Source organism: Cryobacterium sp. (assembly GCF_025463825.1).
In the GTDB taxonomy this organism is placed as follows: domain Bacteria; phylum Actinomycetota; class Actinomycetes; order Actinomycetales; family Microbacteriaceae; genus Cryobacterium.
In genome coordinates this window covers 1-57,413 of record NZ_JAODBG010000103.1, presented here as the reverse complement: position 1 = coordinate 57,413, position 57,413 = coordinate 1, and the positions used below count along the sequence as shown (strand labels likewise).

Sequence of the window (57,413 nt, the reverse complement as noted above, 5' to 3'; positions counted from 1 at the left end):
GCGCGACCTGCGCGGCTGGAGCGACGAGGGCCTGTCCAGGTGCATCGTGATGCTCGCCGAAACGGATGCTGCCGTGAAGGGTGCCGGCCGGGACCCGGTCTTCGCGCTCGAGCGGCTGGTCACGGTCATCGCCCGGCGCGGGGAGTAACCGGCGCCCCGCAGCGCCGGCCGACGTCGGCTCCGTGCGTCGGCTCAGTGCGTCGGCTCAGTGCGTCGGCTCAGGGGCGGTCGGAGACGGTGATGGCTGCCCGGTTGAGGTAGATCCAGACGCCGTCGGTGTAGTCGGGGTTCCCGCAGACCTCGCCGGTGACCTTGACCGGCAGGATGGTCGACGAGCCGACCAGGTCGTCGTGCGCCGCCGTCCCCGCGAATGACCCGGGCAGGTCCGGGCAGTATTCGAGCTGCACCCGGCCGTAGAGGTCGGTGAACTGCACCGCAATCGTCTCCGTGGGCGTCGGCAGCACGGCGGCGAGGGCGACGGCAATGGCCGCAAGGGCCAGGCCGATCGTGCCGAGCAGGGTGCCGGTCACGGTCAGGCCACGGCCGGCCGGGGCGGCGCCGGCGTTTCTCCGGTCCGGCGTCCGGCCGGCCGCAGGACCGGGAGAGGCCGTGCCATCGGCGGCAGGGCCGGCGGGCGCAGTTCCCAGGGGAGCAGTCGCCTGGGGTGCCGCACCGGGCGCACCGTACGCGGCCTGCCGGTACGGCACCGCCCCGTCCGGGTACGTTCCGTCGGGGAAGGAGCCGTCCGGGAACGAGCCGTCCGGGGACGTACCGGTCGGCGGCGGCGGATCCACCCGGCGCGGCGGCGAATCCGTTCGGAGAGATGCCGCCAACAGCACACAGGCGCCGGCCAACACGAGGACGAAGCCGAGCAGGCCGACCAGCACCCACGGGCTCAGCCCCGAATACGCCGACACCTGCGGGGCGAACCTCAGGCCCGCGGCGATCACGGCGGCGGCGATGGCGAAGACCGCCCCGAGGAATCCGGCCTGCCTGCGCCACGAAAACCGTTCGCCCTGCTCCGCCGCCCGGTCGGAGGGCGCACCCCGCTTGTCGTATTCACCCGTCACGCCGCCACAATAGCGTCGGGCGGGAACATCGGAAAGGGCAGCCGGCACCCTCCAGGACGCAGAAAACCCCCGACCGGAGGGCGGGGGTTTGTCTGTGGATCAGCTGCTGGTGTTCAGCTGCTACTCTTCAGCAATTCAGAGCGCGTTGACCGACTTGGCGATAGCGGACTTCTTGTTCGCTGCCTGGTTCTGGTGGATGACGCCCTTGCTGACGGCCTTGTCGAGCTTCTTGGAAGCAACGGCGAGGCTGGCGACAGCCTTGTCCTTGTCACCAGCGGCGACGGCGAGGCGGGTCGCCCGGATGGCCGTCTTGAACTCGCTCTTGACGGCCTTGTTGCGCTCCTGCGACTTCTTGTTCGTGAGGATCCGCTTGATCTGCGACTTGATATTTGCCACGTTTTATACGCTTTCGTTAGGTTCTTGTTCGGATGGGCCGCCCGGTGATAGAGGGCACCGTGCGGCGAAAATCGTGTGGGGTGGGACCCAACACGCAAGCCAACAGGCAACGATACCAGTTCTCGGGACGGATGGTTGACCGGATCGGGGGTGCGCCGTGATCAGTGTGACGTCACCTGGGCCAGGACCCGGCGGAGGACCGTATCGAACGCGTGCGGCCGGGCGAGGCTGACCAGGTGGCCGGCGCCGGGAACCGTGACCAGAGTGCCGTTCGTGGTCGCCGTCAGGAAGCGGTTCTGGTGCAGGCGGAAGTGGTCCCAGGCGCCGTTGACCAGCCAGACCGGGCCGGGGAAGGCGCGCAGGTCGGCCAGCGGTGTGAGGGTGCTTGTCGCCCGGAGGCCGGCGTCCATGACGTCCAGGGCGACGCCGCCGGCGAGTACGTCGGCGACGCCGGCCGCCGGGAGCATCCGTCGCACCAGAAAGGTGTGCAGGGCCAGGCCACGGTCGGGCAGCCGGCGAATCAACCGGGCGAGGAGGCGGTACCCGGCCAGCCCCGGCCCGGTGGGGACGAACGCTGATCCTGCCGCGACGAGGGCGATGACTTTGCCGGGGTTGCCGGCCGCGTACGCCATCGCGTAGTAGCCACCGAGGGACAGTCCGACCAGGACCACCCGGCCGCCCAGCGCGTCGACGCCGTCATCGATGGCGTCGAGGGCGCCTGCCACGGTGAACTCCTCACCGATCCGGGCGCCGTGGCCGGGCAGGTCGACCGCCAGAACCGGATGCCCGGCGGCGGCCAGCCACTCCTGCTGGTGCCGCCACATGCTGGCCGAGGTGCGGATGCCGTGCACCAGCAGCACCGGGACGGGCCCAGGAGGGGGCGCGGGCGTGGGCACTACAACGGGCGTCGCGTCGGGTTGGTCCGGCCGCTCGGCCGCGATGCTCACGTCAGGCTCCCCGGATGGTGCCGGAGGCCCGCGCGCTGGCGACAGCGGAGGTGCGGGAGCTGACACCGAGTTTGCCGAAGATGTGCACGAGGTGCGACTTGACCGTGGCCTCGCTGAGGAACAGGTCCTGGCCGATCTGCCGGTCCGACCGGCCCGCCGCGACGAGGCCGAGCACCTCCACCTCGCGCGGTGACAACCGGCCCTCGGCGATGCGGGAGCGGTCGGCCAGCTTCCGGACGATGACCGGTGCCAGCGCGCTCTGGCCGGTCGCGGCGGCGCGCACCGCCTGGACGAGTTCGGCGGGTGGCGCGTCCTTGAGCAGGTAGCCGCTGGCCCCGGCCTCGATGGCGCCGAGGATGTCGGCATCCGTGTCGTAATTGGTGAGGATGAGAACGTGCGGGGCGCCGGCCTGCGCCCGCACCCGGCGGGTGGCCTCAGCGCCCTGCAGGTCGGAACCGGGCAGGCCCCCGCCGAATTGCAGGTCCATCAGCACCACGTCCACCCGGCCGGACGCCGCCAGCGTCACCGCCTCCTCGGCGGTGCCCGCCTCGAGCTCCACCACCAGGTCGGGTTCGGCGCCCAGCAGGGCGCGCAGGCCCGCCCGCACCACGGGGTGGTCGTCGGCAAGCAGGACCCGGATCACGACGGCAGGCCCTGTCCGGTCGGGAAGGTGACCGCGACGGCAGTGCCCTGGCCGGGGGCGGACTCGAGGACGAAGCTGCCACCGAGCTGCTCCACCCGCTGCCGGATGGCCAGACCGAAGGAGTCCGGCCGCTGGGCGCCACCGTCGGTGACCGTGAAGCCGCGGCCGTCGTCCACGATGTCCAGCGTCACCTCGTCGGTCATCTAGCTGAGGTCCCCTCGGCACGGTTGGCCCCGCGTGCTGGACGACATTGGCGAGCGAGCCCCGCGCGATCCGCAGCAGCGTCGTCTCCAGCGGCATCGAAAGGGCAACCGGGTCGCCCGTCACATGCAGGCTGACCCTGGCGGTCGGCCCGCTCCCGGCCACCGTGCGCTCGGCCGACGCGGCGAGCCGCGCCAGGGCGCCGGGCAGGGTCTGGGTGTCCAGGGCCGGCGGGGTCAGTTCGCGGATGAACCGGCGCGTCTCCTGCAGGTTGGCCGCCGCCGTGTCCCGCGCCAGGCGCAGGTGTTCCAACGTCGGCGGATCCGTGACGGTGCGCTCGGCCGCGTGCAGCAGCAGTTGGATGCTGGACAGACCCTGCGCGACGGTGTCGTGGATCTCCCGGGCCAGACGCTCCCGCTCGGCCAGCGTGCCGGCAGCCCTGGCCGCCTGGGCGAGTTCGGCGAAAGTGGCGAGCAGGTCCTGGATGAGCGACTGCCGTTCGGCGGCTTTGCGCAGCAGCGCCCGGTACCCCAGCCCCACGGCCACGGCGACTGCCGCGCCCACCAGCGGGCCGAGGGTGGCGCCGAGGCCGAGGCCGACGTGCAGGCTCATCGACCAGATCGTCAGCAGGACGCTGAGTAGCACCATCGGGATCCCTGCCCGCAACGGCAGCACGTGCAGCTGCAGGAAGAACAGCGGGAACACGATGAACGCGGCATCCTGGGCGAGCAGGGTCAGCGCCAGCCACTCCACCAGCAGCAGGGCCATCCAGACCGGCACGACGAAGCGCCACGGCCGGCGGCGGGCGAGTTCGCTGCCGCCAACGTAGCTGGCCAGGAAGACCAGTGCCAGCGCCACGACGGCCACCGGGTTCGGCACCGCACCGATCAGGGCCCGCACGACCACCAGTCCGGTGAGAGCGACGATCAGCACGTGCAGGCCGATCCGCAGGCCCGAGAACACCGGGGTCAGGGCGGAGTGCGGCAGGCCTTCGCCGATCGTGGCGGGCGGTGTGGGGTCACGGCCGAGTGAGGTGGCGCGGAGCGCGAGGCTGGACATGGTCCGCCCAGCATAATTCGACGGGCTGCGGCCGTCATCAGTCGAAGGATTGACCGGCGGGCCACCCGCGGCGTATCGGCAGGTCACACCGATCGTGCGAGGCATGGGAGAATTAGGCCCATCATGTCACCGAGAGCTCTCAAGGCGCTGGAACCGGCCGCAACCGCCCCCGCGTTCATCCGTAACTTCTGCATCATCGCGCACATCGACCACGGCAAGTCCACGCTGGCCGACCGGATGCTGCAGATCACCGGCGTCGTCGACGACCGATCCATGCGCGCCCAGTACCTGGACCGGATGGACATCGAACGCGAACGCGGTATCACCATCAAGAGCCAGGCCGTGCGGATGCCGTGGGAGATGGACGGCCAGACCTACGCGCTGAACATGATCGACACTCCCGGCCACGTCGACTTCACCTACGAGGTCTCCCGGAGCCTGGCCGCCTGCGAGGGCGCCATCCTGCTCGTCGACGCCGCGCAGGGCATCGAAGCCCAGACGCTGGCGAACCTGTACCTCGCCCTCGAGAACGACCTCACCATCATCCCGGTGCTCAACAAGATCGACCTGCCGGCCGCCGACCCCGACAAGTACGCCAAGGAACTCGCCAGCCTGATCGGCGGCAGCCCCGACGACGTGCTGCGGGTCTCCGGCAAGACCGGCGTCGGCGTGGCCGAACTCCTCGACCGGGCCACCAGACTGATCCCCGCCCCGGTCGGCGACCCGAACGCGCCGGCCCGCGCCATGATCTTCGACTCCGTCTACGACAGCTACCGCGGTGTCGTCACCTACGTGCGGATGATCGACGGGCAGCTCAGCCCACGCGAGAAGATCCAGATGATGTCGACCCGCGCCACCCACGACATCCTCGAGATCGGGGTCACCAGCCCCGAACCCACACCCAGCAAGGGCCTGGGTGTCGGCGAGGTGGGCTACCTGATCACCGGGGTGAAGGACGTGCGCCAGTCCAAGGTCGGCGACACCGTCACCACAGCGATGAAGCCCGCCACCGAGGCGCTGCCGGGCTACACGGAGCCCAAGCCCATGGTGTTCTCCGGCCTGTACCCGATCGACGGCAGCGACTACCCGGCGCTGCGTGAGGCGCTGGACAAGCTCAAGCTCTCCGACGCATCGCTGGTCTACGAACCGGAGACCTCCGTCGCCCTCGGCTTCGGTTTCCGCTGCGGGTTCCTCGGCCTGCTGCACCTGGAGATCATCACCGAGCGCATCGACCGGGAATTCAACCTCGACCTGATCACCACCGCGCCCAGCGTGATCTACGAGGTCACCACGGACGACAAGAAGACCGTCACGGTGACCAACCCGAGCGAGTTCCCCAACGGCAAGATCGCCGTCGTGGAGGAACCCATCGTCAAGGCCGCGATCCTCGCGCCCAAGGACCACGTCGGCGTGATCATGGAACTCTGCCAGGGCCGCCGCGGCACCCTGCTGGGCATGGAGTACCTCGGCGAGGACCGCGTCGAGATCCGCTACACCATGCCGCTCGGAGAGATCGTGTTCGACTTCTTCGATCAGCTCAAGAGCAAGACCGCCGGTTACGCGTCGCTGGACTACGAGCCGATCGGCTCGCAGGAGGCGGACCTGGTCAAGGTCGACATCCTGTTGCAGGGCGAGCAGGTGGATGCGTTCAGCGCCATCGTGCACCGGGACAAGGCGTACGACTACGGCGTGCTGATGACCGGCCGGCTGCGGAAGCTCATCCCGCGCCAGCAGTTCGACGTGCCCATTCAGGCCGCCATCGGCGCCCGCATCATCGCCCGTGAATCGATCAGCGCCATCCGCAAGGACGTGCTCGCCAAGTGCTACGGCGGTGACATCTCCCGCAAGCGCAAACTGCTCGAAAAGCAGAAGGAAGGCAAGAAGCGTATGAAGATGGTCGGCCGGGTCGAGGTGCCGCAGGAAGCGTTCATCGCGGCGTTGTCCGGCGACGAGCCCGCCAAGAAGGAAAAGAAGTAGTCCCATGCGCCGCTCCACCTTCACCGACGCTGCCGTGACCTACGCCGCCATCGGCGGCACCCTCGCGCCCGACCTGATGCGCTACCCGCCCAAGGGGCACCGGCCGCTGGAGCGCACCGTGCGCCTGGGCAGCGGCGAGGAGCGGTTCCGCGTGGCGACGACGGCGCTGATGACCTGGGGCATCCAGCGCGGCGCCGGCATCGACGTGACCGACCTGGATGCCGGCACAGGCGTGCAGTACACCGGCATCGTCTTCACCGACGAGGGCACCCCGGCGGCGAACCAGGAGCACCCGGTGAACGAGGCGACCTTCGCCGAGGACGGCACCCCGTTCATCAGCAACGGCATGACCGCCGTGCTGAAGATCCCGAACGGCCCGTTCTCCGTCGCGGCGCCGGTGCGCGTCGTGTATGTGATCGACGAGGTCGACAAGATCGGTTTCGCCTACGGCACCATGCGCGGCCACCCGCAGAACGGCGAGGAGTGCTTCATCGTCGACCGGCGCGCCGACGACTCCGTGTGGCTCACCATCCGCTCCTTCTCCCGGCCCAGTACCTGGTACTACCGGCTGGCCTGGCCGTTCCTGCGCTTCCAGCAGGAGCGCTACACCAAGCGATACCTGCTCGCACTGCATCCCGTCGGAATGGGCTGATGGCGGGATCCCAGCCCATCGGCGACCCCGCACCACTGGACGGACGACTCCCCGCCTCGGCGATGGTCGGCGCGGACACCCGCAACTTCGGGGTCTACCTGCACGTGCCGTTCTGCAAGGTGCGCTGCGGCTACTGCGACTTCAACACCTACACCGCCACGGAGCTCCGCGGCGTCAAGCAGACTGACTACGCCAGCCAGGCGATCCTCGAGGTCGCCGCTGCCGCGCGGGTCCTCGCCGACTCCGGTGTACCCGCCCGGCCGGCCACGACGGTCTTCTTCGGCGGCGGCACCCCCACCCTTCTGCCGGCCGACCACCTGGTGCGGATGCTGCACGCCATCCGGGACACCTTCGGTATCGTGCCCGGCGCCGAGGTGACCACTGAGGCCAACCCCGACTCCGTCGACCTGCCCTATCTCCGCCAGCTCAAGCAGGCCGGCTTCACCCGGGTGTCCTTCGGCATGCAGTCCGCCGTGCCCCGGGTGCTCGCCACGCTGGAGCGCACCCACGATCCCGAGCGGGTCCCGCTCGTCGTGGCGTGGGCGCGCGAAGCCGGCCTGGACGTCAGCCTCGACCTGATCTATGGCACACCGGGGGAGACCATCGACGACTGGCGCGCCAGCCTCGACCACGCCATCGTGCAGAAGCCCGATCACATCAGCGCCTACTCGCTCATCGTGGAGGACGGCACGAAGCTGGCCCGGCAGATCCGCCGCGGTGAACTCGTGCAGCCGGACGAGGACCTGCAGGCCGACTTCTACGAATTGGCCGACGCCAAGCTGGCCGCCGCCGGCTACGGCTGGTACGAGGTCAGCAACTGGTCCACCGACCTGGCCCACCGCTCCCGGCACAACCTGTCGTACTGGCAGAGCGCCGACTGGTGGGGGATCGGTCCGGGCGCCCACAGCCATGTCGGCGGAGTGCGCTGGTGGAACGTCAAGCACCCGGCCGCGTACGCCGACCGGGTCCTCGCCGGCCATTCGCCGGCCGCCGGGCGGGAAACCCTCGACGACGCCACCCGGGAGACCGAGCGGGTGCTGCTGCTCACCCGCATCCGTGAGGGCATCCCCATCAAGACGCTGTCGGAACTCGGCCGCCGCGAGGTCGCCGGCCTGATCGCCGACCAGCTGATCGATGCGCGCGCCGCCCTCGCCGGCACCATCGTCCTGACGCTGACCGGCCGGCTCCTCGCCGACGCCGTTGTACGCCGGTTGCTCACCGACTAGGCCGGCCGACGCACGAGAGCGGTGCAGCGGGCACCTCCGTGCGGAGGCAACCGTTGCACCGCTCTCGCGGAGCGCAGGGCTCGGTCAGCTGAGGAACTTGATGGTCAGCGGGTAGCTGTACCACTCGCCCTTGTTCGCGGCGATGGCCGCCATGATGCTGAAGACGATGTTGACGATCCACACCGCGGCGAGGATGAAGAACCCGACCAGGACGATGGTCAGGATGCCGCCGATGAACCCGGCGACCGCCATCGTGATCTGGAAGTTCAGCGCCGTCGCGGTGTGCGCCCGGATGAACGGGCCACGGTCCTTGAGCACGATGAAACCGATCAGGGCGGGCACGAAGCTGAACAGGATGCCGCCGATGTGGATGAGGGTGGCCCACAACTTCTCGTCGGCCGGGCTCAGCTGGCTCGGGGTCTGGTAGGGGCTGGCGGGGGGAGGTGTTGCCTCGGACATTGGATCTCCTTCGTGGACACTCGGGACAGCGGGATGGTGCGGGTGTCACTGGAACCAGAGTAGCGCCGGTAGCTGTTCTCGGCGCAGGCAAACTAGCTGATCAGGCGGAGGGCGAACGGGTACCGGTACGGTTTGCCCACTCGGGCGTCGAGGAAACCCAGCACCGAGAAGATCGACCCGATCAGCCAGAGCGCCCAACCCAGCGAACCGAGCCCGCCCAACAGGCCGAAGGTGAACAACGCCAGCACCACGCTGACCACGTTGATGATGAGGTAGCCGATCAGCAGGGTCAGCTGGAAGTTCAGTGCCTCTTTGGCCTGCCGGTTGGTGAACGGCCCCCGGTCCTTGCAGACCAGCCAGATGATCAGGGCCGGCAGGAACGAGAGGAGGCCGCCGAGGTGGGCGAGGGAGGCCCACAGCCGGTCCTGCTCGGCGGTCAGCGGCGCTCCGGTGCCCGACCCGGCTCCGGTGGAACCATAGGGATTGCTCATGGGGGTGCCCTTCGACGAACGATGATGAAGCGTGTGCCCCCACGGTACTGCGGCAATTCCACTCGGAGCAACGGGCATCCCCGGCAGCCGCGATATGATTGGCAGTCAAACGGAGAGAGTGCCAGCGGCCGGCGGTACTACCGGACCGGCGCCGGCGGCGCAAACGAGAAGCACAATCGGAACGAGGGAGGCGATCGAAGAACATGGTGTCTGATCGCAGCCTCGAAGTCCTTCGCGTCATCGTGCAGGACTACGTGGCGTCCCGTGAACCCGTCGGCTCCAAGTCCATCGTCGACCGGCACGCCTTCGGTGTCTCGGCCGCCACGATCCGCAACGACATGGCCCTTCTCGAAGAGGAAGAGCTCATCGTCGCGCCGCACACGTCGTCCGGGCGCATCCCCACCGACAAGGGCTACCGCCTGTTCGTCGACCACCTCGCCGACCTGCGCCCACTCACCGGAGCCCAGCGGCAGGCGATCGAGGTGTTCCTGGGCCAGTCCGCCGACCTCGACGAGGTTCTCGCCCGCAGCGTCCGACTGTTGTCCCAGCTCACCCACCAGGTGGCCCTGGTGCAGTACCCGTCGCTCTCCCGAGCGTCGGTGCGCCACATCGAACTCGTTCCGCTGAGCGACACCCGGGTGCTGTCGGTGCTGATCACCGACTCCGGCCGGGTCGAACAGCGCGTGGTCGAACTGCCGCGCCCGATCGACGAGGCCGCCCTTGGCGAGCTGCGGTCACGGCTCAACGCCGTGATCGGCGGCCTCGGAATGGAGGCGGCGGCGACCGCCCTCAGCGGCCCCACCGGACTCGGCACACCGGAACAGACCGACCTCGTCGACCTGATCACGGGCACCCTGCGCGACCAGGTCGGCGCGAACCGGCAGGACCGCCTGGTGATGGCGGGCGCCGCGAACCTGGTGCGCACCGAGGAAGACTTCTCCGGCAGCATCTACCCGGTGCTCGAGGCCATCGAGGAACAGGTGGTGCTGCTGCGCCTGTTCGGCGAGATGGCCACCGACCAGCACGGCGTCTCGGTGAGCATCGGCCGGGAGAACGCCCCGTTCGGCCTGGGCGAGACCTCTGTCCTCACCAGCGGTTACACCTCGAGGGGAGACGCCGCCCGTCTCGGCGTGCTCGGCCCCACCCGCATGGATTACTCGAACAACATGGCGGCCGTTCGCGCCGTCGCCCGCTACCTGTCCCGCCTGCTCGGCGAGAACTAGCCGGCCCACCGCCTTTTTCCGACACCGAATTCCCTACCCAGAACCCCGAGGAGAGCCACTTTTGGCTGACCATTACGAAGCACTCGGCGTCGCCCGCGACGCCTCCACCGACGAGATCAAGAAGGCATACCGCAAGCTTGCCCGTCAGCTGCACCCCGACGTGAACCCGGGGGCAGAGGCCTCCGAGCGGTTCAAGACCGTCACACACGCCTACGACGTGCTCTCCGACCCCCAGCAGCGCCAGAACTACGATCGAGGCGGTTCGGGCTCCAGCCAGGGCGGCGGTTTCGACGCCGGCAACTTCGGCGACATCTTCGAGACCTTCTTCGGCGGCGGCGGCGGTGGCGGCGGCGGTATGCGCGGCCCCCGGTCCCGACGCGAACGCGGCCAGGATGCCCTCATCCGGGTGGAGCTCGACCTCGACGAGGTCATTTTCGGCACCCACCGCGACATCGAGGTGGACACCGCGATCGTCTGCGCCACCTGCTCAGGCACCTGCTGCCAGCCCGGCACCAGCCCGGTCACCTGCGACATCTGCCACGGCACCGGCAGCATCCAACGCGCTGTGCGCTCGCTGCTCGGCAATGTCATGACCTCGAGCCCCTGCGGCTCCTGCCGCGGCTACGGCACCATCATCGCGACCCCGTGCCTCACCTGCCAGGGCCAGGGCCGCGTGCGTGCCCGCCGCACCGTTCCCGTCGACATCCCCGCCGGCGTCGACACGGGCCTGCGCCTGCAGATGCCCGGCAGCGGCGAGGCCGGCCCGGCCGGCGGACCCAACGGTGACCTGTACCTCGAGATGAAGGTGCGACACCACGACGTCTTCAGCCGCGACGGGGATGACCTGCTCTGCACCCTCACCGTGCCGATGACGGACGCCATCCTCGGCGCCACGGCCACGGTCAAGGCCCTCGACGGTGACATCGAGGTGGAGCTGCGCCCCGGCGTGCAGGCCGGCGAGATCCTCACCATCAAGGACCGCGGTGTGACGCGCCTGCGCGGCAACGGCCGCGGCGACCTGCGCGTCGGCGTCCAGGTGCTCACCCCCACCAAACTCGACCACAAGGAACGCGAACTGATCGAGGCCTTCGCGGCCCGGCACAAGGTGTCCGCTCCCGCGTTGAGCCACTTCCAGCAGGGCCTGTTCGCCAAGCTCCGCGACCGGTTCCTCGGCTAGGCCCGGAACCCGCCATGGCGCATTTCTTCCTGTCGGAGACCCTCGGCGACGCGCAGGGCGAACCGGCAGTGGGGTCCACCGTGAGTCTCACCGGCGCGGAGGCCAAGCACGCCGTCACGGTCAGCCGGGTGCGTCCGGGTGAAACGCTGCTGCTCGGTGACGGCGCCGGCCTGGTGCTGGGCGTGAGCGTTCTCTCGGCCGACCCTGCCGAACTGACCGCACGGGTGGACTCGGTCCGGCGCACCCGGCCGGCCGCGCCGCGCATCGTCCTGGTGCAGGCGCTGGCCAAGGGCGACCGCGACGAACTCGCCGTCCAGGCCGCCACCGAACTGGGCATCGACGGCGTGGTGCCGTGGGCGGCCAGCCGGTCGGTCTCCCGGTGGGAAGGCGCCAAGATCGCCAAAGGCCAGGCTCGCTGGGCCGCGATCGTGCGAGAAGCCAGCAAGCAGTCCATCCGGCCGTGGCTGCCGACCGTGTCCCCGCTGACCAGCACGAAGCAGCTGGCGGCCCTGGCCGGCAGCACGCGGATGCTGCTGCTGGAGCCGAGCGCAGCCGACCGGCTCACCACAATCGGACAGCCGGCTGAGAACCTTGACATCGTGCTCGTCGTCGGCCCGGAGGGCGGCATCGCCCCGTCTGAACTCGACATCCTCGAGCGGGCCGGCGCCACCCGGGTGCGCCTGGGGGACACTGTGCTGCGCACGTCGACGGCGGGACCCGCCGCCGTGGCCATTCTGAACGCAGCCCTCGGGCGCTGGTAGTTCCGCTTAAGATAGAGACATGGCTTCCCCCGCTGCAGAACCCACCATTTTCAGCCGCATCGTCGCGCGCGAAATCCCGGCGACCATCGTGGCGGAAACCGATCAGGTCATCGCGTTCAACGACATCCACCCCCAGGCGCCCGTTCATGTGGTGGTGACCACCAAGAGTCAGAGGTACCGGAACGTCGGTGAACTCGCCGCCGGCGACCCCGCCCTCCTGGCCGAGCTGATCGCCGTGGCCGGCCGGGTCGCGGACGAACACTGCAACGGCGAATACCGGCTGGTGTTCAACACCGGCGAGTCGGCCGGCCAGACCGTGTTCCACGTGCACGCCCACGTGCTCGGCGGCGACCTCGAGGAGGGCACGCTTGCTGCCCAGTGATTCCCAGGGGCCCGACGCGCAGGTGCCCGACCCGCAGATCCCCGGCAACGGAGTTCCCCCTGTGGTGCGCAAGGTCTACGTGGACGGCGTCGCCATGGTTCGGTTGCTCGGCCCGCAGGACCGGTTCCTCAGTACCATCGAAAAGGAATACCCGGCCGTGACGCTGCACGTACGCGGTAATGAGGTCACCCTGACCGGTCCGGCCGCCGCCGTCGACGCCGTGGTGCGGTTGATCGAGGAGCTCGAACTGTTGCTCCGCACCGGCGCCGACCTCGGCGAGGCCGAAGTGAGCACCTCCGCCCGGATGCTCGGCGCCGACAGCTCGTCCAGCCCGTCCACGGTACTCGGCCAGGCGATCCTGACCTCCCGCGGTGTCACCGTGCGGCCCAAAACGGTGGGGCAGAGCAACTACGTCAACGCGATCGACGAGAACGCCATCGTCTTCGGCATCGGCCCGGCCGGAACCGGCAAGACCTACCTCGCCATGGCCAAGGCCGTGCAGGCGCTGCAGCGCAAGGAGGTCGACCGGATCATCCTGACCCGTCCGGCCGTGGAGGCCGGCGAACGGCTCGGCTTCCTGCCCGGCTCGCTTACCGACAAAATCGACCCGTACCTGCGCCCGCTCTACGACGCCCTCTTCGAGATGATGGACCCCGAGCTGGTGCCCAAGCTGCTCGCGGCCGGCACCATCGAGGTCGCCCCGCTGGCCTACATGCGCGGCCGCACCCTCAACTCGGCCTTCATCGTGCTCGACGAGGCGCAGAACACCACGCCGGAGCAGATGAAGATGTTCCTCACCCGGCTCGGCTTCGGCTCGCAGATGGTTGTCACCGGCGACATCACCCAGGTGGACCTGCCGGCCGGCGCGAGCGGCCTGCGCCTGGTCACGACCGTCCTTGACGGCATCGACGACATCGAATTCGTGCGGTTGACCAGCGCCGACGTCGTCCGCCACAGCCTTGTCGGTCGCATCGTCGATGCGTACACCGAATACGACGCGCAGAAGCAGGCCCAACGCTACGAAAGCGACCAGGCCCGCGACTTTGCCGCCCGCGCTCCGCACCAGGGGAACCCGCGCGATCGCACCCCGAAACGGAGATCCAGTTGAGCATCGAAATCAACAACGAGTCGGCCATCCCGGTCGACGAGGCGGCCATCCTGAGGTTAGCCGCCTTCGCCCTCGACGCCATGCACGTGCACGCGGATGCCGAACTGGCCATCGTGCTCGTCGACGAGGGCGCCATGGAACAACTGCACGTGCAGTGGATGGACGAACCCGGCCCCACCGATGTGCTCAGCTTCCCGATGGACGAACTGCGGCCCGGCACCGAAGACGCCCAGACCCCGCCGGGCCTCCTCGGCGACATCGTGCTCTGCCCGCAGGTGGCGCAGGGCCAGGGTGAGACGGCCGGCCACAGCACCCTCGACGAGCTGCTGCTGCTCACCACCCACGGCGTGCTGCACCTGCTCGGCTTCGACCACGCCGAGCCCGAAGAGGAGAAGGAGATGTTCGGCATCCAGCGCGACATCCTGATCGGCTTCGCCATGCAGGAACGACGCCGCGACACATGATCGTCGGGTGGTTCCTCACGGCCGCCATCCTGCTCGTCGCCTTCGGCGGGCTGATGGCCGCCGTCGATTCCGCACTCACGGCCCAGTCCAGGGCAGATATCAACGAACTCGCGGTCACGTCCAGGACGAAGCGGTCCCTCCGGGCGATCGCCGCCGATACCGGCGCCCACCTCAACGCGATCAATTTCGTGCGCATCATCGCGGAAACCACCGCGGCGGTCCTCGTCACCCTCGTTTTCGCCACCACCATCGAAGCGATCTGGCTAGCCCTGCTGCTTTCGGCCCTGCTGATGACCGCCGTGTCGTTCGTTCTCGTCGGGGCCAGCCCCCGCAGCGTCGGGCGGGCGCATCCGAAGACCCTGGTCGCGCTCACGGCCCTGCTCGTGCATTTCCTGCGGGTTCTGCTCGGCCCGGTCGCGAACGCCCTCGTGGCCCTGGGCAACCGGGTCACGCCCGGCCGCAGCCGGCTGGCGACGTTCACCTCCGAGGACCAGCTGCTCAGCATGGTCGACGAGGCGACGGAACTCGACGTGATCGAGGAAGACGACCGGGAGCTGATCCACTCGATCTTCGAATTCAGCGAGACCGTCGTCCGGGAAGTGATGATCCCGCGCACCGACATGGTCACCATCGAAGCCGACGCCAGCGTCGGAGCCGCCATGGGCCTGTTCCTGAGCAAGGGTTTCTCCCGCGTGCCCGTCGTCGACGGTGAAGTCGACGACGTGGTCGGGGTGTTGTACCTGCGCGACGTGGCCCGGCTGGTCTATGAACGCCCCCGCAACCTCGAGTCGTTGCGGGTGCGCGAACTGGCCAAGACCGCCCAGTTCGTGCCGGAGTCCAAGAAGGCCGACTCGCTGATGCGTCAGATGCAGCTCGAGTCGAACCACCTCGCCATGGTCGTCGACGAGTACGGCGGCATCGCCGGGCTGGTGACCCTGGAGGACCTGATCGAAGAACTCGTCGGCGACATCTCCGACGAATACGACCGCGATGTCGTGGAGATCGAAGACCTCGGCTCCGGCCGTTTCCGGGTCAGCGCCCGGCTGCCCGTCGACGAACTGGGCGAACTCTTCGATCTCGACCTCGACGACGACGACGTGGACTCCGTCGGCGGCCTGCTCGCCAAGGTGCTCGGCAGGTTGCCGGTCGCCGGGTCGGAAGCCAGAACCAGCGGGTTGATCCTCACCGCGGAACGCACCGAGGGCCGACGCAAACGAATCAGCACGGTGCTGGTTGAACCAGATAAGGCGTTGAGAGACGCACAGTCCGCATTCCTGGGAATGCCGGACTCAGAAGGAGCACACGGCCATGACAAGAGAAGCTGACTTCAGGGCGGGATTCGTCTCCTTCGTCGGACGCCCCAACGTGGGCAAGTCCACGCTCACGAACGCGCTGGTGGGCGAGAAGGTCGCGATCACGTCATCGAAGCCGCAGACCACCCGCCGTGCCATCCGCGGCATCGTGCACCAGAAGAACGGCCAGCTGATCCTGGTCGACACCCCCGGCATCCACCGCCCCCGCACCCTGCTCGGTGAGCGGCTGAACAGCCTGGTGCAGTCCACCCTGAGCGGTGTCGACGTCGTCGGGCTCTGCATCCCGGCCAACGAGCCGATCGGCCCGGGCGACAAGTTCATCAACGAGCAGCTCGACAACTTCCCGCGCGCCAAGAAGGTGGCGATCGTCACCAAGATCGACATGTCGTCCAAGACCAGCGTCGCCAATCAGCTCCTCGCGGTGTCCCAGCTGCGCGACTGGGAGGCGATCGTGCCGATTTCGGCGACCAGCCGCATCCAGCTCGATGTGCTCAGCAGCGAACTGCTGCGCCTGCTGCCGCTCAGCGACGCGCCGCTGTACCCGGCGGATGCGGTCACCGACGAGAGCCTGGAGTCGCGGATCTCCGAGTACATCCGGGAGGCGGCGCTCGAGGGCGTCACCGACGAGCTGCCGCACTCGATCGCCGTCACCATCGACGACATCATCGAGCGCGACGACCAGGAGCTGGTGGAGATCTACGCCAACCTGTTCGTGGAGCGGGACAGCCAGAAGGGCATCATCATCGGCAAGTCCGGCAGCCGGCTCAAGGACGTCGGCATGCGGGCGCGCAAGCAGATTGAGCCGCTGATCGGCAAGCGCGTGTTCCTGTCGCTCCGCGTCAAGGTCGCCAAGGAATGGCAGCGGGACCCGAAGCAGCTCGGCCGCCTCGGCTTCTAACCCACCTCCCGGGGCAACTGTTACCGTTGCGGACAATTGGTCCCGGCACACCGGGTGCATTTGTCCGCAACGGCAACAGTTACGCCGTCACCTCACCCCGCTATTCAGGGAGCATCATGTCGCAGGAACTCAATGCCTGAGTCCGTCATCGCCGTCGTCGGCGCAGGCGCCGTGGGCGGTCTTCTGGCCGCCCTGCTGGATCGCGCCGGGATCGATGTGGTGGCTGTTGCCCGGCCGGCCACCGCGCAAGCCATCGCGGCGGAGGGGTTGACCATCCATAGCCGGCACTTCGGAGATGGTGTGGCCAGGGTCAGGGTGTCGACCACGGTCCCCGACGGGGCGAACGTGATCCTCGCAACGAAGGCGTTCGCCCTGGCCGATGTCGCCGACGACCTCTCGGCGGCACGACCCGCCGAGGTGATTTCCCTGCTCAACGGGATCGAACACCTGGCGCGGCTACGGGCCGACGTTCCGGGATCCCGTGTGGCCGGCGCCTCCGTCGCCGTTGAAGCGACCAGGCTCAGCCCCACCGTGATCGAACACCGCAGCCCGTTCCTCCGTCTCACCGTGCCCGGGCACGCAGCCGATTCAGCTGTCGCCGCTGCCTGGCGCTCCGCCGGCCTCGATGTCACGGTGGGCGGCTCCGACGAGGACGTGCTCTGGGCCAAACTGCGCTTCCTCGCCCCTCTGGCGCTTCTCACGGCGTACTGGCGGCTGCCGGTCGGCGCCGCGATCGAGAAGGATCCGGCCCTCACCAGCGCGCTCCTGGCGGAGATCGCCGACATCGCCAGCCGCGATGGGGTAGCCACGGAGGCACCCCAACTGGCCAGGGCCCTTGCCACTCTTCCGCCGGCCATGCGCTCGTCGCTGCAGAACGACCTGGAGGCCGGTCTGGAGAGCGAGTTGGACGCCATCGGCGGTGCGCTCGGGCGACGCGGTCGCGCTGCCGGGGTGACTGCGACCACCGTGGAGCATCTGGTGGCGGAGCTGGCCGCGAGGTGACCGCTACATCGCTGGGATGACTTCGGTGTCCCCGGGATGATCTGCCCAACCAGGCAGCACCGTCGCCGATGCTGAGCCGTACGCTGTGGTGATGGCTGCTCAGGGCTTCTTTACGCGCATGGCGCCGTACCGGTGGGCTCTCGAACCCGCCCTCGGCGTCGTCGTCGCGCTCGGGTGGGGGAGTGCCGCCCTGATCTTCGGCGTTCGGTCGTCGCTGATCATCGTCTCCCTCCTCGCGGTCGCGATTGCCATCTCGCGGCTGCTGCCGATCCCCGCTCTCGTCGTGGCGGCCTTCGCGGCATTCGGGACCCTCGTCGCGGCCGGGAGCGTGTTGGGCGACATCGCGACGCTGACCCTCCTCTTCGTCAGCGGATGCCTTCTCACCTGGAGCGTCTGCCTGGCCGGGCGTGCCCCCGTACGCTTCATAGCCCTCGGCGCCGCGCTGCTGGTCGGCGCCTTCCTGACTTGCCTGTTGCTCGTGTCGGCGTACCTGCCCGCCGGGAACGGGCTGGACGGGAGGCTCGCCTTCTTCGTCGAATTCGGTGTCCGCCTCGCCGGCGGCTTCCTGGCCACCGCCGTTCTGGTCGCAGGCTGGGTCGGCGCGCTCATCCTGCGCGGCCGCGCCGACCGCCGCCAGGCCGCGACGGCGCGGCTCTCGCCGGGCAGACCGATCGCAGGCGGGCTCACGGCGGAGACCTCGCTGATGCTCCCGCCGACGACGGCTTGGCTGAGCGGTCCGATCAACGTCGGCGGCCGCCAGGGCTTCCGGACACTGGCCGGGCGCACCCTCGCCATCGACCTGGGCATCGCCGGCGGCCTGGTGTTCTTCGGTTTCCTCAGCGACCCGTACAGCAGCGTCCTCTCGCTGTACGTCCTGGCCGGACTCACCGCGGCCGTGGCCGTGCGGCGACTCTCTCCGGCCCTCGCGCTGAGCGTGGCCTGGATCACCGCGCTGGCGCAGATGCTCGCCGGTTTGCCGGTACTCGCCAGCGACATCGCCATCCTCGCCGTGCTCTATGCCACCGCCGCGTACGCAGACCGATTCGTGCGCTGGGCCGGACTGGTCGCCGTCGGGGTGGGCGCACTGCTCGCCGCCGGTTACCTCAGCGTCACCCAGCGCGGAACGACATCCCTCGCCGAGGCCCTGTCGCAAGGGGACATCGGCGGCCTGGTCTGGTCCCTGATCGCCACGTTCGTCGCCTGCCTTGCCGTGCTCGGCCTGTCCTGGACCCTCGGCCTGCTGATGCGCACCTGGCAGACGGCCAGGGCCGGCCGGCTCAGCCAGAACCGGGCGTTGGAGGAGCAGCGCGCCGCACAGCGCAGCGTGGTCGTCGAGCAGGAACGCAACCGGATCGCGCGCGACATGCACGACGTCGTCGCACACTCCCTGGCCGTGGTGATCGCCCAGGCCGACGGTGCCAGGTACGCGCGCGCCCAGGACCGCTGGGCTGCCGCGCAGTCCCTGTTCGGGTCGGTGAGCGGCGGCGGCCTCGTCGCCCCGGTCGTGCCGTGGCTGCTGGTTGTGCTCTGCGTTGCCGGCACCGCAATTCTCGCCGTGGCGGCCACGATCGCGCCGGCCAGGCGAGCGGTGTCGGTGGCCCCGGTCACGGCCCTGGCCGCGAACTGACCTGCGGAGGGGACCGGACGGCGAAACGGTGTTACCATTTTTCTTGTGCTGTTCGGTCTGCTCCTCCTTAGCTGCCGCGACGAGTCCTAATCTAGGCCTCACTCGTCGCGGAGTTCGTCGTCGGCTGACCACACTTTGCGAGGAGACAACAGACCATGAAGAACAACCAGGCCGCATCGGCCATGCCGGTACACAAGTACCGCCCCTACCAGGACACGTTCAGCGTCGACCTGCCCGACCGCACCTGGCCGGCCAACCGCATCACGGTCGCACCGCGCTGGTGCGCCGTCGACCTGCGTGACGGCAACCAGGCCCTCATCGACCCGATGAGCCCCGAGCGCAAGCGCATCATGTTCGACCTGCTGGTGCGGATGGGGTACAAGGAGATCGAGGTCGGCTTCCCGTCGGCCAGCCAGACCGACTTCGACTTCGTGCGCAGCCTCATCGACGACGGCGCCATCCCGGACGACGTCACGATCCAGGTGCTCACCCAGGCCCGGGAACACCTCATCCGGCGCACCTACGAGTCCATCGCCGGGGCCAAGCAGGCCATCGTGCACCTGTACAACTCCACCAGCGTGCTGCAGCGGGAGGTCGTGTTCCGCGAAGGGAAGCAGGGCATCATCGACCTGGCCCTGTTCGGCGCTCGCACCTGCCGGACCCTCGAGGCGACCGTTCCCGGCACCACCGTGTACTACGAGTACTCGCCCGAGAGCTTCACCGGCACCGAGCTCGACTTCGCCGTGGACATCACCAACCAGGTCATCGAGATCTTCGAGCCGACGCGGGAGCGCAAGGTCATCGTCAACCTGCCGGCCACCGTCGAAATGGCCACGCCCAACGTCTACGCCGACGCGATCGAATGGATGAGCCGCCACCTGGCCCACCGCGAGAACGTCATCCTGTCGTTGCACCCGCACAACGATCGCGGCACCGCGATCGCCGCCGCCGAACTCGGCTACCTGGCCGGCGCCGACCGTATCGAAGGCTGTCTCTTCGGCAACGGCGAGCGCACCGGTAACGTCGACCTGGTGGCGCTGGGCATCAACCTGTTCACCCAGGGCATCGACCCGCAGATCGACTTCGGCAACATCGACGAGATCAAGCGCACCGCCGAGTACTGCAACCAGCTGCCCGTTCCCGAGCGCAGCCCCTGGGCCGGCGACCTGGTCTTCACGGCCTTCAGCGGTTCGCACCAGGACGCCATCAAGAAGGGCTTCGAGGCCATGGCGGTCGAAGCCGCCGAGACCGGCAAGCGCGTCGACGACCTGCTCTGGGCCGTTCCGTACCTGCCCATCGACCCCAAGGACCTCGGCCGCAGCTACGAGGCCGTGATCCGGGTGAATTCGCAGTCCGGCAAGGGCGGCGTTGCCTACCTGCTCAAGACCGATCACCACCTCGACCTGCCCCGTAAGTTGCAGATCGAGTTCTCCGGAGTCGTGCAGGCCAAGACCGACGCCGACGGGGGCGAAGTCACCAGCGAGCAGATCTGGGACATCTTCAACGACGAGTACCTGCCGACCACGCACAGCCACCCGGATGCGAAGTGGGGCCGCTTCGAGCTCTTCTCCACCCGCACCTCAAGTGACCTGGCCGGGGCGGTCGAACTCACCGTCGACCTCCGCGATTCCGACACCACGACGAGCGCCACCGCAACCGGAAACGGCCCGATCGCCGCGTTCCTGGGCATCATGGCGGAGCGCGGCATCGTGATCACGCTCTACGACTACGTCGAGCACGCCATGTCCGCCGGCGGCGACGCCACGGCAGCGTCGTACGTGGAACTCGACGTGAACGGCAAGCGGTTCTGGGGCGTGGGCATCGACCCCGACATCTCCACGGCATCGCTGAAGGCCGTGGTGTCCGCGGTCAACCGCGGCATCCGCGCCGAGACCGGCGACCGAGAACTGGCCTCCGTCTAGCCGAGACAGCTTTGACAAGCACTAATCTTGTCTTTCACACGCACAGATCTCGTTAAAACAACTGTCCCCGGCGTTCAACGCCGGGGACGGTTGTGTGTGGCTGGTGTGACTGTATGTCCGTTCAGACGCGCAACGCCCTGCGCGCGGCCTCAGGGGCCAACGGCTCCGGCATCGACACGGGCTCGCCCTTGGGCGTTCCCAGCACGCGGGTGCAGTCGTCGATCGCGGCGGCGAGCAGATAGTAGAGCCGCTCGTCGGTGTCCGAAATGCAGGCTTCGGCGATGCCCTGCACCGAGATGCGGATGATCGACTCCGCGGTGCGGTCCGTGAACCGGGTCCGCGACCAGGATCCGACCGAACCCATGAACTCCCGCGCCCAACGCTCGGTTTGGGGGGACCGGTCGAACGCGTCCCGAACCTGACCGGAGACGTCGATCGTGGTGCTCTCAGTGGCCCGAGACAGGTGCCGCTGGCAGTTGAGGATCCCCACCGCCAACGCGCGCTGATGGTCAGCGCTGACCACGGGCAGGCCGGCCGTCGCGGCCCGGAGCGCCACAACGAGGCGCACCCGCTGGTCGTCGCCGCGCAAACCGATCACCGACGGGATGAGGGTCATCAGCCGGGACCTTGCGCCGTCGGACGTGCAATCGTTCACCATCCGCGCCAGCGACGCGAGCACGGGGTGGGTACACGCCGGGTGGTCACTCCACGCTTCGCCGGAGAGGTGCGAGGCGAATTCCATGAAGCAAGCGCCACTGCGCGGACTCTTGTGTTTGCCCCTGGCCAAGACGGGCAACAGGTCGGGCACAGTGCCCTCTATTCGTTTCATGGAGTACCTCCCTGCGACGTGGTTGTACCCCAATACTGAACCCAGATTCGAGGAAAGGCGAGGCCAAATCCGCTTCGGGTGACAAATCCTCAGGAACGCCCGGTGGGGTCCGGATCGGCCGGGTCCGGGACCGCGACGCGAACTCGCCGCCGCCGGCCCCAGCCGCGGAACTGCGGGATCGCACCGCGCCGCCGCCAATGCGGCCAACTGCCCAGGGCGCGTTGCTGGGGCAGGGTCCAGCCGAAGCGGGCCGCCAGCACCCGGATGACCGTGGTCGCGACCACGCAGATGACCGCGGCGAGGCTGATCGGCACGCCGAAGAACACCAGCACCACGAGCAGCCCGCAGCCCACCAGGGCGGCAACGGCGTACAACGAGCCCACGTGCATCACAGCGATGGGCACATTGAGCATCATGTCGCGCAGCACCGACCCGCCGACGGCCGAGACCACCCCGACGAACAGGGCTGGGATCTCCGGCAGCCCGGCGGCGAGGGCCTTCGTGGTGCCGATCACGCCGAACAGGCCGATCGTCACGGCGTCCAGCGTGATGACCAGCGGGCCGAGCCGGTTGAACAGACTCTGCAGCAGCATGCCGAGCAGGGCACAAACCGCCGCGACGGGGAGGTACCAGTTGCTCTGCAGCGCCGCCGGCACCCCGCCGAGCAGGATGTCGCGCAGCAGGCCACCGCCCAGGCCGACCGTGATGCCGATGATCGAAATGCCCAGCAGATCCATGCGGCGGTCGGTGAACCGGCCGGCGAACATGGCGCCCTGGATCGCGCCGATCGCGACGGCGACGAGGTCAGCCCACAGCGGGATGGCGAAGAGGGCGGAGGGCACTCACACTGTCTACCACGGCCGCGTCGCTCTCGGCAGCGACTCCGGCGGCCCCGCCGGCGCGGGCGCGGGCATCCGCTCCCGGAAGTGGGAGAATTGACCGTGCCCGTTTATCGTGATGAAGCCGTCGTGCTGCGCACCCACAAGCTGGGTGAGGCAGACCGCATCATCACGCTGCTCACGCGGCAGCACGGCAAGGTCCGCGCCGTGGCCAAGGGTGTGCGGCGCACCGCGTCCAAGTTCGGGGCCAGGCTCGAGCCGTTCATGGTCGTCGACGTGCAGCTCTACCAGGGCCGCAGCCTCGACATCGTCAACCAGGCCGAATCCATTGCGTCCTACGGGGCGCAGATCACCGCGGACTACGGCAGCTACACAGCGGCCAGCGCCATGGTGGAGACCGCCGACAAGCTCACCGAGTCCGAGGGATCGCTGCCGCAGTACCTGCTGCTGGTCGGTGCGCTCCGGTCGCTGTCGCGCGGCGAACACGGCTCCGGCGCCACCCTGGATTCCTACCTGTTGCGCTCCCTGTCGATGGCCGGCTGGGCGCCCAGCTTTTCCGATTGCGCCCGCTGCGGCGCCCCAGGACCGCACTCCGCCTTCGTGGCGCAGGTCGGCGGTGTCGTCTGCGACAACTGCGCTCCTCCAGGCTCGCCCCGCCTCGACCCGGCCACCATCGGCCTGCTCAGTGCCCTGCTCACCGGCGACTGGGCGTACACCGCCCAGGCTGCCACCACCACCCAGGCGCAGGCCACCGGGGTCGTCGCCGCGTACACGCAGTGGCACCTGGGCCGCGGCCTTCGATCACTGGAGCACGTGCGCCCATGACGCCGAACCCCTTCCGGTCCGCCCCGGCACCCTTCACCCACAAGGACGCCGTCCCGGTCAAACCTCTCGACTGGACCGGCCTGTACCCACCGGACCTGCCCGCCAGGGTGGTCCCCGAGCACGTCGCCGTCGTCATGGACGGTAACGGCCGCTGGGCCAACGCCCGCGGCCTCTCCCGGGTCGAGGGCCACAAGGCCGGCGAAGCGGCCCTGCTCGACGTGGTGGCCGGCGCCATCCAGATCGGCGTCAAGCACCTGAGCGTCTACGCGTTCTCCACCGAGAACTGGAAGCGCTCACCCGACGAGGTGCGGTTCCTGATGGGGTTCAACCGCGACGTGCTGCACCGCCGCCGCGACCAGCTCAACGACTGGGGCGTGCGGGTGCGCTGGGCCGGGCGGAAGCCCCGGCTGTGGGCCTCCGTGATTAATGAACTGCAGTTCGCCGAGAAGCTCACCGCGGGCAACGACGTGCTCACCCTCACCATGTGCGTGAACTACGGCGGCCGCACCGAGATCGCGGATGCCGTGCGCGCGCTGGCCGAGGACGTCGCCGCCGGCCGGTTGAAGCCGTCCGGGATCACCGAGAAGTCGATCCAACGACAGCTGTACACCGCGGCGCTGCCCGACGTCGACCTGTTCGTGCGGAGCTCCGGCGAGCAGCGCACCAGCAACTTCCTGCTCTGGCAGAGCGCCTACGCCGAGATGGTGTTCCTCGACACCCTCTGGCCCGACTTCTCCCGCGTCGACCTCTGGCACGCTATCGAGCTGTACGCCGCCCGCAACCGCCGCTACGGCGGCGCCGTGGATGCGCCCACCGCCTGACCGGAGCCACGCTGGGAATAACTGGAGGGGCCGCTCGGGTTAGCCCTCCTGTGAGCGAATCCATCAAAGTAGACATCTGGTCAGACGTGCAGTGCCCCTGGTGCTACATCGGCAAGCGCAAATTCGAGGCCGGCGTGGCCGCCTACGGCGCCGACGTCGAGGTGGAGTACCACTCGTTCGAACTCGCGCCGGACACCCCGGTCGACTTTGCCGGCAGCCCCATTGACTACCTCAGCGAGCGCAAGGGCATCCCGGTCCCGCAGGTGCTCGAAATGCTCGAGCGCGTCACCGGCATCGCCGAGAGCGTCGGCCTGCACTATGACTACGACGCTGTGCACCAGACGAACACCATCAAGGCGCATGAACTGCTGCACTACGCCAAGGCCCACGGCCGGCAGCTCGATATGAAGGAAAGTCTGCTCAAGGCCTACTTCGTCGACGGCGGCCACGTCGGCCGGATCGACGACCTCGCCGACCTTGCGGCCGGAATCGGCCTGGACCGCGCCGACGTGGTGCGTTCCCTCACCGAGAACGAGCATCTCGCCGCCGTCAAGGCCGACGTCGCCCAGGCCGCCGAGTACGGCATCCAGGGGGTGCCCTTCTTCGTGATCGACGGAAAATACGGCATCTCCGGCGCACAGGACCCTGATACTTTTGCGGGAGCGCTGCGCCAGGTCCAGAGCGAACGAGCAGCAACCGCCATTCCAGAGGAGACCAACGCATGAGCGAGAACACCGACAGCACCGTAATCCAGACGCCGGCAGCGCTCCGCCCCATCATCCAGCTGCTCGAGCAGCCGGAGGCCGGCGGCTGCTGCGGCGCCGGTTCCTGCGGCATCTAGCCGCCCCACCCCAGGCACCCGGCCGCGCGGTTGTCCACCGGCGGCCGGGCGTGGCGCGCGCGCCCAGCCAGGTCTGGGAGAATTGCAGGAGATGAACACTTTCACTTCTCCGACACAGACGGTGTCGACAGCTCCGATGTCCCCGCTGAAGATCGGCGACATCGAACTCGACGTGCCCGTGGTCCTGGCCCCCATGGCCGGCATCACCAACACCGCGTTCCGCCGGCTCTGCCGCGAATACGGTGCCGGCCTGTATGTCAGCGAGATGATCACCTCACGGGCCCTCGTCGAGCGCACCACCGAATCGATGCGGCTGATCACGCATCACGAGAGCGAGAAGACCCGCTCCATCCAGCTGTACGGCGTCGACCCGAAGACGGTTTCTGAGGCCGTGACGATGCTCGTCGCCGAGGACCGCGCCGACCACATCGATCTCAACTTCGGCTGCCCGGTGCCCAAGGTCACCCGTAAGGGCGGGGGAGCGGCGCTGCCCTGGAAGATCACCCTCTTCCGCGAGATCGTGGAGGCCGCCGTCACGGCGGCCGGCGCCATCCCGCTGACCGTCAAGATGCGCAAGGGCATCGACGCCGACCACCTCACCTACCTCGAGGCCGGCCGGGTCGCCGAGGGAGCCGGCGTCGCGGCGATCGCGCTGCACGCCCGCACCGCCGCTGACTACTACTCCGGTCACGCCGACTGGTCGGCCATCGAAACCCTGAAGAACACCATCTCCGGTGTGCCGGTGCTCGGCAACGGTGACATCTGGAGCGCCGCCGACGCGCTGCGAATGGTCGAGGAGACCGGCTGCGACGGCGTCGTCGTCGGCCGAGGCTGCCTCGGCCGGCCGTGGCTGTTCGGCGACCTGGCCGCCGCGTTCCGCGGTGAATTGGTCAAGGCCGAACCCACCCTTGGCCAGGTCGCGGATGCGTTCCGCCGGCACGCCGAGCTGCTCAGCGAGTTCTTCGACAGCGAGGAGCGTGCCTGCCGCGACGTGCGCAAGCACGTGGCCTGGTACTTCAAGGGCTATCCGGTCGGCGGCGACCTGCGCGCCAGCCTGGCGTCCGTGGTCTCGCTCGCGCAGCTCGACGACCTGCTGGCCACGCTCGACCCCGACCAGCCGTACCCGGGCATCGGCGCAGAGGGGCAGCGTGGCCGGGCCGGCAGTCCGAAGAAGACGTCGCTGCCGGAATTCTGGCTCGACTCGCGCGACATCGCCGGCGCCGAGCGCAGCAACCTGACCGAGGGAGAAGGGGACACCAGCGGTGGTTAACCAGACCGGCTATAGCACCCACGCCGAGGCCCGGTTCCGGCCTGAGGAGCACGATTCCAGCCGCAGCGACTTCGCCCGCGACCGGGCCAGGCTGCTGCACTCCAGCGCCCTGCGCCGCCTCGCCGCGAAGACCCAGGTGCTCAGCCCCGCCGCCGGGCTGGACTTTGCCCGCAACCGCCTCACGCACTCCCTCGAGGTCGCCCAAATCGGCCGGGAGCTGGCCCTCCGCCTGGCCCTTGACCCCGACATCGTCGACACGGCCTGCCTGGCGCACGACATCGGCCATCCGCCGTTCGGCCACAACGGCGAAAAGGCCCTGAACACCTGGGCCGCCGGCATCGGCGGCTTCGAGGGCAACGCCCAGACCCTGCGCCTGCTCTGCCGCCTCGAGCCCAAGGTGTTCGGCGACCGCGGCGAAAGCTATGGGCTGAACCTCACCCGCGCCAGCCTTGACGCCAGCTGTAAGTACCCGTGGGCGGCCGACTCCTCGGTCGCCGACCCCAGCGGCCGGGCCAAGTTCGGCTTCTACGAGGACGACCGGGCGGCGTTCGAGTGGTTGCGCGACGGCGCGCCGCCCCGCCGACTCTGCGTGGAAGCGCAGGTGATGGACCTCTCCGACGACATCGCCTACTCCGTGCACGACTTCGAGGACGCCGTCGTGAGCGGCTACCTCGACGTGGAACTGCTCAGCAGCCGCAGCGAACACAGCGCCCTGGTCGCCTCCATGTACGAATGGACCGGCGGCCAGTTCAGTCACGACGAGCTCATCGCCGCGTTCGACCGGCTCGATTCCCTGGACGTCTGGCTGCACGGCTGGACCGCCGGCCGGCGCGACCAGGGCCGGTTGAAGAACCTGACCAGCCAGCTCATCGGCCGGTTCAGTGGTGCGGCGGTGGCCGCCACCAAGGCGGCCTACCCCGACCGGCACCTGATCCGCTTCAACGCCCACGTGGTGGTGCCGCGGGAGGTGCAGGCCGAGATCGGCGTGCTCAAGGGCATCGTCGCCGCGTTCGTGATGTCCACCCACGTTCGCCAGCCTCTCTACGTGGAACAACGCGAGACCCTCACCTACCTGGCCGACACCCTCCTGGCGACGGGCGACGAACACCTGGACCCCGGCTTCCGCGAGGACTGGGCGGCCGCCGACGACGACGCGGCCCGCAAACGCGTGATCGTCGACCAGGTGGCCAGCCTTACCGACCAGAGCGCCATCGCCCTGCAGCGGCGGCTGCACCTGTCGCGGTCGTACCAGCCGACGACGCCGCAGCCGACGACGCCGCGCGAACCCGCCGTGATCAGCCCGGCGGTCGAGTAACTATGGTTGAAGCATGGCAGGACTGATTCGGCAGGGCGACATCGAAGAGGTCAAGGCCCGCACCAACATCGCCGACATCATCAGCGACTACGTCAGCCTCAAGGCGGCCGGTGTCGGCTCGATGAAGGGCCTGTGTCCTTTCCACGACGAGCGCAGCCCCAGCTTCCACGTGCGCCCGCAGGTCGGCTTCTACCACTGCTTCGGCTGTGGCGAGAGCGGCGACGTCTACTCCTTCCTGCAGAAGATGGATCACGTCAGCTTCTCCGAGGCCGTCGAACGCCTCGCCGGCCGGGCTGGTTTCGAACTGCACTACGAGGACGGCGGCAACGCGCCCGATCACGGCAACCGGGCCAGGCTGCTGGCGGCGAACCAGGCCGCGGCCGAGTTCTTCAGCGAACAGCTCGGCAGCCCCGGCGCGCAGGTCGGCCGGAACTTCCTGGGCGAACGCGGTTTCGACTCGCAGGCCGCCGAACGTTTCGGCATCGGTTTCGCACCGAAGAGCTGGGACGAACTCACCAAGCACCTGCGCGGCCGCGGCTTCAGCACCGAAGAACTCACCCTCTCCGGTCTGGTCTCGGCGGGGGACCGGGGCATCTACGACAGGTTCCGTGGTCGGCTGGTGTGGCCCATCCGGGACATCACCGGGCAGACGATCGGCTTCGGCGCCCGCAAGCTGCTCGAGGACGACAAGGGGCCCAAATACCTCAACACGCCGGAGACGCCGGTGTACCACAAGGCGCAGGTGCTCTACGGCCTGGACCTGGCCAAACGGGACATCTCTCGCAACCACCAGGTTGTCGTGGTCGAGGGGTACACCGACGTGATGGCCTGCCACCTGGCGGGCGTCACCACGGCCGTCGCCACCTGCGGCACCTCCTTCGGCGTGGACCACATCAAGGTGCTGCGCCGGGTGCTCGGCGACGACAGCGGCGTCGGTGAGGTCGTCTTCACCTTCGACCCGGATGCCGCCGGCCAGAAGGCCGCCGTGCGCGCCTTCGCCGAGGAACAACGCTTCTCCGCCCAGACCTTCGTGGCCGTCGCCCCCGAGGGGCTCGACCCGTGTGACCTGCGGCTGCACCGCGGCGACGACGCCGTCCGCCGGCTCATCGAAGCCAAGAAGCCCATGTTCGAGTTCATGATCCGGCAGCTGCTGGCCCAGTACAACCTCGACACCGTCGAAGGCCGGGTCTCCGCACTGCGCGCCGCCGCGCCGATCGTCAGCGACATCCGGGACCCGTCGATGCGGCCCGGCTACGTGCACGAGCTCTCGCGCATGCTCGGCGTCGACATGGGCGAGGTCTCCAGAGCCGTCAGCCAGGCGCAGTCCCGCTCCCGCACCGCGCCCGCCACCCCGGCCCGCCGGGCGGGCGAGCCGGAGCCCGCGGCGAGGGAGCACCTCTTCGCCCTCGTTGACCTGCCGGCCGACCCGGTGACCCGCATCGAGCGGGACGCACTGATGGCGATGCTGCAGCATCCCACCCAGGTGGGCATCGAGCTGGTCCAGCGGGCGGTGCAGACCTCGATGAGCAACACGTCCCTGGCCGTGGTCCGCGACGCGCTGGCCGCAGCCTTGCCGCACGCCGCCGCGCCGGACTGGCTCGCCAGGGTCGTCGCGGAGACCCCGGCGCCGCTGGCGAATCTGGTCACCGAACTTGCCATGGCGCCGCTGCCCGAACGCGCTGAGCGGGAGGTCACCCGGTACGTGCGTGACATCACCACGGTTCTGATCGAGAAAGACCTGCTGCGCCAGAAGGCCGAACTGCTCGGTCGCCTGCAGCGGGCGGATGCGACCGATCGCGAGGTCTACGTCGCCATCCAGCGCGAACTCGTCCGGGTGGAAGCCGAGCGCCGGAACCTGCGCGAATCTTGACGGAACCCGGGGCTTTTCTGCCCGAACCATATATTGCGGCTGTATTAAGATGCTTCATCCAGTTGCCGTTGAACGCGCACTGTGTGCTAATTCTTGGAATACAGCAACGCATTCCTGCGCCTGAGCGCAGTTGCGTGTGACAGACCCAGACGCAATCACCCTTGAGGAAGAGGCATTCGACTATGGCTTTTGTATCCACCAGGCGCGGCCGCTACATCGGCGTCACCGCCGGTCTCGCCGCCGCGGCACTCGTACTCGCCGGCTGCTCCAGCTCCGGTGGCGAGACCACCGACGGCGGTGCCGCGGCCCTGACCATCGGCACCACCGACAAGGTCACCACCCTCGACCCGGCCGGCTCCTACGACAACGGCTCCTTCGCCGTTCAGAACCAGGTCTTCCCGTTCCTCATGAACACCCCGTACGGCAGCCCGGATGTCGAGCCCGACATCGCTGTGTCCGCCGAATACACCACGCCGACCCAGTACACGGTCACGCTCAAGCCGGGCCTGGTCTGGGCCAACGGCAACGAGCTCACCTCCTCGGACGTGAAGTTCAGCTTCGACCGTCAGCTGGCCATCGCCGCTGACAACGGTCCCTCTTCGCTGCTCTACAACCTCGAGAGCGTCGACGCACCGGACGACACCACCGTGGTGTTCAACCTGCTGGCCCCGGACGACCAGATCTTCCCGCAGATCCTGTCCAGCCCCGCCGGGCCGATCGTCGACGAAGACTCCTTCTCCGCGACCGAACTGACCGCCGACGACGAGATCGTCGACGCCAACGCCTTCGCAGGCCAGTACGTCATCACCAGCTACGACTTCAACAACCTGATCGGCTACAAGGCCAACCCGGACTACGAGGGCCTCCTGGGCGCCGCGAAGACCGACGTCGTGAACGTGAAGTACTACGCCGACTCGTCCAACCTCAAGCTCGACGTGCAGGAAGGCAACATCGACGTAGCGTTCCGCAGCCTGTCCGCGACCGACGTCGAAGACCTCCGCGGCAACGATGACGTCAAGGTCGTCGACGGACCCGGTGGCGAGATCCGCTACATCACCTTCAACTTCGACACCCAGCCGTTCGGCGCCAAGACGGCTGAGGCCGACGCCGGCAAGGCCCTCGCCGTGCGCCAGGCCGTAGCCGACCTCGTCGACCGTGACGAAATCGCCGACCAGGTCTACAAGGGCACCTACACGCCGCTGTACTCCTACGTCCCCGCCGGACTGACCGGCGCCACCGAGTCCCTCATGGGCCTCTACGGCGACGGTGCGGGCGCTCCCGACGCCGACAAGGCCGAAGCGACCCTCACGGCCGCCGGCATCACCGAGAAGGTCGGCCTGAACCTGCAGTACAGCAACGACCACTACGGCCCCTCGTCGGGCGACGAGTACGCGCTCGTCAAGGACCAGCTCGAGGCATCCGGCCTGTTCACCGTCAACCTACAGACGACGGAATGGGTGCAGTACTCGAAGGACCGCTCGAGCGACGTCTACCCGGCGTACCAGCTCGGCTGGTTCCCGGACTACTCCGACGCCGACAACTACCTGACGCCGTTCTTCCTCACCGAGAACTTCCTCAAGAACCACTACGTGGACCCCGAAGTCAACGACCTGATCCTCCAGCAGGCTGTGACCGTCGATCCCGACGCCCGCACCGCGCTGATCGAGGAGATTCAGGACAAGGTCGCAACCCAGCTGTCGACCGTGCCGCTGCTCCAGGGCGCGCAGGTCGCCGTGACCGGAACCACCGTGACAGGGGCAACCGACACGCTCGACGCGTCGTTCAAGTTCCGTTACGCCGCTCTCGCCAAGGGCTAGGCAGCCCGGGCAGGCTCAGTGAACAACGGGGGCGTTCGGCGCGATTTCTCGCTGGACGCTCCCGTTTCTTTTTTTTGCACGGCACCGTGCATGAGTGAGGTAGGAATGACGACTGTAGCGACAACGCCGAGGCCGAGTACGGCCGGGCCGGCACAGAAGAAAAAGAAGAGCGCCCGTGGCGGCGGCCTCGGCCGTTACATCGTGGTGCGCTTCCTGCTCATCATCCCCACGATCTTCATCCTGGTCTCCATGGTCTTCTGGCTCATGCGCACCACGGGTGACCCGATCACGGCCGCCCTCGGCGGCCGGCTCACGCCCGACCAGCTCGCCGAGCGCATCTCCGCCGCCGGCTACGACCGGCCGATCCTGATCCAGTACGTCGAATACCTCGGCCGGATCTTCACCGGCAACTTCGGCACCACCATCAGCACGAACCGGCCCGTCTCCGAGGTGCTGCTCACCTACGGCGCCGCCACCGCCGAACTAGCCTTCTACTCCCTGCTGGTCGCGTTCATCGTCGGCATCCCGCTGGGCATGGTCGCCGCCTACTGGCGGGACAAGGCCCCGGATGCGTTCCTGCGCATCTTCGCCATCCTCTGCTACGCCACCCCGGTGTTCTTCGCCGGCCTGCTGTTCAAACTGGTCTTCGCCGTCTGGCTGAAGGTCCTGCCCGTCGCCGGCCGCGCGACCACGGGGTCGGAGCTGCAGATGCAACTGCTGCCGGGCAAGACCGGGTTCTACACCATCGACGCGATCCAGACCGGCAACACCGCCGTGCTCACCGACGTGCTCTCCCACGCCGTGCTTCCCGCCCTGGCCCTCGGCCTCCTCACCGCCGGGGTGTTCCTGCGCCTGGTGCGCACCAACGTCATCGGCACCTTGGGCACCGACTACGTCGACGCCGCCCGCTCCCGCGGCGTGAGCGAATTCCGCCTGGTGCAGAAGCACGCCTACCGCCCGGCGCTGATCCCCATCATCACGGTGATCGGCCTGCAGATCGCACTGCTGCTCGGCGGTGCGGTGCTCACGGAGACCACCTTCGAATGGAAGGGGCTGGGCTTCATGCTCTCTGAGTTCCTCCAGGCCCGCGACTTCGTGGCCGTGCAGGGCATCGTGGCCCTCCTGGCCGTGATCGTCGCCCTCACCAACTTCATCGTGGACATCATCGCCGCGATCATCGACCCGAGAGTGCGGTACTGATCATGGGTGCGACCGACACCACGACCCTCCGGCCCACCAGACGATCGATCCTGGCCCGGCTTCCCCTCGTGCACCAGGTCCGGCAGAGCATGGGCCTGCAGCGCGGGATGCTCGTGGCCGGCCTCGTCATCACGGCCCTGTTCGTGCTCACCGCGATCCTGGCGCCGCTGCTCGCGCCGTACGGCTACAGCCAGCTCCGCGACACCGCCGGTGCCTTCGGCGCCCAGCAGGCGCCGGGCGGGGCCCATCTGCTGGGAACCACGGTCGGAGGCTACGACGTGCTGTCCCGAGTGCTCTGGGGCGCCCAGACGGCGCTGTTCGTCATCGTCGTCGCCGTGGTGCTCTCTCTGTTCGCCGGCGTGCTCCTCGGCCTGCTCTCCGGCTACTTCGGCGGCTGGCTCGACCGGGTGCTCGTCGTGATGTGCGACGCGGTCTACGCGTTCCCGTCGCTGCTGCTGGCGATCGTCATGTCCATCGTGATCTCGGGCGGTAAATCTGACCTCGTCGGCGGAGTGATGGCCGCGGCCATCTCGATCACCGTGGTGTTCATCCCGCAGTACTTCCGCGTGATCCGCGCCGAGACCGTGCGCATCAAGGCGGAGGCTTACGTGGAGTCCGCCCGGGTGCTGGGCGCCAGCAACGGCCGGATCATGTTCCGGCACGTCCTGCGCAACGCCACCCGCACGCTGCCGCTGATCTTCACACTGAACTCCTCCGAGGCCATCCTCACCCTCGCCGGTCTCGGCTTCCTCGGCTTCGGCATCGAACCGACCGCCGCGTCCGAGTGGGGTTACGACCTCAACAAGGCCCTGTCCGACGTCACCAGCGGCATCTGGTGGACCTCGTTGTTCCCGGGCCTCGCGATCGTGCTGGTGGTGATGGGCATCACCCTGGTGGGCGAGAGCCTCAACGACCTGGCCGACCCGCGGCTCCGCGGCCGCCGCGCCGTCGGAGCCACCTCCGGCCTCGTTGCCGAGACGTCCGTGGTCCCCGGCGGCACCCTGACCGCCGGACCGGTCGGCCTGGCCGGACTCGAGATCGCCGCCCACCCACCCCTGCACCCCGGCGACGACAGCGAGGCCAACCGATGAGTGACACCCGAAACCGCGAAACCGTGCTCAGCATCAACGACCTCGGCGTGTCCTTCTCCACCGACGCGGGAGCCGTGCGCGCCGTGGACGGCGTCACCCTCAGCGTCCGCCGCGGCGAGGTCCTCGCCATCGTCGGGGAAAGCGGTAGCGGCAAGACCGTCACCGCGAAGACCATCCTCGGGTTGCTGCCCGAGACCGCCGTCTCCGACGGCGCCGTGATCCTCAGCAGCCGGACCGGGCAGGACTCGAACAACGTCATCGCGCTGAGCCGGAAGCGGCTGCGCCAGGTGCGCGGCACCGACGTGTCCATGGTGTTCCAGGAACCGTCCACCGCCCTCAACCCGGTGTACACCGTCGGCTGGCAGATCATGGAGGGCATCCGTGCGCACGGCGGCGTCAGCCGCGCCGACGCCCGAGCGAAGGCGATCGAGATCCTCGGCCGGGTCGGCATCCCCGACCCCGAGACGCGGATCGACTATTACCCGCACCAGTTCTCCGGCGGTCAGAAGCAGCGCGTGGTGATCGCCATGGCCCTGGTGCTGGAGCCCGGGCTGATCGTCGCCGACGAACCGACCACCGCCCTGGACGTCACCGTGCAGGCCGAGATCCTCGACCTGCTGCGCCGCTGCCGGGACGAATTCGGCGCGGCCATCGTGCTGATCACCCACAACATGGGTGTCGTGGCCGATCTGGCCGACCGGGTCGCCGTGATGTACCAGGGCAAGGTCGTCGAAGAGGCGGATGCGGCCACCCTGTTCACAAATCCGCAGAACGAGTACACCCAGAAGCTGCTTGCCGCCGTGCCGTACGTCGGGCAGGGCGTCGTGCGCGCAGCGGCCCGGGCGGAGGCCCGCACCGGGCAGTGGTCGGCGCAGGCTCCCGTCGTGGTCGCCGACAACCTCCGCATCCAGTACCCCGGCCGCTTCGGCCGGCCTGGGTTCGTGGCCGTGGACGGTGTCAGCTTCGCCATCCGGCCCGGTGAGGTGCTCGGCCTGGTGGGGGAGAGCGGTTCGGGAAAGACCACCATCGGACGGGCCATCGCCGGGCTGACCCGGGTCACCGACGGCTCCCTGTCGGTACTCGGGCACGAGATGAACGGCTTCCGCGAACGCAAGTTCAAGCCGCTGCGCAGCCAGATCGGCTTCGTGTTCCAGGACCCGGCGTCGAGCTTCAACCCGCTGCTCACCATCGCCGAGTGCGTCGCGGAGCCGCTGGTGGTGCACGGCAGGGCCGACAGCGCCCGCGGCGCGCGTGCCAGGGTCGACGAGCTGCTCGAGGCCGTCCAGCTGCCGCGCGCGTTCGGCGACCGGTACCCACACGAGCTCAGCGGCGGTCAACGCCAACGGGCCAGCCTGGCCAGGGCCCTCGCCCTCGAACCGGCGTTGCTGATCGCCGACGAGCCCACCAGCGCACTGGACGTCTCGGTGCAGGCGAGGGTGCTCGAACTGTTCGCCGAACTGCAGCGTGAATTCGGCTTCGCGGCCCTGTTCATCAGCCACGACCTGGCCGTGGTCGACATTCTCGCCGACCGGATCGCGGTGCTCTACCACGGTCACCTCGTGGAAGAGGGCACCGGGGCGGAGGTGCTCGGATCGCCGCGTGATCCGTACACCCGGCGGCTGCTCGCATCGCTGCCGGTGCCCGATCCGGCGGCCCAGGCGCTCCGACGTGAGGAGCTCGCCAAGCTGCGTGCGGCAGAATAGGTGCCATGAGACGCGTCGAACCCGAGCCGTACCCGATCGTCGCGAGCGACCTGACCATTGAATACCCGGCGCACGGGGCCAGCTCGGCGTTCGTCGCGGTGCGGGGCTTCACCCTGACGCTGGGCCACGGCGAGGTCCTCGGCCTGCTCGGTGAGAGCGGCTCCGGCAAGAGCACCCTGGCCAGGGTGCTCTCCGGGGCCGATTCCGGCAGCGGCCACGGCGACGTTCGGGCACAGATCTCGGGCGGCCAGGCGAGCGTCCAGGGCCACCCGCTGCGCCGGATCAGCCGCCGGAAGCTCGCCAGGCTGACCTTCGGGGTGGGGATGCTCAGCCAGAACGCGGCGGTGACGCTGCCAGCCAGCCTCACCGTGGCCGACATCGTCGCCGAACCCGTCCTCGAGCGTGACCGTCGGTACAACCAGGCGGCGCTGGAAACGGCCGTGGCGACGATGGTCGACGCGGTTCGGCTGCCGCTCAGCCTGCTCGGCAAGTACCCGTACGAGCTCAGCAGCGGCCAGCGCCAGCGGGTGGCGCTGGCCAGGGCCCTGGTGTTCGGGCCGTCGCTGCTGATCGCGGACGAGCCGACGGCGGGTGTCGACGCGCTCGTGCGGGGGGACATCATCGACCTGATCGGCGAGCTGCAGCGCGAGCGTGCCTTCTCCGCCCTGCTGATCAGCAACGACCTGGCGGTGCTGCAGCGGGTCGCCGACCGCATCGGGGTGATGCACGAGGGCGTCCTGGTGGGCCTGGGCACCCTCGACGAGGTGTTCGAGAACCCCTGGCACCCCTACGTGGCCGAACTGGCGGCGGCGTTGGCCCTCGGCACCGGCGAGCCGGACGGCCAGAGCGCGCCCGTCGGCACCGTCGACCCGGCACCGGAACCCTGACCGGTGCCGACCGGTCAGCACCGCGCGGTCCTCGCCGACGAACCCGGGCGCGGCACGCACGCCAGGCAGCCGTCGCCGGGGCCCATCGCCATCCTGCCCACCGCATCCGCGTCGGCGTCGCCAGGATTCGCTGAGGCCGTCGAACGTGCCGGGGGAGTGGTGGCCCCGTTGTCCGCGGCCACCCGGGGGATCATCTGGCTGTCCTACGCCGATGCCGACCGGCTCGGCGACGTCCTCGACGAAAACCCGCAGGTCGGCTGGGTGCAGCTGCCCTGGGCGGGCGTCGACGCGTTCAGCGGCGTCCTCGCCCGGCACCGCCGCGACGACCTCCTCGTGACCAGTGCCAAGGGGGCGTACGCGCAGCCTGTGGCCGAGCACGCCCTGGCGCTGCTCCTCGCCTCGATGCGGCTGCTGCCTGAGCGCGCCAGGGCCCGTTCCTGGAATGCCGTACCGGCCGGCGAGTCGCTCTACGGCCGGACCGTGCTGATCGTCGGGGCCGGCGGCATCGCCCGCGAGCTGATCCGGCTGCTCGAGCCGTTCGGAGCCTCCATCGTGGTGGTGCGGCGAAGCGCCGACCCCGTGGCAGGGGCGGTGCGCACGGTCACCGCAGCTCGGCTGGCGGCTGAGCTGCCGCAGGCGGATGCGGTCGTACTGGCCGCCGCGCTCACCGGCGGCACCAGACACCTCCTGGGCGCAGCCGAACTCGCCCTGCTGAAGCCCACCGCGCACCTCGTGAACATCGCCAGGGGAGCGCTGGTCGACACGGAGGCGCTCACGCAGGCCCTGGCCGTCCGGGCACTGGCCTCGGCCGCGCTGGACGTGACCGATCCGGAGCCGCTGCCCGACGGGCATCCGCTGTGGAGCGAGCCCCGGTGCCTGATCACCCCGCACATGGCCGACACGCCCGAGATGACCGCACCCCTGCTCGCCGAGCGAATCCACCTCAATGTGCTCGCTTTGCTGGGAAACGGGCCCTTTGTCGGGGTCGTCGACCCCGCCGCCGGTTACTGAGGACCCCGTCGGATTTGGCAGACGGCAATCTTTTGGTAAAGTAGCAACGCTGTTCCAGCAAGGCACGAACGCTGAGCACGCATTCCTCGATAGCTCAATTGGCAGAGCAGCGCACTGTTAATGCGCAGGTTCTTGGTTCGAGTCCAAGTCGGGGAGCGAAAAGGCCACTAGGGGCTCCACCCCCGGTGGCCTTTTTTGTGCCCGGTATCCTGAACCCGATTTCCCGAAAGGCGCGAGCATGTTCCCTTGGCAGAGTCTCAGCCTGCTCCTGGCGGTCCTCAGCGTCGTCCTGCTGGCTCTGTGGCTCCTGGCCGCCCGCCGCGGCCGCCGCAGCCGGTTCGACCGCTCGGCGGCCCACCGGGTTCGCCTGGACCTTGAGCTCTCCCTCGCCGAGCAGCACGGCCGGCTGGCGATCATCCGCGAACTCCAGGACATCGCCGTGCTCTCCCTCGCGCGCCTGATAACCCGGGCCGAGGGAGCGCGCTACACGGCCCAGAGCGACCCCGCCACGGCCGTGCGAGCCGCCACAGCCCTGGTGGAGGACGGCAGGGTCACACTCGCCGACCTGCGCCGCGTGCTGACCATCGCCAGGGAAGGGGAGTCCCTGGGCGTCGCCGCGCCGGGGCTGCAGTCGGCGCCCAGCCTTTTCGGTGTCATGCGTGACGCCGGCCTCGCGGTGGAGGTCACCGAGTCCGGCGACCGGTTCCCGCTGAAGCCCGGTGCCGAGCTGGCGGTTTACCGGATCCTGCAGAGCTCGCTCGCCAACGCGCTCCAGCACGGCGGCACCGGGACCACCGCCCGGATTTCCATTTCCTGGACGCATGACGGCCTGCAACTGCTCATCGACGACGACGGCATCCGCGCGGCGGCTCGCCGAGAGACGTCGACGGCCGGCGACTTCGCCGCCAGGACCGCCTACACCATCGATGATGACCTCAGGGCGTTGAGCGAGAGCGTCTCAGGGGCGGGCATCACCCAGATGCGCGAACGCGCTGCGCTCTTCGGCGGGATCTTCAAGGCCGGCACGGTTCCCGGGGTGGGATTCTCGGTCTCTGCGGTGTTCCCGTCGTTGCGTTTCCACAACGGCGTGCACGGCGTCGACCTGTCCCGCTGAGGCGTCGTCTCGCGGGGGTCAGCCCTCGAGGTCGTCGACGCCCGGCAACCAGTTCAGGCCGGGCACGCCCCAGCCGCGCTTGCGGCTGATCTTCACGGCGATCTTGGCGTAATGATGCTCGAGCCGGTCCACGTACAGGGTTCCGTCGAGGTGGTCGAACTCGTGCTGGAAGATCCTGGCCAGCCAGCCCTCCGCCTGGATCTCGAACGGCTTCTGGTCCAGGTCGACGGCGCGCAGGATGGCGGAGGAGGCCCGCTGCAGCGGGAAGCGCTCACCGGGAAAGGACAGACAGCCTTCCACGTCTTCGTCCTCGTCGGCCTCGAGAGCGGGAACCGGCGTGATCCACAGCTGAGGGTTGATCGCGACGCCCCTGGTCTGGACGTCGTCGTCGTCCAGGTAGCTGAACGTGAACAGTCGGAGCCCCACTCCCACCTGGGGGCCCGCGAGGCCGACACCCGGGGCGGCATCCATCGTCTCGTACATGTCCCGCACCAGCACCCGCAGGTCGTCGTCGAAGTCGACGACAGCTCTGGCGGGGGAGTGCAGGACGGGATCTCCTGAAATAACTATCGGTCGCACGGCCATTCAGCAAGGGTATCGGCTAAATCTCGGTAGTCTCGTTGGGTGAGCCCCGACCTGACCGACCTGGCTGTGGAGATCGCGATCGATCCGCGCCAGGCAATTGGAATCCCGCTCGCGCTGATCGGGGCGGTGTTCCTCTCGCTTGGCGCACAATTCCAGCACCGCGGGGTGACCAAGGTCGAAGCGTCAACGGTCGAGGTCACCGGCGGCCTGAACACGGGCCAGCTCTTGTTGCTGCTCTCGCGGCCCTCCTGGGTGTTCGGCACCCTGATGCTGGGCCTGGCCATCGCCTTCCAGCTCACCAGCCTGGCCTTCGCGCCCCTCATCGTCGTGCAGCCGCTGGGAGCGGTGGCGCTCGTGATCACCGCCGTCCTGAATGCCAGGGTGAGCCGGGTGAAGATCAACCGGGCATCCGTCATCGCCATAGCGATGTGCGTGGGCGGAGTGGGCCTGTTCGTCACCGTCGCCGCGTTCACCGCCGTCGACAAGCCCGTCACGGACAAGAACCTGGTCACCATCCTCATCGTCCTCGGCGTCGTCCTGTCGGCCTTCGCCGCCGCCTTCGTGATGCTGCGGACCCGGTTCAAGGCGATCTTCTACATCATCGGGGCAGGCGTGCTGTACGGCTTCGTGGCCACCTTGGCCAAAGTGATCATCAACCGCGCCCAGAACGGCAACTTCGAGTGGCTCACCCTGGTCTGCGTTGCCGGCCTGCTGCTCGCGGCGGCCTCCGGCGCCTACTTCGTGCAGAATGCGTACTCGTCCGGCCCGCCGGACCTCGTGATCGCCGGACTGACCGTGATCGACCCGCTGATCGCCGTGGGAATCGGCATTATCGTCCTCGGCGAGGCGTCGCAGGCGCCGGCCTGGGCCGCGGTGCTGTTCGTCCTCGCCGGCGCCGTCGCCATCTGGGGTGTGTTCGTGCTCGCGAAGCACCATCCGCAATCGCAGAGCTGACCTAAGGTTTTCGCCGACCGGCCACGTCTGGGGGCTCCCGCGGCGGTGCCGGTTTAGAATAAGGTGCAACCAGACCTCGACGGCGAGTTCCGTCCACACCCAGACTTCGTGCCGGATGACCATCCCCGGCGCACTTACGTAGGGAAAACGCCACTTGTGCGCTTCATCTGATTTACCGGGCACGTCGTCCGATCGACTCGCCCCGGCAGCGGCGTCGCCGATCCGCGTCCTGATCGCCGCAGACACCTTTGCGCCGGACGTGAACGGTGCGGCCCGGTTCGCAGAGCGGCTCGCGGCCGGCCTGGTCGCCCGTGGGCACGTGGTGCAGATCATGGCGCCGGCGCCCACGCGGAAGCACGGCACCTGGACGGAGGTACACGAGGGTGAGTCTATGACAGTGCATAGGCTGCACAGCTGGCGCTGGCGCCCGCACGACTGGTTGCGTTTCGCTCTGCCCTGGATGGTCCGCCGGCACAGCCGGATCATCCTGGATTCCTTCAAACCCGATGTGGTGCACTTCCAGTCCCACATCGTGGTGGGCCGTGGCGTCGCCATCGAGGCCGAGAAGCGCGGTATCCGCATCGTCGGAACCAACCACTTCATGCCGGAAAACATGCTGCAGTTCTCGCTCGTGCCCAAGGGGTTCCAGGACCAACTGGTCCGTGCGCTCTGGAAAGACGCCGAGCACACCTTCAAGCGCGCGGAAGCCGTCACGACGCCGACCCGCAGGGCAGCGGAGTTCCTCGAGAAGTACACCGGCCTCAGCGGCGTGCAGGCCATCTCGTGCGGCATCGACGCGGACAACTACTCGCCGAACTTCGAACCGCGCACCGAGAACCGGATCCTCTTCGTCGGCCGGGTGACCGGGGAGAAACAGATCGACGTACTTGTACAGGCCGTCGCTCTGCTCGATGCCGGCCTCGACGCCCGGGTGGAGATCGTGGGCGGTGGCGACCAACGGCGCAACCTGGAGCAACTCGTCGACTCGCTCGGCATGAGCGCTCGCTTCACCTTCACCGGGTACGTCACCGACGAAGAACTCCGCAGCGCCTATTCCCGGGCCACCGTGTTCGCGATGCCGTCGATCGCGGAGTTGCAGAGCATCGCGACGATGGAGGCGATGGCGTCCGGGCTCCCGGTCGTCGCCGCGAACGCCATGGCCCTGCCTCATCTGGTGCACGACGGCCGGAACGGCTACCTGTTCGAGCCGGGCAGCGCCCGGGACCTGGCCGAGAAGCTCACCCGCGTGCTCACCCTCGCTCCGGCCGAACTCGAGGCGCTCAAGCGCGAGTCGTTGAAGCTGATCGAGGCACACGACATCAAGCGCACCCTGAACACCTTCGAGCGGCTCTACCGGGGTGAGCGGATCACCAACCAGAACGGCGGGGCTTCGGCGCCGGCCGTCGAGCCGTCCGTGCTGGACGCCACGCCCGCCCACGACTGAGTGTCGCCTCCGCGCCCAGTACGATAGTGGGGCACGGGGTGGTAGCTCAGCTGGTTAGAGCACGCGGCTCATAACCGCACGGTCACGGGTTCAAGTCCCGTCCACCCTACTGATTCGAATCTGCCTGCCTCCCCCCCCCGAAAGTAGCAGCCATGCTCATTCCGGTCGCGATCTTCCCCCTGGGTGCGACCTGTACCTCCTGGTGACCCGGACCGGGGCGGACCTCCTGCGGGTCAGAGCGCTCGACGACCGGGGGGCGTCGACCGGACTGGACCGGCTCCTGTCCGAGGCTGAGTTCCGGGACTTCGCCGCCGACAGCGAACAGCACCAGCCGCGGTGGGTGTTCGCCGACACGGCACGGCTGTATCCCCTGCTGCTGGCGGGCGGAGTGCGCCTCAAGCGGGCGCACGACCTGCGGCTGTGCCACGCGATCCTGCGCCTGGCCGAGGCGAGCGCGCACAGCGCACTGGCCAATGCGCCAGCCGGCCGCTGGGACCAGGCACCGCCGGTCGCCGTGGCGGCGCCCACCACCGGCACGACCCTGTTCGACCTCGAGCCCGACGAACCCGCCGCCGGGGAGGGCGCCGGACCCGAGGACGGCCTGACGGAGTTCAAGGCCCAGCTCGATGCTGTGCGGACGGCGGCGGAGCCGGGCCGGTTACGGCTGCTGCTCGCCGCGGAATCCGTCGGGGCGCTCATCGCCGCGGAGATGCAGTTCGCCGGACTGCCCTGGCAGAGCGCCATCCACGACCGGCTGCTCACCGCCGAGCTCGGGCCGCGGGTGCCGGCCGGGCTTCGCCCCGAGCGTCTCGAAGACCTGGCCGCCGGCATCCGCGCGGCACTCGGCGATCACACCATCAACCCGGACTCTCCGCCGGAGCTGCTCCGGGCCCTGAACCGGGCCGGAGTGACGACAGCGTCGACGCGCGCCTGGGAGCTGCAGAGAATCGATCACCCCGTCATCGAGCCCCTGCTACGGTACAAGAAGCTGGCCAGGCTGCTGAGCAACAACGGCTGGTACTGGATGGAGAGCTGGATCATCAACGATCGATTCCACCCGGAATACCTGCCGGGCGGTGTGGTGACCGGCCGATGGGCGACCAGGGGCGGAGGTGCCCTGCAGTTGCCGCGGCAGGTACGCGGAGCCGTGGTCGCCGACCCCGGTTGGACGTTCGTGGTGGCGGATGCCGCCCAGCTCGAGCCGCGGATCCTCGCGGCCCTGTCCCACGACACGGCCATGGCGACCGCCGGTCGTGGCACCGACCTCTACGCCGGCATCGTCGCCAGCGGCGTCGTGGAGACCAGGGCGCACGCAAAGGTCGCCATGCTCGGCGCCATGTACGGGGCGACCTCCGGTGAGAGCGGCCGGCTGCTGCCTCGGCTCGCGCGCGCCTACCCACGGGCACTGGCGCTCACCGAGGCCGCCGCACGGGCCGGGGAGCGCGGGGATGTCGTGAGCACCCGGCTTGGCCGGTCTTCACCGCGCCCCGGGGCCGCCTGGCAGGATGACCAGGGCCGGGCCACCGAGGCCGGCGCGACCGCCGGCGACGAACGCCGCGCCCGCAGCCAGGCCAGGGACTGGGGCCGGTTCACCCGCAACTTCATCGTGCAGGGCAGCGCCGCCGAGTGGGCGCTGTGCTGGATGGCGGAGATCCGGAAGGGGCTCTGGGACCTACCCGGCATCGCCGAAGCCGGCAACGCGTCAGGAGAGCCGGGAGGGCCGGGAGCGAACCCGTTCCTCGCGGCACCGCACCTGGTCTTCTTCCTGCACGACGAGGTCATCGTGCACACCCCGGCCGCGCTGGCGGACAGGGTGGCGACGATCGTGACGGCGGCGGCGGCGACCGCTGGCCGGCTGCTCTTCGGCGACTTCCCGGTGGACTTCCCGCTCACGTGCGTGATCGTGGACAGCTACGCGGACGCGAAATAGGCGGCGCGTTCCGGTTCGGGTCAGAGAGCCGGGGTGAGGGCGGGACGACGGCCGCGCTTGGGGCGCTCCAGGCTCAGCTCACGGTGGAAGACCTCGTCGCCGGACGCGGCCAGGCGGGCGCTCACGGTGTCCAGCCAGGTGAGCGCGGCGTGAGCCAGGGCGTCGTCGGCGGCGAGGCTCAATCCGGCCAGGCCCCCGGCGTCGTGGAGACGGGCCGGGGTCTGGGCATCGGACCGAAGCCGGGCCGCCCAGGCCTCACGGTAGTCGCCGACGATGGCGCCGACGTCGACGTCGGGCAATGACGAGGCGATCAGGACCCGCTCGAGCATCTCGTTCCAGTCCTCACCCGCGGAACTCGTCGTGCCATGCAGCCAGGCCACGGCCTCGGATCGACCGCCGACGGTGAGCCGGTACAACGGAAGCCCATCTGTCGTGCTGCCGGCGGATTCGACGGCACCCTGGGCGACCAGGCGCTCAAGGGTGCCGTAGATCTGGCCGACGTTGACACTCCGCCGCCCCGCGGTACGTGCGCCGAGCTCGCCGTGCAGTTGGAACCCGTAGGCGGGACCCATGGTCAGGATCGACAGCAGTGAGCTGCGCACGGACACGGGGCCTCCGGAGGGTCGGGACGAGTAATGCTATACCGAATATACATAACGCGATGGTGCTTCTCCAACCGGACCCGCCGCCAGGGTTGCCGCGGTGGCCCCGTGCCTCATTGTGAGTTCCCGGGTCCGTGGGGCATAATTCAGCTAATACCGCTCCGCCGGCTCGTGTTCCGCGGAAAACCTGGTGGTTGCAGTTCGAGAACGTTGGGGAAGACGCACCTCGATCAACAACCAGGGAACGGAGAACACGATGACGGCACCCCACACTCGTCTGGCACCGACAGCACGGGGCGTTTTGTATGTCCACTCGTCGCCGCATGCTCTCTGCCCACACGTGGAGTGGGCCGCCAGTCGTGCCCTCGGCGAGCCAGTCAGCTTCGACTGGAGCGAGCAGCCGGTCCTCGCCGGCGCCCAGCGGGCCGAGTACTTCTGGGAGGGCCCGGCCGGCACCGGGGCGGCCCTGACGTCCGCCCTGCTGGGGTGGGACCACCTGCGGTTCGAGGTGACGGAAGACCCGGGTCCCGGCCGGGACGGCGGGCGCTGGCTGCACACCCCGGCCTTGGGCATCCACTTCGCCCAGACCGACACGGCCGGTAACGTCGTGCTGCCGGAGGACCGGGTGCGCACGGCCATCCAGGCCGCCGGCGTGGACTCCACGGTTCTACACCGGGAGCTGGCCAGGGCGCTCGGTCAGGCCTGGGACGACGAACTGGAGGTTTTCCGGCACGCCGGTGACTTCACCAGCGTGGTCTGGCTGCACCGGGTGGGCTGACCGGCCCGATCGGACCGGCCCGCCCACGGGGTGTCGGTGGCTCAGACCGAGCGGAACGCGACGACGGCGTTGTGGCCGCCGAAGCCGAAGGAGTTGCTGATCGCCAGCAGGTCTCCGGAGCCCAGGGCGCGAGGCGAGGTCACGACATCCAGCGGAATCGCCGGGTCCTGCTCCGTCAGGTTGATCGTCGGCGGCAGGATGCGCTCCGCGAGGGCCTTGACCGTGAACAGGGCCTCGATCGCGCCGGCGCCACCGAGCAGGTGGCCGGTGGACGCCTTCGTGGCCGAAACCGGGATGCCGTCGAGCAGGTCGCCGAAGACCCGTCGCAGAGCGTTGTACTCCGCGATGTCGCCGACCGGAGTGCTGGTGGCGTGGGCGTTGATGTGCATCACATCGGACAGGTCGGCTCCGGCATTGCGGATCGACTCGATCATGGCACGCGCGGCGGCGGATCCCTCCGGGTCAGGTGCCGTGATGTGGTACGCGTCGCTGGTGATCGAACCGCCGAGCAGCTCCGCGTAGATGTGCGCGCCACGGGCCAGCGCGTGCTCTTCGGTCTCGACGACCAGGGCGGCTGCGCCCTCACCGAGGACGAAGCCGTCGCGGGTGATGTCGTAGGGGCGCGATGCCGTTGCGGGATCGTCGTTGCGCTTGGACAGCGCCTGCATGGCCGCAAAGGAGGCAATCGGGAGCGGGTGGATGGCCGCCTCGGAGCCGCCGGCGATGACGATGTCAGCGAGGCCGGCCTGCAGCCGGTTGTAGGCGTTCACGAGGGATTCGGTGCTGGAGGCGCAGGCGGAGACCACGGTGGTGATGCCGGCACGGGCGTGCAGGTCCATTCCGATCGCCGCCCCGGGGCCGTTCGGCATCAGCATCGGCACGGTCATGGGCAGCACCCGCCGCGGGCCGCGTTCGCGCAGGGTGTCCCACGCGTCCAGCAGGGTCCAGACGCCGCCGATGCCGGTGGCCCAGTCCACGGCGAGCCGTTCGGGTTCGACCTCGGGCTCGCCGGCGTCTGCCCAGGCTTCCCGCCCGGCGATGAGGGCGAACTGGCTCGACGGGTCGAGCCGCTTGGTTTCCTGTCTGGCGAGCACATCGCCCGGGCGGACCCGGGCCTGTGCGGCGAAGGTGATGGGGAGCTGGGTGCGCTCGACCCACTCATAGTCGAGGGTGGATGCGCCGGACTCGCCGGCGAGCAGGGCGTTCCAGGTGTCTGTGGCGGTTCCGCCGAGCGGGGAGGTGGCACCCAGGCCCGTGACAACGATTTTTTTGGTCATAACAACGACTCTCCGTGAGAACGTGCGCGAAGCGAGGTGGAAACCCCGGATGGAGCGTCCCTGGAGAACGGGCCGGGCAGCTTGTGCCGTCCGGCCCGTTCGGGCGTGGACCTAGTCCTGGGCCTTGACGATGAACTCGACGGCGTCGCCGACGGTCTTGAGGTTCTTGACCTCTTCGTCGGGGATCTTGACGTCGAACTTTTCCTCAGCGTTGACGACGATGGTCATCATCGAGATGGAATCGATGTCCAGATCGTCGGTGAACGACTTGTCCAGCTCAACCGTGTCGGTTGCGATGCCCGTCTCGTCGTTGATGAGCTCGGCCAGGCCGGCAAGAACTTCTTCGGTGGACAATGCCATGTTGTTTCTCCTTGGGGGGTGTCTCGTTTGACCGAGACTCAGTTTAGAGGGACAGGGGGAGGCTACGGCAGCACAACTACTTGCGCGCCGTAAACCAGGCCGGCTCCGAAGCCGATCTGGAGGGCGAGACCGCCGCTGAGCTCGGGGTGTTCCTCGAGCAGGCGGTGGGTGGCGAGGGGGATCGACGCGGCTGAGGTGTTCCCGGTCGTGGCGATGTCACGGGCGATGACGACGGATTCCGGCAACTTCAGCTGCTTGGCGAACTCGTCGACGATGCGCATATTCGCCTGGTGCGGGATGAACGCGGCCAGCTGGTCCGCGGTGATGCCCGCGGCGGCCAGGGTCTGCTTGGCGATCTTGGCCATGTCCCAGACCGCCCAGCGGAAGACGGTCTGGCCCTCCTGGCGGAGCGTGGGCCATTCCTTCTCGCCGCGGCGGTATTCCTGCAGGGTGGCGTTCATGCCGACGGCGTCCGGGCGCCCGTCCGAGCCCCACACCGAGGCGGAGATGCCCGGGAACTCGCTCGGGCCGATGACGACGGCGCCGGCGCCGTCGCCGAGAAGGAACGAGATGCTCCGGTCGGTGCCGTCGACCATGTCGGAGAGTTTCTCCGCACCGATGACCAGGGCATAGTGCGCGGCCCCGGACCGGATCAGGGCGTCGGCCTGGGCGACACCGTAGGCGTAGCCGGCGCAGGCGGCGTTCAGGTCGAAGGCGGCGGCAGGGACGGCGCCGATTCGTTCGGCCACGACGGCGGCCATCGACGGGGTCTGCCGGCCATTGCTGATGGTGGCGATGATGATGGCGTCGATCTGCGAGGCGTCGATGCCGCTCTTCGCGATGGCTTCGAGGGCCGCGGTGGTGGCCAGGTCGACGGCGTCCACGTCCTTGCTGGCGCGGGTGCGGGTGATAATGCCGGTGCGCTGCTGGATCCACTCATCGGACGAGTCGATCGGCCCGACCAGGTCGTTGTTGGGGACGACAAGGTCACCGCGGGCGGCCCCGACGGCGAGGATGCGCGTGTACTGGGCGCCCTGGGACTGCAGGAGGTGTGGCTGTGTCATTCTTCTCTTCCGGTGGCGATTATGGCTGATTCAGGCCTGTTGGTCGATCAGATCGTAAGCAGCGGGCAGGTCATCGGGGGTCTTGATGGCCACGGTCGGGATGCCGCGGAGGGCACGCTTGGCCAGGCCCACGAGGGCGCCGGCGGGGGCGACCTCGATGATTCCGGTGACGCCGGCATCCGTGAACGCCTGCATGCACAGGTCCCACCGTACCGGCGACGAGACCTGGCCGACGAGCAGGTCCACGAATGCGGACCCGTCCAAGATCAGGCCGCCGTCGGCGTTGGTCCAGAGCGGCAGGGTCGCCGCGGTGGGGGAGAGCCGGCCGGCCACCTCGGTGAGGTGCTGCACGGCGGGAAGCATGTGGCGGGTGTGGAACGCGCCGGCGACCTGCAGCGGGATGACCCGGGACTTCGCGGGCGGATCCGAGGCCAGGGCGGCGAGGGCGTCGAGGTCGCCCGCGACGACGATCTGGCCACCGCCGTTGAAGTTGGCCGGCTCCAGGCCCAGGGCGGCGAGCCGGGCGAGCAGCTCGGCCTCGTCGCCGCCGAGGACGGCGCTCATGCCCGTGGGGGAGGCGGCGGCGGCGGCCTTCATGGACCGGCCGCGTTCGCCGACGAAGGTGAGGGCGTCGGCGGTGCTGAGGACGCCGGCTCCGACCGCAGCGGTGATCTCGCCCACGGAGTGCCCGGCGATGCCGCCGACGGCGGCGCGCCGACCGTCGGCGAACAGCGCGCCGAGGGTCAGGACGCCGGCGGCGACGATGAGGGGTTGCGCGATCGCGGTGTCACGGATCGTGTCGGCGTCGCCGACGGTGCCGGCCGAGACAAGATCAGTCCCGGCCTGTTCCGACATGGCGCGCAGCGCGTCGGCAAAGGCGGGGTTCGCCAGCCAGGCTTCGAGGAAACCAGGTGTTTGTGAACCCTGACCGGGACAGACGACAACAAGCATTTCCTAAGTCTCCCAACTTGGGCGAGGCAGCGTGTGTGGACAATCTACCGACTATCGATGATCCGTTTGTGCGATAACGCAATGCTGGTCGGTTGTGCCGGTTGGTCAGCGCCGCCGGCTGGACCCGTCGTGGTCGCTGATCGAACCGATGATCAGTGCGGCCTGCAGGATCAGGGCCTCCCGGGCGCCGGTGGCGTCGTAGCCGATGACCTCCGAGACTCGTTTGAGCCGGTAGCGCACGGTATTGGGGTGTACGAACAGCTCCCGGGCGGTGGCCTCGAGGGACCGGCCGTTGTCGAGGTAGCACCACAGGGTGGTCAACAGCTCGGTGGAGTGCGCCTGCAATGGGCGGTAGATGCGGTGGATGAGGGTGGCGCGGGCGAGCGGATCGCCGGCCAGGGCGCGTTCGGGGAGCAGGTCGTCGGCGGCGACGGGCCGCGGAGCGTTCCGCCAGGACCGTGCGACGGCGAAACCGGCCAGTGCCGCCTTGGCGCTCTTGGACGCGTCCACCAGGTTGGCCACCTCGTGGCCGAGGACCAGGTGGCCAGGACCGAAGCTGGGCTCCAACTGCAGGGCGATGTCCATGAAGCTGAGCGTGGTCGTTCCCGCGGCCTCGTCGGACTCCGGCGTGATCGGGTGCGCACGGCCGATGACGAGGACCAGCCGGTTGCCCTGGACGCCGATGAGGACGTCCGCGGTCATGTGCCGGGCGGACCGGCGCAGCTGGTCGACGTCGAGCATTTTCGGGGTGGTGCCGACCAGCACACAGACCTCGCCGTGGCCGTGCCAGCCCAGCGCCGCGATCCGGCTGGGCAGTTCGTCGTCGTACTCGCCGCTGAGGATGGAGTCGACCACGAGTGCTTCGAGCCTGGCATCCCAGAGGCCGCGGGCTTCGGCGGCCCGGGCGTACACATCCGCCGCTCCGAACGCGATCTCGCGGGAGTACAGCAGGATGGCCTCGCGGAGCGCCTCCGAGCCGTCCTTGACGCGTTCCTCGACCACCTCGACGGTGACGCGGATCAACTGCAGCGTCTGCTGCAGGCTGACCGAACGGAGGAGTTCGCGCGGAGCGGCGCCGAAGACGTCCGCGGCGATCCACGGCGTCGAGCGCGGGTCGTCGTACCAGGAGATGAACGACGTGATGCCGGCCTGGGCGACCAGGCCGACGGCGGACCGCCGCCCTGGCGGCATATCGCCATACCAGGGCAGCGTGTCCTCGAGCCGTTTCAGCGTCGCCGTGGACAGCTCACCGGAAATCGTGCGCAACCAGGTGAGAGTCGCATCCTTTGTCTTCGGCGCCGCAGCCACGGGGGCGGTTAGCTCTCGCCACCGGCCGAGCCGGTGTTACCGGCCGAGACGTCGTGCAGGCGGTACTTGTCGATCGCCTGCTGGATGACGCTTCGGTCCAGTTCGCCACTGTTCGCCAGCTGCTGCAGGGTGCGCACCACGATGGACGGACTGTCGATCTTGAAGAACCGACGGGCCGCCGGACGGGTGTCCGAGAAGCCGAAGTCGTCGGCGCCGAGCGTCGCGAAGTCGCCGGGCACGAACTGCCGGATCTGGTCGGGCACCGCGTGCATGAAGTCGGACACCGCCACGAACGGGCCCGCCGTGTCGGCGAGCTTGTCCGTCACGTATGCGGTGCGCGGCTCCTCGTTCGGGAAGAGGAAGTTGTGCTCCTCGGCGGCGAGGCCGTCCCTGCGCAGCTCCGACCACGACGTGACCGACCAGACGTCCGCGGACACGCCCCAGTCGGCGGCGAGCAGGGCCTGGGCTTCGAGCGCCCACGGCACCGACACGCCGGAGGCCAGCAGCTGGGCCTTCGGCCCGGCCTGGGTGGACTCCGACACCCGGTGGATACCGCGGATGATGCCGTCGACGTCCACATCGCTCGGTTCGACCGGCTGCACCTGCGGCTCGTTGTACACCGTGATGTAGTACATGACGTTCGGATCGGTGTGGCTGCCGCCGTACATCCGCTCGAGGCCGGAACGCACGATGTGCCCGATCTCGTAACCGAACGCGGGGTCGTAAGACACCACGGCCGGGTTGGTCGACGCGAGCAACGGCGAGTGACCGTCGGCGTGCTGCAGGCCTTCACCGGTGAGGGTGGTGCGGCCGGCGGTGGCGCCGATCATGAAGCCACGGGTCATCTGGTCACCGGCGGCCCACATGGCGTCGCCGGTGCGCTGGAAGCCGAACATCGAGTAGAACACGTACACCGGGATCAGCGGTTCGCCCTGGGTGGAGTAGGACGTTCCGACGTTCGTGAACGCGGCAAGGGCGCCGGCCTCGTTGATGCCGACATGGATGATCTGGCCCTGCGGGCTCTCCTTGTAGGCGAGGAGCTGGGCGTGGTCCACCGACGTGTAGTGCTGGCCGTTGGGGTTGTAGATCTTCGCGTTCGGGAAGAACGCGTCGATGCCGAAGGTGCGGGCCTCGTCGGGGATGATCGGCACGATGCGGTGGCCGAAGTCCTTCGAGCGCAGCAGCTCCTTGAGCAGCCGCACGAACGCCATGGTGGTGGCGATCTCCTGCGTGCCGGAGCCCTTCTTGGTGACGGCGTAGGTGGAGTCGTCCGGCAGGTTGATCTGCGTGTACGTGGTGCGACGCTCCGGCAGGTAACCGCCGAGCGCGCGGCGGCGCTCGTGCAGGTACTGGATCGCCTCGTCGCCGTCGCCGGGGGTGTAGTACGGCGGCTGGTACGGGTTCGCCTCGAGCTGCGCGTCCGTGATGGGCACGTGCATGCTGTCGCGGAACGTCTTGAGGTTGTCCAGCGTCATCTTCTTCATCTGGTGCGTCGCGTTGCGGCCCTCGAAGCTCGGGCCGAGGCCGTAACCCTTGACGGTCTTCGCGAGGATGACGGTCGGCTGGCCCTTGTGCTCCGAGGCGGCCTTGAACGCGGCGTAGACCTTGCGGTAGTCGTGGCCACCGCGCTTGAGGTTCCAGACCTGGTCGTCGGTGTAGCCCTCGACAAGCTTGAGCGCGCGCGGGTCCCGGCCGAAAAAGTTCTCACGCACATAGGCGCCGCTCTCGGCCTTGTAGGTCTGGTAGTCGCCGTCGGTGGTGACGTTCATCAGGTTAAGCAGCGCGCCATCGGTGTCGCGGGAGAGCAGGTCGTCCCACTCGCGGCCCCAGACCACCTTGATGACGTTCCACCCGGCGCCGCGGAAGAAGCTTTCGAGCTCCTGGATGATCTTGCCGTTGCCGCGCACCGGGCCGTCGAGGCGCTGGAGGTTGCAGTTGACGATGAAGTTGAGGTTGTCGAGGCCCTCATTGGCGGCGACCTGCAGCTGACCACGGCTCTCCACCTCGTCCATCTCGCCGTCGCCGAGGAACGCCCAGACCTGCTGGTCGCTGGCGTCCTTGATACCGCGGTTGGTGAGGTACCGATTCAGCTGCGCCTGGTAGATCGCGTTGATCGGGCCCAGGCCCATCGAGACCGTCGGAAACTGCCAGAACTCCGGCATCAGCCGCGGGTGCGGGTACGACGAGATGCCGTCGGGTGCGTGGGACTTCTCCTGCCGGAAACCGTCGAGCTGATTGGCGCTCAGGCGGCCCTCGAGGAAGGCTCGGGCATAGGTTCCGGGGGAGGCGTGGCCCTGGATGAAGATCTGGTCGCCGCCGCCCGGGTGGTCCTGGCCGCGGAAGAAGTGGTTGAAGCCGATCTCGTAGAGGGCGGCGGATGACGCGTACGTCGAAATATGGCCACCGACAGCGATACCGGGGCGCTGGGCGCGGTGCACGAGCACGGCGGCGTTCCAACGGATCCAGGCGCGGTAGCGCCGTTCGATGTCCTCATCGCCGGGGAACTCAGGCTCGTTGGCCGAGGCGATGGTGTTGATGTAGTCCGTGGTCGGAACCATCGGAACGTTCAGGTGCAATTCCTTGGACCGCTTGAGCAGGCTCAACATGATCTCGCGCGCGCGGCCGGGGCCGTTGGCCGCGACGAGCGCATCGAGCGATTGCGACCATTCGGCTGTCTCGGCCGGATCGGCGTCCGAGTTGTCCATTGAGTACGGGTCCTGGTCGTTGACAGTCACACTCGACCTCTTTCTGTAGGGCAGATCGTGTGGGGATAAAGATCATGCCTGGTTAGGCGTGCCGGACAGAGCAAGGTCGGATCACGACCGAAAGGCACCCCGTCAGCCTAGTGATTCTTACTGGGAAGCGCGTACGGGTCCGCGCGTACGGATCGGTCCCGGGTTGGTGATGCCGCATGCGCGGGACTAGGCTGCACTCTCGGATTCAGCCATCGTTCCCCGGTGGCCGGAAAGGACACCCACCCATGGCTCTGGAGAACGACACCCAGGCACCCGACTTCGAGCTCATCAGCCAGTTCGGCGAGCGCATCCAGCTCAGCCGGTACCGTGGCCGGAAATCCGTCGCTCTGGTGTTCTTCCCCCTGGCCTTCTCCGGCATCTGCAGCGATGAGCTCTGCGAGCTCCGCGACAACCTGGCGCTGTTCGCCGACAACAGCGTCGAACTGATCGGCATCTCGGTGGACTCCCGGCACACGCTGCGCGCCTGGGGCGATCGGGAAGGGTACGGCTTCACGCTGCTGGCCGACTTCTGGCCGCACGGCGCGGTGGCCAAGGAATACGGAGTCTTCCTCGAGGATAAGGGTTTCGCCAACCGGGCGACATTCCTGATCGACGTGAATGGCATCATCCGGGCGAGCTTCATCACCGCGCCCGGTGAGGCACGTTCGCTGACCGCCTACCGGGCCGCGCTGGACGAACTGCACCCGACGCCGTCGCCGGTGTGACACGAGCCGGCTCGTTTGTCGGTAAGCTTTTAGCCATCCTGTTCCGGTTATCCGGTCGGGGCCTTTAGCTCAGTTGGTAGAGCGCCACGTTTACACCGTGGATGTCATCGGTTCGAGCCCGGTAGGGCCCACCAGAACACAAATGCGCGGTGTCGGGTAGGTGCGAGGTTCCTCATGGCCGGATGGGCGCGGGCACGCAATGAGAACGGCCATGTCTGACCGGCAGGCCTTCGGGGGCGCGGTCGCAGCCCTCTCGAGCGCGTTCGAGCGTCGCGCCAGCCTGTGCGGTCCTTTCCTGAGGGCGTTGCCGGTCACCGGTGCGGCCATCTCCACGCTGGGGCCCCCGTTCGGCAGCGAGACGGTGTGCGCGAGCGATCCCGCCGCGGCCCGCATCGACGAACTCCAGTTCGACCTCGGGGAGGGGCCGTGTTGGGACGCCCTGGCCACCAGGCGGCCCGTGCTGACCGCTGACCTGCAGCGGGAGGGCACGCGCTGGCCGCTGTTCAGGGAGGCCCTCGGCCCCGCCCGGCCGGGCGCACTGTTCGCGTTCCCGCTGGCTCTGGGCTCGCTGAACATCGGGGCCGTCGACCTGTACAGCAGGCGGCCTGGGGCGCTGACCAAGGCTCAGGTCGTCGACGCGAGCGCACTGTCGGGAATCTGCGCCCGCCAGGTCCTCCGCCGATCCCTCGCCGACCTGCCGGTCCCTGAGCCCGAGGACGGTGAGTCCGGGCACGGTTTTTCCCGGAGGGAGGTGCACCAGGCCACCGGCATGGTCCTCGCCCAACTGAGCGTGAATGCAGCCGATGCCCTGCTGGTCATCAACGGCTACGCGTTCGCCAGGGGTCGCACGGTCCGGGAGGTCGCCGCCGACATCGTCGCCCGCAGGATCGATCTCCGCAGCGAATGGACCGGCCCGGCCGAGCCCCTGCCCGAGTCATTATGATGGTGTGATGGCGACCAAGACCCGTGAAGGCCAACTCGTTGAGGCCTTCGTGACGCTCGCCGACACGCTCGTCGTCGGCTACGATCTCGTGGACCTGCTGCACACCCTGGTGGGGCAGTGCGTTCCGTTGTTCGACGCCTCGGCCGCCGGCATCATCCTCACCGACGACACCGAGCTCGAAGTGGTCGCCTCGACCAACGAGCGCAGCCGGCTCGTCGAGATCCTTCAGTTGCGAAGCGGCAGTGGTCCGTGCGTGGAGAGCGTGGTCACCGGTCGCGCCGTCGCGGTGCCCGACATCGACGCCTCCGGGACCACGTGGCCCAGGTTTCGGGCCGGCGCCCTCGAGCAGGGCTTCCACTCGATGTTCTCCGTTCCCATGCGGCTGCGCTCGACCACGATCGGGTCGCTAAACCTCTTTTGGGATCGCACCGGGGGACTGCCGGCCGCTGACGCGCCGACCGTCCAAGCGCTGGCCGACGTCGCGACCATCGGCATCCTGCAGGAGCGCGCGTTGCGGCAGAGTGACAGCGCGCGGCAACAGTTGCAGTTCGCCCTGAGCAGCAGGGTGGTCATCGAGCAGGCGAAGGGCGTCGTGTCCTTCACCCACACGGCGAGCATGGATGAGGCGTTCACCATGATCCGCCAGTACGCCCGCTCCAATGGCCTGCCGCTGGCGGAGGTCGCCGCCTCGATCGTCAATGGGGACCTCGCCGTTTAGCTGCGGCGGACGTAGGATGGCGGTACAGCCCCAGACCCCGGTTGCGCCACGTCCAATCTCGGAAGTCTGCAGGGGTGCACCATGAAACGTATTTACCATTCTGGCGGTTCCATCGTCACCGGCAGCGACCTCGCCGACGCGGTGATGCTCTACGCGGAGGCGCTGGGTAACCGGCACGAAACCGACGTCGTCGACATCCCGGTGGTCGCTGAGGACGGTAATACTGGTCGCGCCCAGATCCTCATCGGCGGTTCGACCCAGTTGATGAGCGTGACCAGCGCCGACGACAGCCTGGAACTGACCGAAGCGCGCACCGCCGACGCGATCAGGGACAAGATCCGCGACGGCCCGTTCACCGCCTCACTGGCCTGGGCCGGCGCACCGCTGGGTTCGCCGCAATTCGACGAGTTCGACTACTGACGTTTCGGATACCGACGCCCGTGCGCGCAGCCGCGGATGTGCCCCTCAGACGTTGGCGGTCGCCGCGAGCGCCGCGGCGTCCGAGATGGACCCGGTTCCCCGCGCGATCAGGACCGGCACGTTGATGTTCATCAGCACGTCATGGGTCACCGAACCGATCAGTGCGTGATCCCCGTGCCTGGCGGACACTCCCAGGACCAGCAGCGCGGCGTCGAAGCTGGCATCCAGGAGCGCCTCCGCCGGGTCCCGGTGCGCCACTCGGCGCCGCACGGTGATCCGGTCGGCCGTCGCCGTGGCGACCGCAGCCGCGCTCATCAGCAACCGGGCGGTGTGCGGGTTGCGCTCGTCAACGGCGTCCGAACGCCCGGGGGGCGCGTACACGAGAAGGAGATCCTGGTCGAGGCGGTCCGCCTCCTGGGCTCCGATCCTCACCGCAGCGATGCAGCCGTCGCTGCCGTCGACGCCGACGACCACGTCGTGGCGGGACTCGAGGGTGGTGTCCGGCACGATGGCGACGGAGCACCGGGCGGCTGAGGCTATCTGCACGCTGCGGGAACCGAGCACCCGGCCGCGGAGGAACCCGGTCTTGTGGGTGCCGACGATCAAGAGGTCTTCCGGCTGGGGCAGCCGGGCCAGCTCCCAGGCCGTTCCGCCATGCACGATCCGGGTGCTGAGGGGAACCCCGGTGTGCAGCGCCTGGACCCGCTCGGATTCTTCGACGAGAAGTTCCCGTGCCTGGCGTTCGGCGTCGGCGGCGGCATCGCGGCCGACCAACCCCCATTCATCGTCGACGGTGTTGACGAGCACGACGGCCGCGGTGCGTTCGGCGGCCCGCCGCACTCCCCAGCGGAGCGCGGCCCGGCTCGGCCCGGACCCGTCGACGCCGATGTAGTACGTGGCGGTCATCGCGACGCTCCCGAACGCCCGGCCGGACGTGGGAGGCGGGGGACGATGATGATCGGGCACGGCATGTTGAGCAGCACATCGTGACTCACCGAGCCCAGAATGAGCCCGGCCACCGCGCCGCGGCCGTGGGTGCCCACCACGAGGACGGCGGCGGATGCCGCCTCGGCGACGAGGGCCGGGGCGGCAGCGCCCTGGATCAGTTGACCGGTGGCCGTAATGGCGGGGTGCGAGGACCGCACCTTCGCCGTGGCGTGCTCCAGGATTTCACTGTGCGCCTCGATGAGGGCGTCGAACGGCACCGTCGCGCCGAAGTCCACGCCGAGGGTGGCGGGGATCGACCAGGCGTGGACCAGGGTCAGCGGCAGCCCGAGAGCCGCCGCTTCCGCCGCGGCAACGGCCAGGGGAGCGTCCACGGTGAGGTCGTCCTCGACTCCGACGACGACCATGTCTCCGCCGGCGGTCCAGCCGGCGGGGATCACGGCCACGGGGCAGCCGGCATGGGCGGCCACCCGGAGCGGCAGGGTGCCGTACACGGCGCCGACGAGAGGGCCGGTCTTGTTCGTGCCGATCACCAGGAGCTCGGCGTCGGCCGAGGCCCGCACCAGTTCGTCGACGGGGGCGCCGCGTCGAACGACACTGGTGGTCTTGACCCCGGGAAAGGAGCGTTCGGCGTACGCGGCGGCGTCGGCCAGCGCCCGCTCGTACGCGGGCTGGAAGTCGTCGACGGGGCCGCCGGGCGGCGACCAGCCCAGTTCGACGACAGTGGTCAATTCCAGCGGAAGCGGCGCGGAGCGTGCCCTGGCCAACGCCCAGTCCAGGGCCGCGCGACTCGCGGGACCCCCGTCAACGGCTACGATCACTCGCTCAACCATGAGTTGATCTCCAGTTCTTCCCGGGCTGCGCCGGGAGATGTCACCTATCCAGAATGCGCTGGCCTCCGGGCCACCGAAAGGGCCGAAGGTCCCAGTCAGGTACACTTTGGGCAGCGCCGACCGAAAGGGGACGTATTCTGTGACCGTTCCTGAGACCAGGCTTTCCTTTCCCGACGGCCCGAGGTCGGCCCTGGACCAGGCACTGAGCGAACTCGTCGTGAACGCCCAGAAGGTCCTCGCGACCCAGGGCCGCCTCCGCAGCCTGCTGCAGGCCAGCCAGGCGGTGGTCGAAGAACTCGACCTCGCCGCCGTCCTCCGCCGGATCGTCGACGTCGCCGTCGACCTGGTCGGCGCCCGCTACGGAGCCCTCGGGGTCATCGCCCCCAGCGGCAAGCTCGAGCAGTTCATCC

Annotated in this window: 55 protein-coding genes, 3 tRNA genes and 2 pseudogenes (1 of these 60 running past the window's edge); 40 read left to right on the top strand and 20 right to left on the bottom strand. The window is 68.8% G+C overall.

Going from position 1 to position 57,413, the window contains the following annotated elements:
• On the top strand, positions 1-148 hold the 3' end of the coding sequence (holA, locus tag JWP54_RS12570) for a DNA polymerase III subunit delta (RefSeq protein ID WP_297372585.1). Its footprint begins 836 nt before the window's first position; the window shows 148 of its 984 coding nt (coding positions 837-984); the start codon falls outside the window, past its left edge; the stop codon is at positions 146-148.
• A gap of 70 nt (positions 149-218) precedes the next feature.
• On the opposite strand, the gene JWP54_RS12565 is transcribed toward holA, so the two are convergent.
• From JWP54_RS12565 to JWP54_RS17760, 6 genes and pseudogenes are all read right to left on the bottom strand, one after another.
• Entirely contained in the window at positions 219-1,070 is an 852-nt protein-coding gene (locus JWP54_RS12565; RefSeq protein WP_297372583.1) for a hypothetical protein, read from the bottom strand.
• A gap of 135 nt (positions 1,071-1,205) precedes the next feature.
• Positions 1,206-1,466 (bottom strand): 30S ribosomal protein S20, encoded by a 261-nt coding sequence (gene rpsT, locus JWP54_RS12560; protein ID WP_066595159.1) that lies wholly within the window; start codon positions 1,464-1,466, stop codon positions 1,206-1,208.
• Between the two features lie 161 nt (positions 1,467-1,627).
• Entirely contained in the window at positions 1,628-2,413 is a 786-nt protein-coding gene (locus tag JWP54_RS12555; RefSeq protein ID WP_297372581.1) for an alpha/beta hydrolase, read from the bottom strand.
• Position 2,414: 1 nt separating this feature from the next.
• Entirely contained in the window at positions 2,415-3,056 is a 642-nt protein-coding gene (locus JWP54_RS12550; protein ID WP_297372579.1) for a response regulator transcription factor, read from the bottom strand.
• Positions 3,053-3,259 (bottom strand): ATP-binding protein, encoded by a 207-nt coding sequence (locus JWP54_RS17765; protein WP_367274222.1) that lies wholly within the window; start codon positions 3,257-3,259, stop codon positions 3,053-3,055. The genes JWP54_RS12550 and JWP54_RS17765 overlap by 4 nt, the downstream gene beginning before the upstream one ends.
• A gap of 280 nt (positions 3,260-3,539) precedes the next feature.
• Positions 3,540-3,869: pseudogene (locus JWP54_RS17760) on the bottom strand (histidine kinase dimerization/phosphoacceptor domain-containing protein); the annotation flags it as partial.
• Positions 3,870-4,439: 570 nt separating this feature from the next.
• On the opposite strand from JWP54_RS17760, the gene lepA reads away from it, so the two are divergent.
• From lepA to hemW, 3 genes are read left to right on the top strand one after another with little or no spacing between them, the layout of a single operon-like run.
• A complete protein-coding gene (gene lepA, locus JWP54_RS12540; protein WP_297372577.1) occupies positions 4,440-6,293 on the top strand; it encodes a translation elongation factor 4 in 1,854 nt (617 codons plus the stop codon).
• 4 nt (positions 6,294-6,297) lie between these two features.
• Positions 6,298-6,945 carry a DUF1990 family protein gene (locus tag JWP54_RS12535; protein ID WP_297372575.1) on the top strand — a complete coding sequence of 216 codons (648 nt, stop codon included), beginning with the start codon at positions 6,298-6,300 and terminating at the stop codon, positions 6,943-6,945.
• Positions 6,945-8,171, top strand: coding sequence for a radical SAM family heme chaperone HemW (hemW, locus tag JWP54_RS12530; protein ID WP_297372573.1), 1,227 nt, complete (start codon positions 6,945-6,947; stop codon positions 8,169-8,171). Before JWP54_RS12535 ends, hemW begins: the two co-directional genes overlap by 1 nt.
• A gap of 84 nt (positions 8,172-8,255) precedes the next feature.
• On the opposite strand, the gene JWP54_RS12525 is transcribed toward hemW, so the two are convergent.
• Positions 8,256-8,630: a DUF4870 domain-containing protein gene (locus tag JWP54_RS12525; RefSeq protein WP_297372571.1), complete on the bottom strand. Its 375-nt coding sequence runs from the start codon at positions 8,628-8,630 to the stop codon at positions 8,256-8,258.
• A 92-nt stretch (positions 8,631-8,722) separates the two neighbouring features.
• Entirely contained in the window at positions 8,723-9,121 is a 399-nt protein-coding gene (locus JWP54_RS12520; protein WP_297372569.1) for a DUF4870 domain-containing protein, read from the bottom strand.
• 203 nt (positions 9,122-9,324) lie between these two features.
• On the opposite strand from JWP54_RS12520, the gene hrcA reads away from it, so the two are divergent.
• The 11 genes from hrcA (at position 9,325) to leuA (ending at position 20,998) form a co-directional block, all read left to right on the top strand.
• Positions 9,325-10,344: a heat-inducible transcriptional repressor HrcA gene (gene hrcA, locus JWP54_RS12515; RefSeq protein ID WP_297372568.1), complete on the top strand. Its 1,020-nt coding sequence runs from the start codon at positions 9,325-9,327 to the stop codon at positions 10,342-10,344.
• 61 nt (positions 10,345-10,405) lie between these two features.
• Complete coding sequence (gene dnaJ, locus JWP54_RS12510) at positions 10,406-11,521, top strand: molecular chaperone DnaJ (RefSeq protein ID WP_297372566.1); 1,116 nt, start codon at positions 10,406-10,408, stop codon at positions 11,519-11,521.
• Between the two features lie 14 nt (positions 11,522-11,535).
• A complete protein-coding gene (locus tag JWP54_RS12505) occupies positions 11,536-12,282 on the top strand; it encodes a 16S rRNA (uracil(1498)-N(3))-methyltransferase (protein ID WP_297372563.1) in 747 nt (248 codons plus the stop codon).
• Between the two features lie 19 nt (positions 12,283-12,301).
• A complete protein-coding gene (locus JWP54_RS12500; RefSeq protein ID WP_297372561.1) occupies positions 12,302-12,664 on the top strand; it encodes an HIT domain-containing protein in 363 nt (120 codons plus the stop codon).
• Positions 12,665-12,758: 94 nt separating this feature from the next.
• Positions 12,759-13,772, top strand: a complete 1,014-nt coding sequence (locus JWP54_RS12495) for a PhoH family protein (protein WP_297372593.1) — start codon at positions 12,759-12,761, stop codon at positions 13,770-13,772.
• Complete coding sequence (gene ybeY, locus JWP54_RS12490) at positions 13,769-14,236, top strand: rRNA maturation RNase YbeY (RefSeq protein WP_297372558.1); 468 nt, start codon at positions 13,769-13,771, stop codon at positions 14,234-14,236. The genes JWP54_RS12495 and ybeY overlap by 4 nt, the downstream gene beginning before the upstream one ends.
• Positions 14,233-15,561: a hemolysin family protein gene (locus tag JWP54_RS12485; protein ID WP_297372556.1), complete on the top strand. Its 1,329-nt coding sequence runs from the start codon at positions 14,233-14,235 to the stop codon at positions 15,559-15,561. The genes ybeY and JWP54_RS12485 overlap by 4 nt, the downstream gene beginning before the upstream one ends.
• Positions 15,545-16,447: a GTPase Era gene (era, locus tag JWP54_RS12480; RefSeq protein WP_297372555.1), complete on the top strand. Its 903-nt coding sequence runs from the start codon at positions 15,545-15,547 to the stop codon at positions 16,445-16,447. Before JWP54_RS12485 ends, era begins: the two co-directional genes overlap by 17 nt.
• Positions 16,448-16,579: 132 nt before the next feature.
• Positions 16,580-17,449 carry a ketopantoate reductase family protein gene (locus JWP54_RS12475; protein ID WP_297372554.1) on the top strand — a complete coding sequence of 290 codons (870 nt, stop codon included), beginning with the start codon at positions 16,580-16,582 and terminating at the stop codon, positions 17,447-17,449.
• 91 nt (positions 17,450-17,540) lie between these two features.
• Positions 17,541-19,076, top strand: coding sequence for a histidine kinase dimerization/phosphoacceptor domain-containing protein (locus tag JWP54_RS12470; protein ID WP_297372553.1), 1,536 nt, complete (start codon positions 17,541-17,543; stop codon positions 19,074-19,076).
• A gap of 155 nt (positions 19,077-19,231) precedes the next feature.
• Positions 19,232-20,998, top strand: a complete 1,767-nt coding sequence (gene leuA, locus JWP54_RS12465) for a 2-isopropylmalate synthase (RefSeq protein ID WP_297372551.1) — start codon at positions 19,232-19,234, stop codon at positions 20,996-20,998.
• Positions 20,999-21,119: 121 nt separating this feature from the next.
• On the opposite strand, the gene JWP54_RS12460 is transcribed toward leuA, so the two are convergent.
• Positions 21,120-21,827, bottom strand: coding sequence for a hypothetical protein (locus tag JWP54_RS12460; RefSeq protein WP_297372549.1), 708 nt, complete (start codon positions 21,825-21,827; stop codon positions 21,120-21,122).
• Between the two features lie 89 nt (positions 21,828-21,916).
• Positions 21,917-22,669, bottom strand: coding sequence for a TRIC cation channel family protein (locus JWP54_RS12455; protein WP_297372547.1), 753 nt, complete (start codon positions 22,667-22,669; stop codon positions 21,917-21,919).
• 99 nt (positions 22,670-22,768) lie between these two features.
• Between JWP54_RS12455 and recO the strand changes: the two genes are divergently transcribed.
• From recO to JWP54_RS12385, 14 genes are all read left to right on the top strand, one after another.
• The gene (recO, locus tag JWP54_RS12450) at positions 22,769-23,491 is read left to right on the top strand and encodes a DNA repair protein RecO (RefSeq protein WP_297372545.1); all 723 of its coding nucleotides are present in this window, start codon (positions 22,769-22,771) and stop codon (positions 23,489-23,491) included.
• The gene (locus JWP54_RS12445; RefSeq protein WP_297372543.1) at positions 23,488-24,312 is read left to right on the top strand and encodes an isoprenyl transferase; all 825 of its coding nucleotides are present in this window, start codon (positions 23,488-23,490) and stop codon (positions 24,310-24,312) included. Before recO ends, JWP54_RS12445 begins: the two co-directional genes overlap by 4 nt.
• 50 nt (positions 24,313-24,362) lie before the next feature.
• A complete protein-coding gene (locus JWP54_RS12440; protein ID WP_297372540.1) occupies positions 24,363-25,037 on the top strand; it encodes a DsbA family oxidoreductase in 675 nt (224 codons plus the stop codon).
• Between the two features lie 207 nt (positions 25,038-25,244).
• Positions 25,245-26,423, top strand: a complete 1,179-nt coding sequence (gene dusB, locus JWP54_RS12435) for a tRNA dihydrouridine synthase DusB (RefSeq protein WP_297372539.1) — start codon at positions 25,245-25,247, stop codon at positions 26,421-26,423.
• Positions 26,416-27,738, top strand: coding sequence for a deoxyguanosinetriphosphate triphosphohydrolase (locus tag JWP54_RS12430; RefSeq protein ID WP_297372538.1), 1,323 nt, complete (start codon positions 26,416-26,418; stop codon positions 27,736-27,738). Before dusB ends, JWP54_RS12430 begins: the two co-directional genes overlap by 8 nt.
• 13 nt (positions 27,739-27,751) lie before the next feature.
• A complete protein-coding gene (gene dnaG, locus JWP54_RS12425) occupies positions 27,752-29,608 on the top strand; it encodes a DNA primase (protein WP_297372537.1) in 1,857 nt (618 codons plus the stop codon).
• A 182-nt stretch (positions 29,609-29,790) separates the two neighbouring features.
• The gene (locus JWP54_RS12420; RefSeq protein ID WP_297372536.1) at positions 29,791-31,425 is read left to right on the top strand and encodes an ABC transporter substrate-binding protein; all 1,635 of its coding nucleotides are present in this window, start codon (positions 29,791-29,793) and stop codon (positions 31,423-31,425) included.
• 105 nt (positions 31,426-31,530) lie between these two features.
• A complete protein-coding gene (locus JWP54_RS12415; protein ID WP_297372534.1) occupies positions 31,531-32,625 on the top strand; it encodes an ABC transporter permease in 1,095 nt (364 codons plus the stop codon).
• A gap of 2 nt (positions 32,626-32,627) precedes the next feature.
• Positions 32,628-33,716, top strand: coding sequence for an ABC transporter permease (locus JWP54_RS12410; RefSeq protein WP_297372533.1), 1,089 nt, complete (start codon positions 32,628-32,630; stop codon positions 33,714-33,716).
• Positions 33,713-35,419 carry an ABC transporter ATP-binding protein gene (locus tag JWP54_RS12405; RefSeq protein WP_297372531.1) on the top strand — a complete coding sequence of 569 codons (1,707 nt, stop codon included), beginning with the start codon at positions 33,713-33,715 and terminating at the stop codon, positions 35,417-35,419. The genes JWP54_RS12410 and JWP54_RS12405 overlap by 4 nt, the downstream gene beginning before the upstream one ends.
• A 5-nt stretch (positions 35,420-35,424) precedes the next feature.
• Positions 35,425-36,306, top strand: a complete 882-nt coding sequence (locus tag JWP54_RS12400; protein WP_297372529.1) for an ATP-binding cassette domain-containing protein — start codon at positions 35,425-35,427, stop codon at positions 36,304-36,306.
• 3 nt (positions 36,307-36,309) lie between these two features.
• A complete protein-coding gene (locus tag JWP54_RS12395) occupies positions 36,310-37,317 on the top strand; it encodes an NAD(P)-dependent oxidoreductase (protein ID WP_297372527.1) in 1,008 nt (335 codons plus the stop codon).
• 83 nt (positions 37,318-37,400) lie between these two features.
• Positions 37,401-37,473, top strand: a tRNA-Asn gene (locus tag JWP54_RS12390).
• 82 nt (positions 37,474-37,555) lie between these two features.
• Positions 37,556-38,431: an ATP-binding protein gene (locus JWP54_RS12385; RefSeq protein ID WP_297372525.1), complete on the top strand. Its 876-nt coding sequence runs from the start codon at positions 37,556-37,558 to the stop codon at positions 38,429-38,431.
• A gap of 18 nt (positions 38,432-38,449) precedes the next feature.
• Here the strand turns inward: JWP54_RS12385 and def are convergent, their stop codons facing one another.
• A complete protein-coding gene (gene def / locus JWP54_RS12380) occupies positions 38,450-39,016 on the bottom strand; it encodes a peptide deformylase (RefSeq protein ID WP_297372523.1) in 567 nt (188 codons plus the stop codon).
• A 39-nt stretch (positions 39,017-39,055) separates the two neighbouring features.
• On the opposite strand from def, the gene JWP54_RS12375 reads away from it, so the two are divergent.
• From JWP54_RS12375 to JWP54_RS12360, 4 genes are all read left to right on the top strand, one after another.
• Positions 39,056-39,970, top strand: a complete 915-nt coding sequence (locus JWP54_RS12375; RefSeq protein WP_297372521.1) for a DMT family transporter — start codon at positions 39,056-39,058, stop codon at positions 39,968-39,970.
• Positions 39,971-40,202: 232 nt separating this feature from the next.
• Entirely contained in the window at positions 40,203-41,414 is a 1,212-nt protein-coding gene (locus tag JWP54_RS12370; protein WP_297372591.1) for a glycosyltransferase, read from the top strand.
• 35 nt (positions 41,415-41,449) lie between these two features.
• Positions 41,450-41,523, top strand: a tRNA-Ile gene (locus JWP54_RS12365).
• Positions 41,524-41,616: 93 nt separating this feature from the next.
• The gene (locus tag JWP54_RS12360) at positions 41,617-43,344 is read left to right on the top strand and encodes a bifunctional 3'-5' exonuclease/DNA polymerase (RefSeq protein ID WP_297372519.1); all 1,728 of its coding nucleotides are present in this window, start codon (positions 41,617-41,619) and stop codon (positions 43,342-43,344) included.
• Between the two features lie 20 nt (positions 43,345-43,364).
• On the opposite strand, the gene JWP54_RS12355 is transcribed toward JWP54_RS12360, so the two are convergent.
• Positions 43,365-43,946 carry a PadR family transcriptional regulator gene (locus tag JWP54_RS12355; protein ID WP_297372517.1) on the bottom strand — a complete coding sequence of 194 codons (582 nt, stop codon included), beginning with the start codon at positions 43,944-43,946 and terminating at the stop codon, positions 43,365-43,367.
• 256 nt (positions 43,947-44,202) lie between these two features.
• Here JWP54_RS12355 and JWP54_RS12350 point away from each other — a divergent pair, with 256 nt between their 5' ends.
• Positions 44,203-44,724 carry a DUF3145 domain-containing protein gene (locus JWP54_RS12350; RefSeq protein WP_297372515.1) on the top strand — a complete coding sequence of 174 codons (522 nt, stop codon included), beginning with the start codon at positions 44,203-44,205 and terminating at the stop codon, positions 44,722-44,724.
• 41 nt (positions 44,725-44,765) lie between these two features.
• Here the strand turns inward: JWP54_RS12350 and JWP54_RS12345 are convergent, their stop codons facing one another.
• From JWP54_RS12345 to aceE, 6 genes are all read right to left on the bottom strand, one after another.
• Positions 44,766-46,001: a beta-ketoacyl synthase gene (locus JWP54_RS12345; RefSeq protein ID WP_297372513.1), complete on the bottom strand. Its 1,236-nt coding sequence runs from the start codon at positions 45,999-46,001 to the stop codon at positions 44,766-44,768.
• Positions 46,002-46,112: 111 nt separating this feature from the next.
• On the bottom strand, positions 46,113-46,361 hold the full coding sequence (locus JWP54_RS12340; protein ID WP_022883990.1) for an acyl carrier protein: 249 nt from the start codon (positions 46,359-46,361) through the stop codon (positions 46,113-46,115).
• A 62-nt stretch (positions 46,362-46,423) separates the two neighbouring features.
• On the bottom strand, positions 46,424-47,425 hold the full coding sequence (locus JWP54_RS12335; protein WP_297372508.1) for a beta-ketoacyl-ACP synthase III: 1,002 nt from the start codon (positions 47,423-47,425) through the stop codon (positions 46,424-46,426).
• Between the two features lie 30 nt (positions 47,426-47,455).
• Positions 47,456-48,376 (bottom strand): ACP S-malonyltransferase, encoded by a 921-nt coding sequence (locus tag JWP54_RS12330; RefSeq protein WP_297372506.1) that lies wholly within the window; start codon positions 48,374-48,376, stop codon positions 47,456-47,458.
• A 105-nt stretch (positions 48,377-48,481) separates the two neighbouring features.
• Complete coding sequence (locus JWP54_RS12325; protein ID WP_297372504.1) at positions 48,482-49,642, bottom strand: CdaR family transcriptional regulator; 1,161 nt, start codon at positions 49,640-49,642, stop codon at positions 48,482-48,484.
• 50 nt (positions 49,643-49,692) lie between these two features.
• Positions 49,693-52,419 carry a pyruvate dehydrogenase (acetyl-transferring), homodimeric type gene (gene aceE, locus JWP54_RS12320; protein ID WP_297372502.1) on the bottom strand — a complete coding sequence of 909 codons (2,727 nt, stop codon included), beginning with the start codon at positions 52,417-52,419 and terminating at the stop codon, positions 49,693-49,695.
• 245 nt (positions 52,420-52,664) lie between these two features.
• Here aceE and JWP54_RS12315 point away from each other — a divergent pair, with 245 nt between their 5' ends.
• The 5 genes from JWP54_RS12315 to JWP54_RS12295 all read left to right on the top strand — a co-directional run bounded on the left by JWP54_RS12315 (position 52,665) and on the right by JWP54_RS12295 (position 55,225).
• Complete coding sequence (locus JWP54_RS12315; RefSeq protein ID WP_297372500.1) at positions 52,665-53,144, top strand: peroxiredoxin; 480 nt, start codon at positions 52,665-52,667, stop codon at positions 53,142-53,144.
• Positions 53,145-53,202: 58 nt separating this feature from the next.
• Positions 53,203-53,278, top strand: a tRNA-Val gene (locus tag JWP54_RS12310).
• A 77-nt stretch (positions 53,279-53,355) separates the two neighbouring features.
• A complete protein-coding gene (locus JWP54_RS12305; RefSeq protein WP_297372497.1) occupies positions 53,356-54,087 on the top strand; it encodes a GAF and ANTAR domain-containing protein in 732 nt (243 codons plus the stop codon).
• A 7-nt stretch (positions 54,088-54,094) separates the two neighbouring features.
• The gene (locus JWP54_RS12300) at positions 54,095-54,805 is read left to right on the top strand and encodes a GAF and ANTAR domain-containing protein (RefSeq protein WP_297372495.1); all 711 of its coding nucleotides are present in this window, start codon (positions 54,095-54,097) and stop codon (positions 54,803-54,805) included.
• A gap of 81 nt (positions 54,806-54,886) precedes the next feature.
• Positions 54,887-55,225, top strand: coding sequence for a hypothetical protein (locus tag JWP54_RS12295; RefSeq protein WP_297372493.1), 339 nt, complete (start codon positions 54,887-54,889; stop codon positions 55,223-55,225).
• A gap of 45 nt (positions 55,226-55,270) precedes the next feature.
• Here the strand turns inward: JWP54_RS12295 and JWP54_RS12290 are convergent, their stop codons facing one another.
• Positions 55,271-56,131 carry a universal stress protein gene (locus tag JWP54_RS12290; protein WP_297372491.1) on the bottom strand — a complete coding sequence of 287 codons (861 nt, stop codon included), beginning with the start codon at positions 56,129-56,131 and terminating at the stop codon, positions 55,271-55,273.
• Positions 56,128-56,991, bottom strand: a complete 864-nt coding sequence (locus JWP54_RS12285; RefSeq protein WP_297372489.1) for a universal stress protein — start codon at positions 56,989-56,991, stop codon at positions 56,128-56,130. Before JWP54_RS12285 ends, JWP54_RS12290 begins: the two co-directional genes overlap by 4 nt.
• A gap of 151 nt (positions 56,992-57,142) precedes the next feature.
• Between JWP54_RS12285 and JWP54_RS12280 the strand changes: the two are divergent.
• Positions 57,143-57,413: pseudogene (locus JWP54_RS12280) on the top strand (hypothetical protein); the annotation flags it as partial.

Coding starts and splice junctions, on each gene's coding strand:
- JWP54_RS17765 (WP_367274222.1), bottom strand. CDS start 3,259: ATGACCGACGAGGTGACGCTGGACATCGTGGACGACGGCCGCGGCTTC.
- lepA (WP_297372577.1), top strand. CDS start 4,440: ATGTCACCGAGAGCTCTCAAGGCGCTGGAACCGGCCGCAACCGCCCCC.
- JWP54_RS12535 (WP_297372575.1), top strand. CDS start 6,298: ATGCGCCGCTCCACCTTCACCGACGCTGCCGTGACCTACGCCGCCATC.
- hemW (WP_297372573.1), top strand. CDS start 6,945: ATGGCGGGATCCCAGCCCATCGGCGACCCCGCACCACTGGACGGACGA.
- JWP54_RS12525 (WP_297372571.1), bottom strand. CDS start 8,630: ATGTCCGAGGCAACACCTCCCCCCGCCAGCCCCTACCAGACCCCGAGC.
- JWP54_RS12520 (WP_297372569.1), bottom strand. CDS start 9,121: ATGAGCAATCCCTATGGTTCCACCGGAGCCGGGTCGGGCACCGGAGCG.
- hrcA (WP_297372568.1), top strand. CDS start 9,325: ATGGTGTCTGATCGCAGCCTCGAAGTCCTTCGCGTCATCGTGCAGGAC.
- JWP54_RS12505 (WP_297372563.1), top strand. CDS start 11,536: ATGGCGCATTTCTTCCTGTCGGAGACCCTCGGCGACGCGCAGGGCGAA.
- JWP54_RS12500 (WP_297372561.1), top strand. CDS start 12,302: ATGGCTTCCCCCGCTGCAGAACCCACCATTTTCAGCCGCATCGTCGCG.
- JWP54_RS12495 (WP_297372593.1), top strand. CDS start 12,759: ATGGTTCGGTTGCTCGGCCCGCAGGACCGGTTCCTCAGTACCATCGAA.
- JWP54_RS12485 (WP_297372556.1), top strand. CDS start 14,233: ATGATCGTCGGGTGGTTCCTCACGGCCGCCATCCTGCTCGTCGCCTTC.
- era (WP_297372555.1), top strand. CDS start 15,545: ATGACAAGAGAAGCTGACTTCAGGGCGGGATTCGTCTCCTTCGTCGGA.
- JWP54_RS12475 (WP_297372554.1), top strand. CDS start 16,580: ATGCCTGAGTCCGTCATCGCCGTCGTCGGCGCAGGCGCCGTGGGCGGT.
- JWP54_RS12470 (WP_297372553.1), top strand. CDS start 17,541: ATGGCTGCTCAGGGCTTCTTTACGCGCATGGCGCCGTACCGGTGGGCT.
- leuA (WP_297372551.1), top strand. CDS start 19,232: ATGAAGAACAACCAGGCCGCATCGGCCATGCCGGTACACAAGTACCGC.
- JWP54_RS12460 (WP_297372549.1), bottom strand. CDS start 21,827: ATGAAACGAATAGAGGGCACTGTGCCCGACCTGTTGCCCGTCTTGGCC.
- JWP54_RS12445 (WP_297372543.1), top strand. CDS start 23,488: ATGACGCCGAACCCCTTCCGGTCCGCCCCGGCACCCTTCACCCACAAG.
- dusB (WP_297372539.1), top strand. CDS start 25,245: ATGAACACTTTCACTTCTCCGACACAGACGGTGTCGACAGCTCCGATG.
- dnaG (WP_297372537.1), top strand. CDS start 27,752: ATGGCAGGACTGATTCGGCAGGGCGACATCGAAGAGGTCAAGGCCCGC.
- JWP54_RS12420 (WP_297372536.1), top strand. CDS start 29,791: ATGGCTTTTGTATCCACCAGGCGCGGCCGCTACATCGGCGTCACCGCC.
- JWP54_RS12415 (WP_297372534.1), top strand. CDS start 31,531: ATGACGACTGTAGCGACAACGCCGAGGCCGAGTACGGCCGGGCCGGCA.
- JWP54_RS12410 (WP_297372533.1), top strand. CDS start 32,628: ATGGGTGCGACCGACACCACGACCCTCCGGCCCACCAGACGATCGATC.
- JWP54_RS12405 (WP_297372531.1), top strand. CDS start 33,713: ATGAGTGACACCCGAAACCGCGAAACCGTGCTCAGCATCAACGACCTC.
- JWP54_RS12400 (WP_297372529.1), top strand. CDS start 35,425: ATGAGACGCGTCGAACCCGAGCCGTACCCGATCGTCGCGAGCGACCTG.
- JWP54_RS12385 (WP_297372525.1), top strand. CDS start 37,556: ATGTTCCCTTGGCAGAGTCTCAGCCTGCTCCTGGCGGTCCTCAGCGTC.
- def (WP_297372523.1), bottom strand. CDS start 39,016: ATGGCCGTGCGACCGATAGTTATTTCAGGAGATCCCGTCCTGCACTCC.
- JWP54_RS12350 (WP_297372515.1), top strand. CDS start 44,203: ATGACGGCACCCCACACTCGTCTGGCACCGACAGCACGGGGCGTTTTG.
- JWP54_RS12345 (WP_297372513.1), bottom strand. CDS start 46,001: ATGACCAAAAAAATCGTTGTCACGGGCCTGGGTGCCACCTCCCCGCTC.
- JWP54_RS12340 (WP_022883990.1), bottom strand. CDS start 46,361: ATGGCATTGTCCACCGAAGAAGTTCTTGCCGGCCTGGCCGAGCTCATC.
- JWP54_RS12335 (WP_297372508.1), bottom strand. CDS start 47,425: ATGACACAGCCACACCTCCTGCAGTCCCAGGGCGCCCAGTACACGCGC.
- JWP54_RS12330 (WP_297372506.1), bottom strand. CDS start 48,376: ATGCTTGTTGTCGTCTGTCCCGGTCAGGGTTCACAAACACCTGGTTTC.
- JWP54_RS12315 (WP_297372500.1), top strand. CDS start 52,665: ATGGCTCTGGAGAACGACACCCAGGCACCCGACTTCGAGCTCATCAGC.
- JWP54_RS12305 (WP_297372497.1), top strand. CDS start 53,356: ATGTCTGACCGGCAGGCCTTCGGGGGCGCGGTCGCAGCCCTCTCGAGC.
- JWP54_RS12300 (WP_297372495.1), top strand. CDS start 54,095: ATGGCGACCAAGACCCGTGAAGGCCAACTCGTTGAGGCCTTCGTGACG.
- JWP54_RS12295 (WP_297372493.1), top strand. CDS start 54,887: ATGAAACGTATTTACCATTCTGGCGGTTCCATCGTCACCGGCAGCGAC.
- JWP54_RS12290 (WP_297372491.1), bottom strand. CDS start 56,131: ATGACCGCCACGTACTACATCGGCGTCGACGGGTCCGGGCCGAGCCGG.